Source organism: Andreesenia angusta (assembly GCF_001855385.1).
GTDB lineage: Bacteria > Bacillota > Clostridia > Tissierellales > Gottschalkiaceae > Andreesenia > Andreesenia angusta.
The window spans coordinates 173,015-230,685 of sequence record NZ_MKIE01000003.1 but is presented as its reverse complement, the minus strand read 5'-3'; the positions used below and the strand labels follow the sequence as shown (position 1 = coordinate 230,685).

Annotated in this window: 55 protein-coding genes and 1 other RNA gene (2 of these 56 running past the window's edge); 3 read left to right on the top strand and 53 right to left on the bottom strand. The window is 44.6% G+C overall.

Annotated features, from left to right (window positions below; all coding sequences use genetic code 11):
• From EUAN_RS05655 to hflX, 4 genes are all read right to left on the bottom strand, one after another.
• Window positions 1–702, bottom strand: partial view of a YebC/PmpR family DNA-binding transcriptional regulator gene (locus tag EUAN_RS05655; RefSeq protein WP_071062589.1) — the 5' portion only. Its footprint begins 42 nt before the window's first position; the window shows 702 of its 744 coding nt (coding positions 1–702); its start codon is at window positions 700–702; its stop codon lies off the left edge, out of view.
• Window positions 703–794: 92 nt separating this feature from the next.
• Window positions 795–1,520, bottom strand: coding sequence for an NAD+ synthase (locus EUAN_RS05650; RefSeq protein WP_211266289.1), 726 nt, complete (start codon window positions 1,518–1,520; stop codon window positions 795–797).
• An 11-nt stretch (window positions 1,521–1,531) separates the two neighbouring features.
• The gene (locus tag EUAN_RS05645) at window positions 1,532–2,179 is read right to left on the bottom strand and encodes a YigZ family protein (protein WP_071062587.1); all 648 of its coding nucleotides are present in this window, start codon (window positions 2,177–2,179) and stop codon (window positions 1,532–1,534) included.
• The gene (hflX, locus tag EUAN_RS05640; protein WP_071062585.1) at window positions 2,163–3,485 is read right to left on the bottom strand and encodes a GTPase HflX; all 1,323 of its coding nucleotides are present in this window, start codon (window positions 3,483–3,485) and stop codon (window positions 2,163–2,165) included. Before hflX ends, EUAN_RS05645 begins: the two co-directional genes overlap by 17 nt.
• Window positions 3,486–3,620: 135 nt before the next feature.
• On the opposite strand from hflX, the gene EUAN_RS05635 reads away from it, so the two are divergent.
• Window positions 3,621–6,644: a transglycosylase domain-containing protein gene (locus tag EUAN_RS05635; protein ID WP_071062583.1), complete on the top strand. Its 3,024-nt coding sequence runs from the start codon at window positions 3,621–3,623 to the stop codon at window positions 6,642–6,644.
• Between the two features lie 52 nt (window positions 6,645–6,696).
• Here EUAN_RS05635 and EUAN_RS05630 read toward each other — a convergent pair whose 3' ends face one another.
• The 3 genes from EUAN_RS05630 to EUAN_RS05620 are packed head-to-tail and all read right to left on the bottom strand — an operon-like array spanning window position 6,697 to window position 10,820.
• Window positions 6,697–7,128, bottom strand: a complete 432-nt coding sequence (locus EUAN_RS05630; protein WP_211266288.1) for a CBS domain-containing protein — start codon at window positions 7,126–7,128, stop codon at window positions 6,697–6,699.
• A 30-nt stretch (window positions 7,129–7,158) separates the two neighbouring features.
• The gene (ppk1, locus tag EUAN_RS05625; RefSeq protein ID WP_071062579.1) at window positions 7,159–9,258 is read right to left on the bottom strand and encodes a polyphosphate kinase 1; all 2,100 of its coding nucleotides are present in this window, start codon (window positions 9,256–9,258) and stop codon (window positions 7,159–7,161) included.
• Window positions 9,255–10,820 carry a Ppx/GppA phosphatase family protein gene (locus EUAN_RS05620; RefSeq protein ID WP_071062577.1) on the bottom strand — a complete coding sequence of 522 codons (1,566 nt, stop codon included), beginning with the start codon at window positions 10,818–10,820 and terminating at the stop codon, window positions 9,255–9,257. Before EUAN_RS05620 ends, ppk1 begins: the two co-directional genes overlap by 4 nt.
• A gap of 90 nt (window positions 10,821–10,910) precedes the next feature.
• Between EUAN_RS05620 and EUAN_RS05615 the strand changes: the two genes are divergently transcribed.
• On the top strand, window positions 10,911–12,419 hold the full coding sequence (locus tag EUAN_RS05615) for a Ppx/GppA phosphatase family protein (protein ID WP_071062575.1): 1,509 nt from the start codon (window positions 10,911–10,913) through the stop codon (window positions 12,417–12,419).
• Between the two features lie 19 nt (window positions 12,420–12,438).
• On the opposite strand, the gene EUAN_RS05610 is transcribed toward EUAN_RS05615, so the two are convergent.
• From EUAN_RS05610 to lepB, 38 genes are all read right to left on the bottom strand, one after another.
• The gene (locus EUAN_RS05610; protein WP_071062573.1) at window positions 12,439–12,711 is read right to left on the bottom strand and encodes a 2Fe-2S iron-sulfur cluster-binding protein; all 273 of its coding nucleotides are present in this window, start codon (window positions 12,709–12,711) and stop codon (window positions 12,439–12,441) included.
• A 72-nt stretch (window positions 12,712–12,783) separates the two neighbouring features.
• Window positions 12,784–13,542: an ABC transporter permease gene (locus tag EUAN_RS05605; protein WP_071062571.1), complete on the bottom strand. Its 759-nt coding sequence runs from the start codon at window positions 13,540–13,542 to the stop codon at window positions 12,784–12,786.
• Complete coding sequence (locus EUAN_RS05600; protein ID WP_071062569.1) at window positions 13,530–14,471, bottom strand: ABC transporter ATP-binding protein; 942 nt, start codon at window positions 14,469–14,471, stop codon at window positions 13,530–13,532. Before EUAN_RS05600 ends, EUAN_RS05605 begins: the two co-directional genes overlap by 13 nt.
• Window positions 14,472–14,670: 199 nt before the next feature.
• The gene (locus EUAN_RS05595; protein ID WP_143000708.1) at window positions 14,671–17,079 is read right to left on the bottom strand and encodes a transglycosylase domain-containing protein; all 2,409 of its coding nucleotides are present in this window, start codon (window positions 17,077–17,079) and stop codon (window positions 14,671–14,673) included.
• 168 nt (window positions 17,080–17,247) lie between these two features.
• Entirely contained in the window at window positions 17,248–17,997 is a 750-nt protein-coding gene (locus tag EUAN_RS05590; RefSeq protein ID WP_071062565.1) for a carbonic anhydrase, read from the bottom strand.
• Between the two features lie 162 nt (window positions 17,998–18,159).
• Entirely contained in the window at window positions 18,160–19,407 is a 1,248-nt protein-coding gene (locus EUAN_RS05585; RefSeq protein WP_071062563.1) for a coproporphyrinogen-III oxidase family protein, read from the bottom strand.
• 13 nt (window positions 19,408–19,420) lie between these two features.
• On the bottom strand, window positions 19,421–20,323 hold the full coding sequence (locus EUAN_RS05580) for a radical SAM protein (protein ID WP_071062561.1): 903 nt from the start codon (window positions 20,321–20,323) through the stop codon (window positions 19,421–19,423).
• Window positions 20,324–20,327: 4 nt separating this feature from the next.
• Window positions 20,328–20,603, bottom strand: a complete 276-nt coding sequence (locus EUAN_RS05575; RefSeq protein WP_071062560.1) for an SHOCT domain-containing protein — start codon at window positions 20,601–20,603, stop codon at window positions 20,328–20,330.
• Between the two features lie 85 nt (window positions 20,604–20,688).
• An RNA gene (gene rnpB / locus EUAN_RS05570) (RNase P RNA component class A) lies at window positions 20,689–21,033 on the bottom strand.
• A 51-nt stretch (window positions 21,034–21,084) separates the two neighbouring features.
• Window positions 21,085–22,179, bottom strand: a complete 1,095-nt coding sequence (locus tag EUAN_RS05565; protein ID WP_071062557.1) for a Nif3-like dinuclear metal center hexameric protein — start codon at window positions 22,177–22,179, stop codon at window positions 21,085–21,087.
• On the bottom strand, window positions 22,166–22,864 hold the full coding sequence (locus EUAN_RS05560; RefSeq protein WP_071062555.1) for a tRNA (adenine(22)-N(1))-methyltransferase: 699 nt from the start codon (window positions 22,862–22,864) through the stop codon (window positions 22,166–22,168). The genes EUAN_RS05565 and EUAN_RS05560 overlap by 14 nt, the downstream gene beginning before the upstream one ends.
• Window positions 22,865–22,923: 59 nt before the next feature.
• Window positions 22,924–24,027 carry an RNA polymerase sigma factor RpoD gene (gene rpoD, locus EUAN_RS05555; RefSeq protein ID WP_071062553.1) on the bottom strand — a complete coding sequence of 368 codons (1,104 nt, stop codon included), beginning with the start codon at window positions 24,025–24,027 and terminating at the stop codon, window positions 22,924–22,926.
• A 23-nt stretch (window positions 24,028–24,050) separates the two neighbouring features.
• Window positions 24,051–25,841 carry a DNA primase gene (gene dnaG, locus EUAN_RS05550; protein ID WP_071062552.1) on the bottom strand — a complete coding sequence of 597 codons (1,791 nt, stop codon included), beginning with the start codon at window positions 25,839–25,841 and terminating at the stop codon, window positions 24,051–24,053.
• A gap of 152 nt (window positions 25,842–25,993) precedes the next feature.
• Complete coding sequence (locus EUAN_RS05545) at window positions 25,994–26,824, bottom strand: pyruvate, water dikinase regulatory protein (RefSeq protein ID WP_071062550.1); 831 nt, start codon at window positions 26,822–26,824, stop codon at window positions 25,994–25,996.
• A gap of 12 nt (window positions 26,825–26,836) precedes the next feature.
• Window positions 26,837–27,481 carry a transcriptional regulator CcpN gene (gene ccpN, locus EUAN_RS05540; protein ID WP_211266287.1) on the bottom strand — a complete coding sequence of 215 codons (645 nt, stop codon included), beginning with the start codon at window positions 27,479–27,481 and terminating at the stop codon, window positions 26,837–26,839.
• A gap of 22 nt (window positions 27,482–27,503) precedes the next feature.
• Window positions 27,504–28,895, bottom strand: coding sequence for a glycine--tRNA ligase (locus EUAN_RS05535; protein ID WP_211266286.1), 1,392 nt, complete (start codon window positions 28,893–28,895; stop codon window positions 27,504–27,506).
• Between the two features lie 145 nt (window positions 28,896–29,040).
• Window positions 29,041–29,478: a DUF4342 domain-containing protein gene (locus tag EUAN_RS05530; protein WP_071062548.1), complete on the bottom strand. Its 438-nt coding sequence runs from the start codon at window positions 29,476–29,478 to the stop codon at window positions 29,041–29,043.
• Window positions 29,479–29,491: 13 nt separating this feature from the next.
• Window positions 29,492–30,241 carry a DNA repair protein RecO gene (gene recO / locus EUAN_RS05525; RefSeq protein WP_071062546.1) on the bottom strand — a complete coding sequence of 250 codons (750 nt, stop codon included), beginning with the start codon at window positions 30,239–30,241 and terminating at the stop codon, window positions 29,492–29,494.
• 16 nt (window positions 30,242–30,257) lie between these two features.
• Window positions 30,258–31,145: a GTPase Era gene (gene era / locus EUAN_RS05520; RefSeq protein WP_071062545.1), complete on the bottom strand. Its 888-nt coding sequence runs from the start codon at window positions 31,143–31,145 to the stop codon at window positions 30,258–30,260.
• The gene (locus EUAN_RS05515) at window positions 31,135–31,569 is read right to left on the bottom strand and encodes a cytidine deaminase (protein ID WP_425388414.1); all 435 of its coding nucleotides are present in this window, start codon (window positions 31,567–31,569) and stop codon (window positions 31,135–31,137) included. Before EUAN_RS05515 ends, era begins: the two co-directional genes overlap by 11 nt.
• Before the next feature lie 7 nt (window positions 31,570–31,576).
• Window positions 31,577–32,884, bottom strand: coding sequence for a hemolysin family protein (locus EUAN_RS05510; protein WP_071062541.1), 1,308 nt, complete (start codon window positions 32,882–32,884; stop codon window positions 31,577–31,579).
• A gap of 20 nt (window positions 32,885–32,904) precedes the next feature.
• Complete coding sequence (locus tag EUAN_RS05505) at window positions 32,905–33,603, bottom strand: diacylglycerol kinase (protein ID WP_071062539.1); 699 nt, start codon at window positions 33,601–33,603, stop codon at window positions 32,905–32,907.
• Window positions 33,604–33,606: 3 nt separating this feature from the next.
• Window positions 33,607–34,095, bottom strand: a complete 489-nt coding sequence (gene ybeY / locus EUAN_RS05500) for an rRNA maturation RNase YbeY (RefSeq protein WP_071062537.1) — start codon at window positions 34,093–34,095, stop codon at window positions 33,607–33,609.
• Window positions 34,095–36,182: an HD family phosphohydrolase gene (locus tag EUAN_RS05495; protein ID WP_245674446.1), complete on the bottom strand. Its 2,088-nt coding sequence runs from the start codon at window positions 36,180–36,182 to the stop codon at window positions 34,095–34,097. Before EUAN_RS05495 ends, ybeY begins: the two co-directional genes overlap by 1 nt.
• 33 nt (window positions 36,183–36,215) lie before the next feature.
• Window positions 36,216–37,190 carry a PhoH family protein gene (locus tag EUAN_RS05490; RefSeq protein WP_071062713.1) on the bottom strand — a complete coding sequence of 325 codons (975 nt, stop codon included), beginning with the start codon at window positions 37,188–37,190 and terminating at the stop codon, window positions 36,216–36,218.
• 168 nt (window positions 37,191–37,358) lie between these two features.
• Window positions 37,359–37,802: a GatB/YqeY domain-containing protein gene (locus EUAN_RS05485; RefSeq protein WP_071062532.1), complete on the bottom strand. Its 444-nt coding sequence runs from the start codon at window positions 37,800–37,802 to the stop codon at window positions 37,359–37,361.
• An 11-nt stretch (window positions 37,803–37,813) separates the two neighbouring features.
• On the bottom strand, window positions 37,814–37,996 hold the full coding sequence (rpsU, locus tag EUAN_RS05480; RefSeq protein WP_071062530.1) for a 30S ribosomal protein S21: 183 nt from the start codon (window positions 37,994–37,996) through the stop codon (window positions 37,814–37,816).
• A 97-nt stretch (window positions 37,997–38,093) separates the two neighbouring features.
• Window positions 38,094–38,438 (bottom strand): histidine triad nucleotide-binding protein, encoded by a 345-nt coding sequence (locus tag EUAN_RS05475; protein ID WP_071062529.1) that lies wholly within the window; start codon window positions 38,436–38,438, stop codon window positions 38,094–38,096.
• A 14-nt stretch (window positions 38,439–38,452) separates the two neighbouring features.
• Window positions 38,453–39,760, bottom strand: coding sequence for a tRNA (N(6)-L-threonylcarbamoyladenosine(37)-C(2))-methylthiotransferase MtaB (mtaB, locus tag EUAN_RS05470; RefSeq protein ID WP_071062526.1), 1,308 nt, complete (start codon window positions 39,758–39,760; stop codon window positions 38,453–38,455).
• A gap of 10 nt (window positions 39,761–39,770) precedes the next feature.
• Window positions 39,771–40,517: a 16S rRNA (uracil(1498)-N(3))-methyltransferase gene (locus tag EUAN_RS05465; RefSeq protein ID WP_071062524.1), complete on the bottom strand. Its 747-nt coding sequence runs from the start codon at window positions 40,515–40,517 to the stop codon at window positions 39,771–39,773.
• Window positions 40,517–41,467 (bottom strand): 50S ribosomal protein L11 methyltransferase, encoded by a 951-nt coding sequence (gene prmA, locus EUAN_RS05460; RefSeq protein ID WP_071062522.1) that lies wholly within the window; start codon window positions 41,465–41,467, stop codon window positions 40,517–40,519. Before prmA ends, EUAN_RS05465 begins: the two co-directional genes overlap by 1 nt.
• A gap of 118 nt (window positions 41,468–41,585) precedes the next feature.
• Window positions 41,586–42,719, bottom strand: coding sequence for a molecular chaperone DnaJ (gene dnaJ / locus EUAN_RS05455; RefSeq protein ID WP_071062520.1), 1,134 nt, complete (start codon window positions 42,717–42,719; stop codon window positions 41,586–41,588).
• Window positions 42,720–42,802: 83 nt separating this feature from the next.
• The gene (gene dnaK / locus EUAN_RS05450; protein WP_071062518.1) at window positions 42,803–44,629 is read right to left on the bottom strand and encodes a molecular chaperone DnaK; all 1,827 of its coding nucleotides are present in this window, start codon (window positions 44,627–44,629) and stop codon (window positions 42,803–42,805) included.
• Window positions 44,630–44,673: 44 nt separating this feature from the next.
• A complete protein-coding gene (gene grpE / locus EUAN_RS05445; protein WP_071062516.1) occupies window positions 44,674–45,213 on the bottom strand; it encodes a nucleotide exchange factor GrpE in 540 nt (179 codons plus the stop codon).
• A 15-nt stretch (window positions 45,214–45,228) separates the two neighbouring features.
• Window positions 45,229–46,257: a heat-inducible transcriptional repressor HrcA gene (hrcA, locus tag EUAN_RS05440; RefSeq protein ID WP_071062514.1), complete on the bottom strand. Its 1,029-nt coding sequence runs from the start codon at window positions 46,255–46,257 to the stop codon at window positions 45,229–45,231.
• Window positions 46,258–46,376: 119 nt separating this feature from the next.
• Window positions 46,377–47,519, bottom strand: coding sequence for a radical SAM family heme chaperone HemW (hemW, locus tag EUAN_RS05435; RefSeq protein ID WP_084655748.1), 1,143 nt, complete (start codon window positions 47,517–47,519; stop codon window positions 46,377–46,379).
• A gap of 50 nt (window positions 47,520–47,569) precedes the next feature.
• A complete protein-coding gene (gene lepA / locus EUAN_RS05430) occupies window positions 47,570–49,381 on the bottom strand; it encodes a translation elongation factor 4 (RefSeq protein ID WP_071062511.1) in 1,812 nt (603 codons plus the stop codon).
• A gap of 24 nt (window positions 49,382–49,405) precedes the next feature.
• On the bottom strand, window positions 49,406–49,939 hold the full coding sequence (gene lepB / locus EUAN_RS05425; RefSeq protein WP_071062509.1) for a signal peptidase I: 534 nt from the start codon (window positions 49,937–49,939) through the stop codon (window positions 49,406–49,408).
• 171 nt (window positions 49,940–50,110) lie between these two features.
• Between lepB and rpsT the strand changes: the two genes are divergently transcribed.
• Window positions 50,111–50,374, top strand: coding sequence for a 30S ribosomal protein S20 (gene rpsT / locus EUAN_RS05420; RefSeq protein ID WP_071062508.1), 264 nt, complete (start codon window positions 50,111–50,113; stop codon window positions 50,372–50,374).
• Between the two features lie 42 nt (window positions 50,375–50,416).
• Here rpsT and holA read toward each other — a convergent pair whose 3' ends face one another.
• The 8 genes from holA to EUAN_RS05385 all read right to left on the bottom strand — a co-directional run.
• Complete coding sequence (gene holA / locus EUAN_RS05415; RefSeq protein ID WP_071062506.1) at window positions 50,417–51,454, bottom strand: DNA polymerase III subunit delta; 1,038 nt, start codon at window positions 51,452–51,454, stop codon at window positions 50,417–50,419.
• Entirely contained in the window at window positions 51,433–53,835 is a 2,403-nt protein-coding gene (locus EUAN_RS05410) for a DNA internalization-related competence protein ComEC/Rec2 (protein WP_071062504.1), read from the bottom strand. The genes holA and EUAN_RS05410 overlap by 22 nt, the downstream gene beginning before the upstream one ends.
• Window positions 53,836–53,837: 2 nt before the next feature.
• A complete protein-coding gene (locus tag EUAN_RS05405) occupies window positions 53,838–54,404 on the bottom strand; it encodes a prepilin-type N-terminal cleavage/methylation domain-containing protein (RefSeq protein ID WP_071062503.1) in 567 nt (188 codons plus the stop codon).
• Window positions 54,404–54,838: a prepilin-type N-terminal cleavage/methylation domain-containing protein gene (locus tag EUAN_RS05400; protein WP_071062500.1), complete on the bottom strand. Its 435-nt coding sequence runs from the start codon at window positions 54,836–54,838 to the stop codon at window positions 54,404–54,406. Before EUAN_RS05400 ends, EUAN_RS05405 begins: the two co-directional genes overlap by 1 nt.
• 16 nt (window positions 54,839–54,854) lie before the next feature.
• Complete coding sequence (locus EUAN_RS05395; RefSeq protein ID WP_071062498.1) at window positions 54,855–56,027, bottom strand: DUF7305 domain-containing protein; 1,173 nt, start codon at window positions 56,025–56,027, stop codon at window positions 54,855–54,857.
• Window positions 56,028–56,151: 124 nt separating this feature from the next.
• The gene (gene argF, locus EUAN_RS05390) at window positions 56,152–57,147 is read right to left on the bottom strand and encodes an ornithine carbamoyltransferase (protein WP_071062496.1); all 996 of its coding nucleotides are present in this window, start codon (window positions 57,145–57,147) and stop codon (window positions 56,152–56,154) included.
• Between the two features lie 99 nt (window positions 57,148–57,246).
• Entirely contained in the window at window positions 57,247–57,381 is a 135-nt protein-coding gene (locus EUAN_RS12935; RefSeq protein WP_281182081.1) for a hypothetical protein, read from the bottom strand.
• Window positions 57,382–57,671 carry the end of a Crp/Fnr family transcriptional regulator gene (locus tag EUAN_RS05385; protein ID WP_071062494.1) on the bottom strand. Its footprint extends 394 nt past the window's final position, so only the last 290 of its 684 coding nucleotides appear in the window; the start codon falls outside the window, past its right edge; the stop codon is at window positions 57,382–57,384.

The following is a 57,671-nucleotide window of genomic DNA, read 5'->3' as shown; positions in this document are numbered from 1 at the left end:
GTTCTGCACGTCGTCGCTGTCCTCTAGGGCGTCTATCATCTTGACCATGTTCTTTATGTCGTCTTGCGACTCAAGCGCGGTAGTATTCTGCGGAAGGTATACCAAGTCCGCACTTGCCAGCTCGTAACCTTCAGCCGAAAGGGCTTCCTTTACAGTGTTGAAGTCCTCTACTGCTGTGACTATCTCGTAAACTTCCTCTTCAGCTGAAAAGTCCTCTGCTCCGGCGTCTATCGCCTGAAGCGTAAGCTCCTCTTCAGACACAGAGTCCGACTTGGCTATAGTTATAAGCCCTCTTCTGTCGAACATCCAGCCTACGCATCCAGTTGCTCCAAGGTTCCCTCCGAACTTGTCAAAGGCATGTCTTACGTCCGATGCCGTCCTGTTTCTGTTGTCTGTAAGGCATTCCACAAGGACTGCAACTCCGCTTGGCCCGTACCCTTCATACTGGACTTCTTCGTAGTTTGCGCCGTCTAGGTCTCCTATACCTTTTTTTATAGCTCTGTCTATATTGTCGTTCGGCATGTTCTCAGCCTTGGCCTTTTCAACCGCACTCTTAAGCGCCGAGTTATACTCCAGGTCCGCTCCGCCTTCTCTGGCCGCCACAGTTATATACCTGGAAAGCTTTGTAAACATCTTTCCTCTCTGAGCGTCGGCCTTGCCTTTTCTATGCTTTATATTAGCCCATTTTGAATGTCCTGCCATAGTCTTCAGATTCTCCTCTCAGTCTCTTTCCATTTTCACCTATAGTATTCTAACACACTCCAGCCGTTTCTTCAATTTTTCTCTGAACTTTTTTAAAGCTTATTTGGCTTGAAAATAGGCGGAAACTCCCTTTTATGTTGGCTGCACCTATTCATCCTCTCTATCTTGCTCTGTGACTCTGAATCGTCTATGCTGCCCTGCTCTATATAGCTGTCCAAGCTTTTATAGCTGAATCCCATTTCGTCTTCGTCTGTCTGACCTTCCCAAAGCCCTGCCGAAGGCGACTTCTCTATTATCTTCCTGTTTATGCCGAGATGCCTGGCAAGCTCGAACACTTCTCGCTTTACGAGATCGGCTATAGGCAGTATGTCCACCCCGCTGTCTCCGTGCTTTGTGAAATAACCCACAGTTATCTCGCTCTTGTTGCTCGACCCCACCACAAGGTAGCCCTTCTTTTGGGCGTAGTAGTAAAGGGTAGTCATTCTGAGCCTAGGCTTTATGTTAGAAGCTGACTGTGCAGAGACCTCGCCCCCTATGCTTTCAAGCAGTGTGCTGTAGGTAGCTGTAAGGTCCACCTTTTCAAGCGATATCCCAAGCTCTCCCCCTACGAGCCTAGCGTCCTCCTCGTCCGAGGGGTCGCTTTCGCATGGCATTATGATTCCCAGCGAAGTCTCCGGGAAGGCTCTCTTGCAGAGTGCCCCTACTACGGCCGAATCTATCCCGCCGCTCATTCCGAATACGACTCCCTTGCAGTTAGCCTCTTTCACTTTTCCAGAAATCCATTCCACTATCTCCTGCGTAATCTTTTCCACGTTCATCGTCATCACTCCTAGTCTATCAATTCTCCGTTTAGTTCAGACATATAGCTCTCCTCCACAAGGCTGTACTCCATATTGGCGCTTGTGAGGTCCTTCAGCTTTCCTACAAGCCCCTCGTACTCCTCGCTTCTACAGAGTATATCTAGGTTCACTGCGTCGTCGTAAGCTATATTTTCAGTCCTGTAGTTCAAGTTCATAAGCTCATTTTCCACCTTGCCATATAGAGTGTAGTCGAGCCTTATACGCATCCTGCTGTACATGACTTTCTCCACTATCCTGGCCGCTTCTAATCCGCATTTTGCGCCCTTTATATAGGCTCTCACAAGGCCTCCTGCTCCCAGTTTTATTCCTCCGAAGTATCTTGTCACAACTACAGCCAAGTTTTTAAGGTCCTCTTTTTTCAAAAGTTCCAGTATCGGAATCCCGGCCGTTCCGCTAGGCTCTCCGTCATCGCTGTAGCGCTGTATATTGCTGCTCTCCCCCACCATATAGGCATATACATTGTGGGTGGCGTCTTTGTGCTTTTCCTTTATCTCGGCCACGAAAGCCTGGGCCTCTTCCTCGGTCTCTACCATAGTGGCATATCCTATGAATCTGGACTTGTTTATAATGATCTCGTCTTGTCCGAATCCGTGCACTGACCTAAAATTCTTCTTCAACTTCTTCTTCCATCCCTTCAATGACGTATTTTCTGTATTTGGACTTTGTCTTCTCGCTGACCGAAGCCAGTATCTCTATGCCCTCCTGCTTGTACTCTATGGATTCGACGCCCTTGTCTCCAAATATAATAGACATAAGGCCGCTCTCGTCGTACGGCAGCAAGAACTTTATCCTGTGGTACTTCTCTGGAATATGCTCCTCTATCATCTCAAGCAATTTGTCCAGGTTGTAGCCCGTCTTTGCAGATATCATTATCTTAGGGTCATCTATACTGTACATAAGCTCGTAGCCTTCATTTTTGTCGCATTTGTTCAGCACAGTTATTATAGGCTTATCCAAGCAATCCAAGTCTCTCAGTATGTCCATCGTGGTCTTCATCTGAAGCTCTAGGTCTTCGTTCGTTATGTCCAAGACATGGAGCAGTACATCTGCGTACTTGACCTCCTCCAGCGTCCCCTTGAAAGCCTCCACCAACTTTGTGGGAAGCTTGCTCACAAACCCGACCGTGTCTGTAAGTATAAACTCCCTTCCACCTGGCAGAGTCCCCTTCCTTAGGCTAGTCTCTAGAGTGGCGAAGAGCATGTCTTTTACAAATACGTCCTTTTCAGGCCCGTAGTCCTCGTCGCTCTTTATAAGGCTGTTCAGCAACGTCGACTTGCCCGCATTTGTATACCCCACTATGGCCACTATAGGGGTATTAGACTCTATCCTCTGTTTTCTCTTCATGGACCTGACTTTTTCAAGCTCTCTTATCTGCTTCTCTATATCGTGTATCCTGCCCAGTATATGCCTTCTGTCTATCTCTAGCTTCTGCTCTCCAGGCCCTCTTGTTCCTATTCCTCCTCCCAGCCTTGAAAGGTGGTTGCTGAAACCCACAAGCCTTGGAAGCCTGTACTTGAGCTGGGCAAGTTCTACCTGAAGCTTCCCCTCTCTGCTAGCTGCTCTGTTTGCGAATATGTCCAGTATAAGGCTCGTCCTGTCTAGAATCTTTCTGTCCATCGCCTTCTCCAGATTTCTTATCTGCGCTCCTGACAGCTCGTTGTTGAATATGACAGTGTCCACATCTAGCTCCTCTGCGGCGTTTCTGATCTCCTCAGCCTTTCCCTTGCCGACGTAGAATACTGCGTCTATTCGCTCCCTCTTCTGTACTACCGACCCTATTACTTCTGCGCCTGCGGCCTCTGCAAGTTCTTCTAGCTCTTTCATGGAACTCTCTATGTCTATGTCGCTCTTTCTGATCCCTACGTCTACTCCGACAACTAGCACTCTCTCTCTATGGTTTTCCTTGTTTTCGAACAAATCCATCCCCCCAATTTCGTTATAAGTACAATTATATAGAATATCGCGACTTTTATAAAGCCTCAAAGTGTTCTAAGGCAATTCACGCTGTGATATAATCAAATATGAATAAATATTGTCATGTGTTTAAAGGAGAATGTTATGAGCAACAAGAAAAAAAATTCAAATAAAGCAACAAAAGGTCATAAGAAAAAAGGCGGTTTTCTCAAGGGCTTCTTTCTGTCTCTGACTGTGCTCGCTCTTATGGCGGCCGGCATTGCAGGCGGACTTGTCTATGCCTCTATAAAGGACTTGCCTAGTTTCAACCCAAAGGAGATTCTAGAGGAACTAAACCTCAACTCCTATATCTACGACGAGTCTGGAACACTTATCGAAAAGATAAGGGCGGAGGAGAACAGGACTATAGTTCCTCTGGAAAATATACCCAAGGATCTTCAAAACGCCATAGTCGCGATCGAGGACGAGAGATTTTGGGACCACCACGGAATAGACTTGAGGAGCATTACAGGCTCTCTCTTGGAGAACATAAAGGCAGGATCTGTGGTCAGGGGCGCCAGCACCATAACCCAGCAGCTTGCCAAGAATGTATACCTCTCAAACGAAGTCCATATAACCAGAAAGATAAAGGAAGCCTATATAGCCCTTCAGCTTGAAAATTCGCTGTCCAAAGAGGCGATACTAGAGGCGTACCTCAACAGCGTCTACTTCGGGCAAGGTGCCTATGGAGTGCATGAAGCCTCTGAGACATACTTTTCAAAAGATATCTCAGAACTTACACTCGCAGAGTCGGCTGTAATCGCGGGAGTCACAAACAGCCCCTCAAACCTGTCCCCGTATATACTTGTGCGGCCTGAAAACTTAACTTCAGAAAACAGGATACTGGGAGATGTAACCATCCTGGGCGAGGTGTACACAGCTGTGTTTAACGAGAAGTCGCTAGACCGCCAGCGCCTCATACTTTCCGAGATGAGAGAGCAAGGGTATATCTCCGCAGCCGACTATGACTCAGCTATTTCAGAGGATATATCGGCAGCTGTAATTCCAGGCAAACAGGATGAAGAAGCCATGATATCCTCGTATTTTGTAGACTATGTAAAGAACCAGGTCGTAGAAGACCTTGTAAACAGAGCCGGCTATACAGAGGAGTCTGCCCACAGGGAGCTATATACAGGAGGAGTTAAAGTGTACTCCACAGTGGACATAGAGCTTCAAAGAGGCGTGGAGGAGATATACCAGAACTTTGGAAGCTATGTCTCAAGCGGAAAGCTCAGCAGTTGGAGCTCCGACCCAAGTGGAAATATAGTCTCCGAAAACGGCAACATCGTTTACTACAGGAAGAACAACATATTAGACGAAAACGGGAACCTCTTGTTCTCTCCTGACGAGTTTGACGTCTCCTCAAGTGGAGATATAGTCATAGACTCCCCAAAGCTGATAGTCTCTTCTGATTCAATTGACATAAGGGACTACTACTCCTTAGGGCCAGACGGGAATTTGCTTACGCACTCGCTTGGGAAGCTCTCACTCTCCAAGGACAACTACAGCATCGAGGATGATGGCGCTGTACGCATAAGCTCCGGCTTTCTGAACGAAGCTGTAAACTTCAACATGTCTTCCGGAAGCTCTCAGCTTGTCGTGGGAAACTCTTATTTTTCAAACGATGAAGTAGGAGTTCTTCAGCCTCAAGCGGCCACAGTCGTACTAGAGCAGAGCAGCGGAAAGATAGCTGCAATTGTAGGCGGCAGAAATATGTCTGGTCAAAAGATACTCAACAGGGCGCTTCTGCCCCGTCAGGTGGGATCTGTTATGAAGCCACTTGGAGCGTATCTGCCTGCACTAGACAATGGTTATACGGCGGCCACTCCAGTAGACGACATTCCCTACTTGAATGAAAAAGGGGATATCTGGCCAAACAACTATGACTCAAGGTACAGGGGGCTTATCTCCCTTAGGGAGTCTGTAGAGCTCTCTGTAAACACAAACGCAGTCAAGACGGTTGAAGACATAGGGGTCAAGACCTCTATGAAGTATCTGGAGCGAATGGGCATCATAAAGTCTGGAGCCAAGGACAGCTTTGTGACAAGGCAGGAAGATAGAGAACACAACGACGAAAACCTTGCAGCCCTTGGACTTGGAGGGCTTTCAAAGGGAATAAGCCCTCTTGACATTGCAGGGGCTTACGCCTCTATTGCAAACGAAGGGACTTATATAAAGCCCAGGTCGTATGTAAAAGTGGAGGACAGGAATGGAAATGTGATTCTAGACAACACCCCTAGCAAGACAAAGGTCGTGTCTCCTGAAACCGCCTTTATAATGACAGATGTGCTGCGTACTACGGTTTCAGACGGGCTTAGCATAGCCAAGAAAGCCAGGATCGACTCGGGAAACTCGGGGATTCCTGTTGCCGGAAAGACGGGAACCACTAACGACAACGCCGATGTCTGGTTTGCAGGGTACACTCCTTATTACACAGGTAGCGTATGGATTGGAAACGACTCTCAGAGTGTGGTCCTAAGCCAAGACAGTGGAATGGCCGCCCAGCTTTTCTCATCTGTGATGAAGCTTGCGCACAAAAATCTTCCAGACAGAGGCTTTGAAAGGCCATCTAACATAGTCGAGCGAGAAATCTGCACCGTCTCTGGAAAGCTGGTCGGCGAAGTCTGCGACAGAGATCACAGGCATGTCATAAGAAAAGAGCTCTTCGTAAGAGGTACGGAGCCCATTTCAAAATGCGACGCCCATGTGTTGCTCAAGGTGGACCTCTCAACTGGCAAACTGGCTACAAGCGGATGTCCTAGCCTTCTGGTGATGAACAGGTTTTTCATAAAAAGATCAGTTCCTTACGACCCTGAAAAGTACAACGGTCTCTATCCTGAAGACTATATGTATGCACCGCCTGAAGTATGCCACCACAGGGGAAGCGCTTTGGAAAGCGACACAGAAGATGAGCCTAGAGTTCCGGACAGGCCTCGGGAAGACCGTATAGATACAGACACATCTGTCCCAGAAACTGTAGCGCCAGCACCTGTGCCGGATGAAGAATATGTGCCAAACACAGAGGGGGAGCCTCCAGCGGAAGATCCCCCTCTAGAAGACGAGTTCTTGGAAGAACCTTTGAACCCAGACCAGCCAGATTCGGATTTTATAAGGTACCGACGAAACTGACGCATTGTCAGCGAATTAAAAAGAGAGAGAGCCATATGGCTCTCTCTCTTTTTTACATATTGTAGCTCTTTATTATGTCTTTCCTAGTGACTATTCCCACAACTTTTCCGCTTTCATCAACTACAGGGACCCTGTTTACTCCCTTTTCATTCATTATAGTGGCTATATCCTCTACAGTGTCATCTTCTCTTGCAGAGTGAACCTCTGTGCTCATCATGCTCTCCACCTTGTAAGCAGTCATCTTAGAGACCTGTTCCTCTATCATCTTGGGCTTCTCTAGGAATATATAGCTGTCCAATATGGTGAAGTAGAGCGGAAAGTGGAATTTCTTGCTCTTGTATATGAGGTCTCCCTCTGAAACTATTCCTACGAGCATGCCTTCATCGTCTACTACCGGCACCCCGCTTATATCTTTTTCAAGCAGTAGCTTTATAACGTTCTCCACCACTTCGTCTTTGTGGACTTTAATTACTTCTTTTGTCATTATATCTTTTGCCAACATGAAATCACTCCTCTACCCTATGTTGATACCCGAATATTTTGGTTTGAATAATTTTTTATCTATTGAGTTTTCCTTTACAGACCTCTCCTGAAAGTACTTCTGGCTGTCTAAAGTTTTGTCTCCTCCCTTGAACTTCATATACCTGCCGTCGGAAGACATGGACTTTGCATTTACATTGTCTTTCAAGTTTATCTCTATTATGTTCTTTAGCTTCTCCACGCTCTCCTCGTCTTCCACAGGCACTAGCAGCTCCACCCTCCTATCTAGGTTCCTGGTCATCCAGTCGGCGCTGCTTATAAACACCTCTTCGTCCCCGTCGTTGTAGAAATAGTATATTCTACTGTGTTCAAGGTATCTTCCCACTATGCTTCTCACTGTTATGTTCTCGCTCTGGTCCTTTATATTCGGCACCAGGCAGCATATACCCCTTATCACCAAGTCCACCTTCACGCCTGCGTTTGAGGCTTCGTAAAGCTTCTTTATCATCTTGTAGTCCACCAGCGAGTTTAGCTTACAGGCTATCCTTGATTTTTTCCCTGCCTGTGCATTTGATATCTCCCTGTCTATCAGCCTTTCAAACTTCCTCCTCATATCTATAGGTGCTGAAGAAAGCTTGTACATATTCTCCAGCTTGGAATGGCCTGAAAGCATGTTGAAAAGCCTAGAGGCATCCGAGCCATACTGCGGATTGCATGTGAAGTAGCCTATGTCGGTGTAGAGCTTGGCTGTGTCGTCGTTGTAGTTTCCAGTTCCGAGATGGACATACCGCTTTATGCCCGTCTCCTCCATCCTGACAACCAAGAGTATCTTGCAGTGCGTCTTAAGTCCGACTATCCCGTATATGACATGGCAGCCGGCTTTTTCAAGCCTTCTCGCCCAGTTTATATTGTTTTCCTCGTCGAACCTGGCCTTGAGCTCCACAAGCACTGTAACCTGCTTTCCGCTTTCAGCCGCCTTCACCAGTGCATCCACTATAGGGGAGTTTCCGCTGACTCTGTAGAGCACCTGCTTTATTGCCAGCACGTTCTTGTCTTTGGCCGCACTCTCCACAAGCTTCAGCACCGGATCAAACGACTCAAATGGGTGGTGCAGCAACACATCTTCTTTAGATATTATTCGGAATATGTCTTCGTCAGACTTAAACGCCCTGTGCATCTGGAACTCTTCTCTCTTGTACTTGAACTGCTCATAACCCTGCATTCCTGTAAATTTCATGAGGAAGCTCAGGTCTATATATCCGTTTATATCCACCACATAGTCTCCCGAGAGCTCGAACAGGTCCACAAGCTGAGACCTCAGCTCCTCGTCTACTCCGCTCTCCACCTCCAGCTTCACTACAGCTCCCCATTTTCTGAGCTTTATGGACTCCTCTATAGTCTCTAGAAGGTCTTCCGCACCCTCTTCATCTAGAGTCAAGTCCGCATTCCTGGTTATCCTGTAGCAGCTGCTTGAAACAACTCTGTGCCCGCTGAAAAGAGCTTCCAAGTTGAGCTTTATGATCTCTTCTAGCGACACAAACTCCCTCATATCCCCCTCTCCCGGAACCTCCACCAGCCTTCCCAGAACCGAGGGAACTTGCACCGTTCCAAAGAACTTCTCATGCTTTTCATTTTCCAGGAGCACACCTACATTTAAGCTTTTGTTAAATACGAGAGGTGACTGTATCCTCTTGTCCACCAAAATAGGAGTGAGCACAGGATATACTTTCTCGATGTAGTACCTCTGCAAATAGTCTCTTTGCTCTTCGCTTAGCTCCTCTACAGATGCAAACTTCAGATTATGCCCTAGAAGCTCCTTCTGTATATCGTTGAACGCCTTGTACTGCCTGTCTATCAGTTTTTTGGCGTATATAAATATGTTCTCTATCTGCTCTAGCGGAGTCATCCCTGACGGATCTTTTTGGTTGAACCCGGCGTTTACTTGATCATTTAGCGAGCCCACCCTGACCATAAAGAATTCGTCGAAATTTGAGCTTGTTATGGCTACAAATTTAAGTCTTTCAAAGAGTGGAGTGTCCGGATTTTCAGATACATTCAGCACTCTCTTGTTGAACTCTATCCAGCTTAGCTCTCTGTTTATATATTCGCTGTTGTTGCTAAAATTCTTCTTCACTTTCTACCAATCCCTTTCTCTACCTTTATCTGGGCCTCTAGGCCGTACACTTCTTCAAAGAACTCAACTCGCTTCTCAAGCTCCCAAGCTTCAAGCACCAGTGCCTCTTCAGACCTCACGGTGAAGCTTGCAAAGTCACCTGACACCTCCACCTTTACAGATATGTCTTTCTCTTTATGGCTTGAGTCTATGGCCTCTGCAAGGCTCAGTATAGAAGCCAGCTTGGAGACTATGACCTTGTCTTCCTCGATCAAATTGGCATAGCTCGTGTCTTTATACGACGGGACTTTTCCCGAGTGGTATCTGGCTATATTCCCTATAAGCTCGAGATTTCTATCTGAAAACCCCATTATATTTTGGGACTTTATTATCCTATACGACTGGAAAGCATGGTTGCTCAAGCTCACATAGTTTCCGCAGTCGTGAAGTATTGCCGCTGTCCTGAGAAAAAGCCTGTACTTGTTGTCTAGCTTGTGCACGTTCAAAAGCTGGTCGTATATAGATATGGCTGTTTTTGACACGTATTCTGAATGTCTCTTAGATACCCCGTATTTTTCAGCTATAAACCATACAGAGCTTATTATGTCGTCATATGAAGAGCTATTGTCGTCAGCTTCGTAGAACTTGCTGCTCTCGTACAGCCTGTCTGTCAGCCCGTCCACTATTGAAATCATAGGCACTATTACCCTCTTGGTCTCTATAAAGTCGAGCATAGAGTGGAGTATAGTCACCGACGGCACAAGTGTCTCGGCCTCCCTCTTTGGAAGATAGTACATGTCTGCTATCTGCCCCACATTCATCTGGGAGAGCTTCTTGTAGAAATGCTTTACTTTCTTTCTGTCTAGCGCCTGGTAGTCTCCCTCTTGGTCGACCTCTTCTTCTATGACCTTCATTATCTTCTTGACCTCTCCCCCTAGCGCTATGAGCGTGTCTATGTTCTTGCCCCTTATCTCGTTGTATAGCGAGTTCACCTTGCTCTCGAAGTACTCCTTCATAGTGTTGTTGTAGTTTAAGTTTATATGCTCTATTGAAGAAAGTGCCTCGTGCATCCTGAGGGGCCCTATCTTCAGGTACTCTGTAAACTTAAGGGATCCATTTTCATAGAATGAAACTTCAAGCCCGCCGTATGCTATATTCACTATGATGAAGTTCTTGCTCCTGTCTAAGTCTAGAGAGCTTTTCCTGAGAGCCCTGTATATGTAGTATCTTTCCTCAGCCACGCTTATTATCTTCACGTCTAAGCCTGTCTTGCTCTTTATCTGGTCTATCAAGTACTCTCTGTTCTCAGCTTCCCTCATTCCGCTGGTGGATATGGCCTTGTATCTCTTGACCCCGTATGTGTTCATTATCTTCTTGTAGTCTTTCAAAACCCTGCAGCACTCCCTCATGGTGTCGAGCCCCACTCTGCCTTGGCTGAAGCTGTCGCCCCCAAGGTCGGTCGGATGAGACAACTTCTCTATGAGCTCAACTTGACCTCCCTTTTTGATCTGCACTATGCTCATGTCTATATAGCCACTTCCCAAGTTGATTGCGGCGACTAGCTCATAATCCTTTTTGGTCATCTCCCTATCCCCTTTTCTATATTTATATTCTGCTTTATACCCAGAAAAAGTGGTAAATATTAAAGATAAAGATTTAAAGGAGTGAATTTAATGAATACAGTTGGAGTTATAGATATAGGTTCAAACTCTGTCAGGCTTGTGATAGCGGTTTTGGAAAAAGACAGAAAGCACTTTAAAATACTAGACGAGGTCAAATCGTCCATACGCCTTGGAAGAGATATAGACAGCGACGGAAACCTGGACAAGTCCAGGGTGAACAATCTGATAGATGCGCTAAAGGGTTTTAAAAGCCTCTACGAGTCAATAAAAGTGGAGAAAATGATAGTGGTGGCCACGGCCGCAATCAGAAGCGCACGAAACAGAGATGAAGTTGTAGCCAAGATAAAGTCAGAAGTGGGCTTAGACGTCGAAGTTATATCTGGAGAGGATGAGGCCTACTACGACTACTACGGAACCATAAACAGCACAAGCATAACTGAAGGTCTCTTCGTGGACATTGGCGGATGTAGTACTGAGCTTATACACGTAAAAGACAGGCTGCTTGTAAACTCCATAAGTCTGCCGATAGGGTCCCTCAACATCACCGACATGTTCAACATAAAAGACAGCCTGAGTCCTGAGCTAGAGCTGGAGATACAGTCTTATCTTGAAGATGTCTATGACAGTGTCCCATGGCTAGGAGACGTTCAAAATATCCCGCTAGTCGGAATCGGAGGCACTTTCAGGACAATAGCCAAGGTGGAGAGAAAGAAGAAGAACTACCCTTTCGACCTGACGCACAACTACAGGATGGACAAGAGAGAGACACTTGAGGTATGCGAGATTCTGAAAGAGAGTAGCAGCAAGCAGCGGAAAAAGCTGAAGGGTCTGTCCAAAGACAGGTCCGACATCATACTAGGTGCCACGCTGGTGGTGGACTCCATATTCAAGTACTGCAATCTGACAGAAGTCTACGTAAGCGGCAGCGGTATAAGGGAAGGCTATATATATGAATATATCTTGGGAGACAAGCGAAAGCTTATAGACGATGTGGTGGACTATGAGATAAGAAGGATTATGGCAAGGTACGACGTGCTTGTGTCTCATGCCGAGCATATATGGAGCCTTTCAGAGTCCCTCTTCGAGCAGCTTAAGCCTGTCCACAAGATAAGCGAGGATGTCTACAATATATTCAAGACTGCGTCTCTGCTCCATGACATAGGCGTTTCCATAGGCTATTACAATCACCATATACATTCTTTTTATATAATACTCAACTCCAATATAAAAGGCCTGTCCCACAAAGAGATGCTTATGGCCGCTTTCGCCGCTTCAATGCATAGAAGCAGCAAAGTCAGGATCGAAGACTCCCCTTACAGCTCTATGCTAAGCCTTAGGGAAAAGGAAATAGCAGAGAAGCTGGGGGCCATACTCAAGATAAGCGAAGCCCTAGACAGAAGGCTAGACTCTTCTATATCAGGGGTGTCGGCTACAATAGGGGAAGACCATGTAAAGCTAAGCTTCGACACAGATTTGGACTCTCTGGAGCTGGAGAGGAACAACCTGTCCATGATAGCTCCTCAGTTTGAAAAAACTTTCGACTTCAAGCTGTCCTACTAAAAATAGACTAGGGTTTCCCCTAGTCTATTATTTTTACCGATATATCGTCTTCTAGAACTTCGACCTGGCAGGCCAGCCTGTATCCCTTTTGGATTTTCTCCTCACCAAGCTTTTTTATCTCCGCCTTGGTGGGCTCTGATGCTTCGCCTTTAGTTATCTTGACTATGCACTTTCCGCAAGTTCCCTTCCCACTGCAAGGAAGCTTTATCTTTACGTTCGCTTTTTTTGCAAGCTTCACCAGATCCTTTTCCTTTTTCGCATCTACTTCATTTATAAATTTAACTTTTCCCATCAAATCATCTCCCAAACAAAAGTCTTGAATTGCTCTATTTATATTTACCACCTTTTGTCTGGCTTCAAACACCTACTCCCATTTAAAGGTTATAGTCGATGCAGCTATAAAAACCACAAATATGCCTAAAAGCAGGAATATATTCGTCCTGTGATCCATGGATATATTCCCTATCCAAGACTCCTTCAGTAAGTTTACAGAGTAAGTCAGCGGTATGAACTTGCTTATGTACTCCATATTCGGTGGCATCAGCTCTGTTGCAAAAGACGCGCCGGAGAGGAATATCATGGGAAAGTATATGAAGTTCGAGATTGCACTACATGTCTTGGTCTTCGAGGTCAGGCTAGTGATAAAGAATCCTATCGCCGACATGCTAAGCGAAGACACTACGAAGTAAAGTGCAAAGTAAAGCGGCTTTCCGTGGAACTCAAGCCCGAATACAGCAAAGCTCATGGCTATGAGAATCGCAGAGCTGAGCACCGATATTATAAAGTAAACCACGTACTGAGATATCAGCACCTGTATGGGATTTATAGGCGTTGCCATAAATCGCTTCAAGACCTTCAGCTCTCTGTAAAACGAAACACTGAGCGGAAGATGTACAAGCGAGTTTACAGCTATTATCATCCCCACATAAGACGGTGTCAGTATGTCTATCGTTCCAAATCCATAGAACTCTTCACTCGGCTCATTTCCGTAAAGCGATCCGAATACAAGCAGCAACAGCAGCGGAAAGAACGCCGAAAAAAACATATTCGGAAATATCCTTGTGATCTGCCTGAATTCAAATTTCACAAGCTGCACAGTAGACCTTATAATCACTCTATCCATATCTTTGCACCCTCCTTTATTTCAGGAGCATCGTAGCCCATTATGTCCAAATAGACATCCTCTAGATTAGGCGGCCTGTCATAAAATCTGCTGTAAGATATGTCATTGTCCCTCAAGTAGTCTATTACGCTTCTAAGTGTCTTGCCTTCTTTTCCCCTTATGCTGTACTTGCTTCCCATCTGCTCGGCCGATATCACAAATGGTATGCTCTTTAGCGACTCTATGCTTATCTTCTCGTCATCCGACTCAAAAGTTATAAGCCCCGGAAGGTTGGACTTTTCTATCATATTTGAAGCGGTGTCTATGCTGAGTATCTTCCCGTCTTTCATAAGGCATATCCTGTCGCTTAAAGCTTGGGCTTCGTCCATATGGTGTGTTATATGTATAGTTGTTATGCCCATTCCCTTAAGCTGCCTTATGTAGGAGAGCATATCTTTCCTTGAAGCCGGGTCAAGAAAGCTGGTTATCTCATCTAGAAACACAATCTTAGGTCTCGGAAGCAGCGCCAGTATAAAAGAAAGCTTCTTCTTCTGCCCGCCTGAAAGGTTTACAGCATGTATATTCCTGCTGTCGTAGAGCTCAAACTCCTTGAGTAGAGACTTGTAAGGCACAGGATTGGTGTAGAACGAGCTGTAGAGCTTGCAGAGCTCGTCAACCTTGGCCTCTGAGACAAATACATGCTCTTGTATCTGAACACCTATCTGCTCATACATTTTTTTTCTGTCCTTGAAAGGATCCAGCCCCAGTACATTTATACTCCCTGCATCTACAGGCCTGAGTCCCTCTATACACTCTATAGTTGAAGTCTTTCCAGACCCGTTAGGTCCTATTATGCAAAATATCTCCCCTCGATTTACAGAAAAAGATATGTTGTCTACAGCCACTTCTTCATCGTACATCTTGGTCAAGTTTTCAACTTCTATTACCAAAGCAAACACTTCCCCTCAATTTCTTTCTAGATCGATTATACACTCTTCTCGTTAAATCCATATTAAATCAGAAAATCAAGGAGAAATAATTCCTCCTTGATCTACTGTATCTTCTCTTTCTTCTATCTCGTCATCGAGCTTATCATCTGGTTCTTCCTCAAGCTCTTCTTCTAGCTCCTCGTCCAGTTCATTTTCAGGATTAGGGGGATGGCTCTAGAGAGCCGTCACCTCCCCCCGTATTTCCAGAAGACCCTCCATTTCCTCCTTCTCCGCCATCTCCTGGGTCAGGAGTTGGTGTTGGGTTTGGCGGTGGTGTAGGGTTCGGATTTGGATTCGGCGTCGGATTTGGCGTTGGGGTAGGTGTTGGATTTGGGGTCGGCGTTGGATTCCCATTTTCATCTGTACCTGGCGCTTCCCCTTCTGGTGGCGTATCTGTGCCTTCTTCCACCTCTTCTTCCGTCTCTTCCTCTTTTACCTCTTCTTTTACCTCTTCCTTCTCTTCTTCTTCTTTTTTAGGCGACGGAGTGCTGTAAAGCTCTTGATTTCTCAGTATACTGTCAAGCTCTCCGCTTTCCTGTAGCTCATAGTATATTTCAGGAACAAGCTCTAGGCTCCATCCTGCAACTCTGGACTTGCTCACCTTGAAGTTGCCATGATTTACATACATCTTGGAAATCCTCTCAGGCCTTTCAAACTTTGTATTGGAAACGTCGCTGTGAATCTCCTCCATGTAGTTGTCCCATATGCGCTTCGTATAATTGCTGCCCTGGTTTAGCGGCCTAGGTACATCGCTTCCAACCCATACAACTGTTGTGTACTTCGGAGTGTACCCTGCGAACCAGGCGTCCTTGTTCTCGTTTGTAGTACCTGTCTTTCCGGCTGTATCCACACCAGACACCCAAGTTCCATATGCAGTCGCTCCTGGGCTGGAGACTACGCCTTTCAGCACATCTGTCATCAAGTATGCGCTTCCCGAGTCGTAAACCCTGACTCTCTCTCTCTTGTTTTCATATATTACATCGTCTGATAGATTCTTTATCATGTCCACGCCTGTAGGAGTAATAAACTCCCCGTTTCTGGCTATAGTCGAGTATGCACTCGCCATCTCAAGTGCTGTAGCTCCGTAGGTGAAGCCACCTATAGATATCCCCGGGAATATGTCGTCTGGAACAAGCTTTGAAAACTCCATCTTCTCCAAGTACTTTATAAGTTCCCTTGTTCCATACTCTTGAGTTATTTTGTAAGGTATTGTGTTGTAAGACCTCTCGACAGCTTCTCTAAGAGTCACAATGCCTCTGAACTTTCTGTCGGCGTTCTTCGGGCCTCCCTTTATCTCCTCGTCGTTCATTCCCATGCTCGGGAGCCTTCCTTTTTCAAACGCCGGAGTGTAAGTCAGTATAGGCTTTATCGTAGAGCCAGGCTGTCTGTGTCCCAGTATGGCTCTGTTGAACATATTCTCAACGTCTTCCTGAGTTCTTCCTCCAACTACTGCAAGCACGTCTCCTGTCTCGTTGTCTATCGTGACTGCAGAGCCTTGGACTTTGTATATCCCAGTCTCTTCGTCTACAGACTGCTGACCTGAAAGCCCATTGTTTACACTTTCCTGTAGCTTTTCCTGCTTGTCCATGTCTATAGTGCTGTAGATTTTATATCCGCCATTTCTCAGCTTTGAGTTTATCTGTCCATATAGGTTGCTGTAGGATTCGTCGTATGCGTCCCTCTCCTCTTGTGTGTCAAACCAGTATTTAAACTCAAATCCCTCTTCTTTCATAAGTGCCTTGGTAGCTCCCCAGAGCGCAAAAGACACAGGCGAGCTGTCTAGCCCGAAGTCTTGATTAAACTCCCTGCTCATATCAAGTGCTATGTCCGAAGAAATAGCTTCGTCGTGCTCAGCTTGACTTATAAATCCAGTTTCCAGCATCTTTGCAATAATGCTGTCTCTTTTTGCTTTTGCATTTTCAAGGTTTTCCACCGGATCGTAGTAAGTCGGATTATTCGTAAACCCCGTAAGCACTGCGCTTTCAGCTATCGTAAGTTCTTCAGCCGACTTGTTGAAGTACTTTCTAGCCGCCGCCTCTACGCCATGGGCTCCCCTTCCAAAATACGCATTGTTCAAGTAGAACTCCAGTATTTGGTCTTTAGAGTAAAGCTTCTCTAGCTTTCTGGCTATATACATCTCCTCTAGCTTTCTTTCATAAGTCTGCTTATGAGTCAGAAATACATTCTTCACAAGCTGCTGTGTTATAGTACTACCACCTTGTGTTATAGTTCCTCTGTTTTTTACAAGCTCAAAGCCTGCCCTCATAAGGCCCTTGTAGTCTACACCGTTGTGCTCATAAAACCTTATGTCTTCCACCGCTATAAAGCTGTTTCTTATGTTCATCCCCATTTTCGACAGTGGAATATATACATACTCGTGGTCTTGTATTTCCGTTATAACCTCTCCATTCCTATCATATATGGCTGTGGCCTCTCTGCTTTTAAATGATTCATCTGTCACCTTTGATATGATTGAATCTCCACTTTCAATAAGCGCATCGAGCCTAGGTTTAAATTTAATGAAAAGCCCTAATGCAACCACCATCATAAGGACTAGAAGAACTGCCATAACTTTACCTGCTTTTTTTAGTATTCTTTTAAATTTGCCCGATTTTTTCTCATTCCGCAAGCTCTATCTCTCCTTTTACAAAAATTAAAGATAGTTGTATTATACCACTAATTGAAGAAAAAACACAAAAAAACCGACTTAAAAGAAGTCGGTTTTGATTTCACATATTTAGTTTTTCCAAGCTATACTTCCATCGGAGAAATTGTAGCTTCCACCAACTACTTTTAACGCTCCCGATGAAACCTTTCCTTTTATAACTTCGCTCTGCTCCTGTAGTTGCTTTACGCCGTTGTCTACATTCAGATCAATAGCTTTTTCAGCTAACTCATCTCCCTCTGCACCAGAAGCTTTAGCTTCTTCTACTGCAGGAGTTATCTTAGATATAAGGTAGTCTAGATGCTCTGTGCTATGTGCTTCTTCAGGATTTTCATGTACTCCCACCGCAGCATTTACAGCTCCGCAGCTGTCATGTCCAAGAACTACCACTAGTGGTGTTCCAAGGTGGTCTACAGCATATTCAACACTTGCTATTTCATTGTGGTCCAGTACATTTCCCGCAACTCTTACAACAAATATATCACCTAGTCCTTGATCTAAAAAGTGCTCTGGCGCTGTTCTAGAGTCTGAGCAAGTTATCACTACAGCTGCTGGCTTTTGTCCCTTTTCCAGCTCTGCGAGCTTTTCATCTCCAAGGTCATAGTTTGCAAGTTCTCCATTTACAAATCTTGCATTCCCGTCTTTAAGAAGCTGAAGCGCTTCATCTGGCGTTTTCACCTCAGGATTGCTGTGGATATCTTTAGTTTCAGTACTTATTTGAGTTTCAGTTGGCTCTTCCGACTTCTTCTCCTCTTGGCTACATCCTGCAAACATTGTAGCTGAAATCAAAGCTACTGATACTATAGATAATACTTTCTTCATAAATAATTCCTCCAAGTCTCTTTATTAATTATTCTTAACACTTAGAGATTATAGCATGCGAATTTATTCATGTATATCTATATTTATGTTTTATTATATTTTTTTATATAAATTAACTCTTTTTACATTTGAATGTCATTTGTCTAGGCAAGTTTTTTTGCCCTATTCAAGAGTCATCCTCTTTGGGAATGGTTCTACCCTGAGCAAACTCCACATCTTATCTATATATGCGTTTGTATATATCTGCTCTGCCTTATGATAAAGGTAAGTAGATTTTTCTGTAAGTTCGTAGTTTTCCCCGGCTTTCTTTATATACCCAAGCTTCTCCGCCAGTTTGAGCTCTATTCCGTACATATACTCAAGCTTACGCCCAACTGCATCCTCAAAACTCTTGGCGTCCAGCTTCATGGCGTAGGCACTCCAGAAAAGATGGTAGGCCGCTCGCTGTCTCTCTGTAAAATCTATAGTGAGCGCTGTTGGAAGCGAACTCTTCCCCACCCTCTCTATATATCCGTCTATGGAGAATGTATTTACCTTGAAGCTCTGTTTTAAAAGAGTAGTTGCGGATACTCCAAATCCCAGAAAAGAATCCCTTGTCACCGACGAGTATTTCTCCGTCCCCTTTTTGGAGAAAGTCCAGACAGAAGTCCTCTCGAAGCCTGACGCTTCGCTGTGGTAAACAAGCGACGACAGCATCTTCTTTTTCACACCTTCGTCCATGGGCTTGTACTCGTTGTTTGCGAAGGTGAAATCTATAAAAGGGTAAGTAGAAACCTGAGTGGCCCCGTATTCAAAAGCCTTGTCTACATCGCTTAAAAGCGTATCTTCAGTCTGTCCTGGAATTGCAAATATGAGATCTACGTCTACAGCCTCAAACTCACCTTTTAAAAGCTTCAGCTTGTCTGCAAAGTCCCCGCCGCTTCTTCCAAGCTTTTGCAAGCAATTTTCGTCAAACGACTGTAGTCCTACGCTGACCATAGTGAAGCCCGCTGCTTTAAGTTTAAGTATATTCTCTTTGCTTATATCACTTGGATGAAGTTCTAATCCTATCCCTCCGTTTATTTCAAAATGCTCTTTCAGCTTTCCGACTATCTCCCCTAAGTCGTCTATCATAAGCGCAGGTGTTCCGCCCCCGAAGTAGAGGCTTGTCACCTCTTTTTTTCGGTCCATACGGCTACATACAAGCTCTATCTCTTTCAGAAGCGCTTCTCTGTAGCTCTCAGCTCGCTCTCTGCTGTATATCTCCTTGCAGTAAGGGCAGAATCTGCATATGGATCTGCAAAAAGGTATATGCACATAAAGCCCCATGTTCTTCAAGTCCTTGAAATCCAGACTTTCGCTGTATTCGCTCTTGAATTCAAAAGGCTTTAGCGATCTAGTCAGTATAAGTCTCATTATTGTAGTAAGCATTCTCAATGCCCCCTTATATATATTTTAAGTACGTCCTAAGCAGGTCCAGCAAAACCAAGATATTCCCACCAAATGCAAGTGAAATCTCGGCCGCAAAGAAGAACCCGCAGTTTTCGCACAGCCCTTCCACCTCTATGCAGCGACCACATGTCCACTGCTCCCCGTTTTCCACTATAACGCATTGATGGCATGGGGTCCTGAAGCTGTTCTCCGCTATATAGGGAAGCGCACTTCTGAGATTTAAAATAGGATATCCTTCCTCTATAAGAGCCATTATCTCTTTAGCGCATATGGCCTTGTCTTCCCGACTAAGACTGAGACTCTCCGTCCCGGGGTACGGGGTATGGAAGTTAAAGGATATGGCCTTTACATTCCGCATCTTCTCGGATACTTTGCACACTTCTCTTATTTCGCCTTTATTTAGCTGATTTACAGCCATGTAGAGGCATATATTTCTAGCCGGCGCACCCGAGATATTTTTCATGATGGTGTCGTATGTCTCTCCCCTTATAAAGTCGTGAGTGCTCTTGCAGCCGTCTAAACTGACCATTATGGTGTCCGCCTCAGGAATATCCAGTCCAAGAGTGCCGTTTGTGACCACATTGACTATAGCAAAACCAATAGCTCTGGCTTCTGCCACCAGGTCTCTCAGTGTCATTTCTCCGTCTCTCCAGAGAAACGGCTCTCCGCCATAGAACAGCAGTATCCTGACCCCCTCTGAATAGAGTGTTTCCATGTCCGACTTTATCTGAGCATATGTATAGTCTATCTTGCTTATGTTTTTTACGGCACAGTGCTTGCAGGAAAGGTTGCACCTATCTGTGACTATTATAGATCCGATGATAGGCCTCTTTCTATGGACTAGAAGCGCATCCAGCCCGGCATATGACAGCTTTAAAAGTGAAGATATATTCATAGTCTCACTTCTCCTTCTCTCCTGCGTTTAAATCGTCTTTTATGCGGTGGTACTCCCCGGAGTCTATCTCACCTCTGGCATAGCGCTCCCTCAGTATCATCATGGCGCTGTCGTGTTTCTTAAATCCCCCAGAGGTCACTATGTATTTCTTGGCAAATCTATAGGCAAATACGATCACAACTCCCCAGAACACCAAGTACATCGACATGGACAGCAGCCCTATCCACTCTGAACCTGTGCTTCCTAGAAACTTTTCGCTGTAGCTGTAAAAAGGATGCATGTCTTTACCTCCTCTTCTTTTCTAGTACGATTTATACCCAAAAAGCCAGAAAACACCACTCCGAAGAGTGATGTTTTCTATTTATGTAACGAGTAGGTCTATAAGCCGGGTTCTGTCGTTGAATGATCATCTATCTAGGCTTGTCGTCACCGACAAGCTCAAGCAACCTACCATAGCGGGAAGGTGACGGGCAGCCACCCCCAAGTCCCTTATCTTGGTTTTGCTCCGGATGGGGTTTACATAGCCGACTAGTCGCCTAGCCGCTGGTGAGCTCTTACCTCGCCTTTCCACCCTTACCTGAAAAATCAGGCGGTATATCTCTGTTGCACTATCCTTAGAGTCGCCTCCACCAGACGTTATCTGGCACCCTGCCCTGCGGAGCCCGGACTTTCCTCATACGCGTTGCGCATGCGATCATTTGACCTACTCATATTCAATTTTCTAACTAATTAATTATATCATAATTCATATAAATATACAACTAGAGCGTTATATGCTCCGAAAAATCATGCTTAGATATGCCCACTTTAAGTCCAGTCTTTTCCCTCAGAAAATCGGCTAGATAGTCCACTATAAGATGCTCAGTCCCGAAATGTCCGGCGTCTATAAGCGCCAGCCCTTCCTCTTTCGCCTTCTGTGCGTCGTGGTACTTTATATCTCCAGTCACATATACGTCCGCCTTTCCGGCCACACTACCTATAAATGAAGCTCCGCTTCCTCCACAGAAAGCCACTCTCTTGATTTTTTGCTCCAAATCTCCATATACCCTTATCTCCGAGCACTGAAGATTTTCCTTTGCACTTTTGGCAAAGTCTATCAAGCTCTGCTCTCTTTCTATAGTGCCTATACCTCCGTACCCCATCGACTCCCCTTCGTTCTCAAGCCTATAGATATCGTATGCCACTTCTTCGTACGGATGGGCTTCAAGTACAGCATCCAGCACATATTTCAGCTTGGACTTCTCGACTACAAATTCAAGCTTCAACTCTTCTACAACTTCCAGACTATCTTTGGAACCTATATGGGGGTCCGACCCCTCTAATGGTCTGAACCTGCCCTCTCCGCTTAAAGTGAAAGAGCAGTGGTCGTAATTTCCAAGGCTTCCTGCCCCAGCATCTCCTGCCGCCTTTCTCAGTTTCTCGCCGTCCTCTTTTGGAACGTACACGGCCAGCTTGTAAAGGCTATCTGTCGATGTAGGTGCTATCGGAGCTGTCTTCCCAAGCCCAAGCTTTTCAGCTATCAACTTGTTCATGCCGTCTTTGGCTACATCTATATTGGTATGAGCGCTGTAGACCACTATATCGTGCTTTATGGCGTCTCTTATCATCTCGCCACGAACTCCGTCTGTAGACAGATTCTTTATCTCCCCGAAAAAGAAAGGGTGGTGTGTAACCACCATATCAAACCCCTCAAAAATCGCCTTGTTCAAAACTTCCCTACCAAAGTCTAACGACACCAGTATCTTCTTGACCTCTTTTCTCCTTGACCCTATCTGAAGCCCGGAGTTGTCCCAAGAGTCTGACAAATGCTCGGGTGCAAGTGAATTCAGTATCTTTATTACATCATTTGACAACAACTTCGTACACCTCCTTGTAAGCCGCTAGCTTGCTCTCTATCTCCGCTCTCTTCTCAGCAGTCTTTCCGGTCGAATTTTCAGGCATTCCATCAATTATCTTTTCAAGCTTTTCTATCTTGTATTCCAGAAATTCAGCGAGAATTGGGTCCTTGCTTTCTAAAAGCTTTGCGCTTATCTCGAAGTAGATATCACTCTCTATTTCGTCCTCTTCTCCATGCTCTACAAGCAGTATCTGGTAGAATTTCTCGCCTTCCCTTGCCAGCCTTTCAGAGACGACTCTGTAGCCATTTTCATAGAGATACTTTCTCAGCTCCACCATTCCAACCATAGGCTGAAGCACAAAGCTTTTTATGCTTTTGGCTACCTCTTTCGACTCCTCCAGTATCTCGGCTATAAGGGCGCCACCCATTCCTGCCACTATGGCCTGCTCCACCTCGCCAGGCGAAACAGTTGCGAGCCCTCCTCCGAGCCTTGTATCTATCTTGTCCTCTAACTTGTTCTTCTCCACATACTCTCGGGCGTTCTGCAGTGGCCCCTCGTTTATATCGCTTGCTATGGCCTTTTGAACAACCCCTCGGTTCACAAGCTCCACTGGTATATAGCCGTGGTCTGTACCTATATCTGCAATTACAGCTCCTTCTTTTACAAATCCTGCTATTGTCTCCATCCTAGGTGACAGCTTCATATCCATCTCTCCTATCTAAAAAAACCTCTTTAAACCGCAGTGGTCTAAAGAGGTTCTGTTTATTCTAAAAAGTCTTTGAGTTTTTTGCTTCTGCTTGGATGTCTCAGCTTTCTAAGGGCTTTCGCCTCTATCTGCCTTATCCTCTCTCTAGTCACGTCGAATTCCTTTCCAACCTCTTCTAGAGTTCTGGCCCTTCCATCATCTAGTCCGAATCTCAGCCTGAGCACTTTCTGCTCTCTCTCAGTAAGTGTGTCTAGCACCTCTACGAGCTGTTCCTTCAGCATAGTGAAAGTAGCGGCCTCGGCTGGCGCCTGAGCGTCGTCGTCAGGTATAAAGTCACCTAGATGGCTGTCTTCCTCTTCACCTATAGGCGTCTCTAGAGAGACAGGCTCCTGCGCTATCTTCTGTATCTCTCTGACTTTTTCCACTTCCAGGTTCATCTCTTTGGCTATCTCTTCAGGCAGCGGGTCTCTTCCAAGGTCTTGGAGCAGCTGTCTTGAAACTCTTATAAGCTTGTTTATAGTCTCCACCATATGGACAGGTATTCTTATAGTCCTAGCCTGGTCAGCTATGGCTCTAGTTATAGCTTGACGTATCCACCATGTTGCATAGGTACTGAATTTGTACCCCTTGGTGTAGTCAAACTTTTCAACGGCCTTTATAAGTCCCAAGTTCCCTTCCTGTATAAGGTCTAGGAACAGCATTCCTCTTCCCACATACCTCTTGGCTATACTGACTACCAGCCTGAGATTCGCCTCTGCAAGCATAGTCTTGGCTGTGTCATCTCCAGCCTCTATCCTCTTGGCGAGCTTCGTCTCCTCTTCCGCAGTCAGTAGCGGAACTTTTCCTATTTCCTTTAGATACATCCTCACGGGGTCGTCTACGCTTATCCCCTTTGGAACAGAGAGATCTTCCTTCTCTATATCTATTTCTTCATCGTCTTTCGGCGAGTTCGAATCTTGGGATTCTTTGTCTCCTACTACTTCTATCCCCATCTCCTCTAGACTCTGGTAAACTTCATCTATCTGATCAGTCTCTAGCTCTATTTCCTCTAGCGTATCCATTATCTCTTTATAAGACAGCATACCCTGTTTTTTACCTTTAGCAATCAGATCTTTAACCAAGTTCTGACTCTCCGCTTTTACATTAGCCAAACTGTTCATCTAAGGTACCTCCTTTTATAAAGCTAAAGCAGCTTTATATCTCTATCTATCTCTGTCAGCTCTCTACACAATGAGTTGAAGTCCTCTTTAGAAATACTTTTATCCGAACTTCCGCTCTCTATTTCCTTTATCTTGTCCATTATATGACGCTTTTTTCGCTTCAAGCTTTGAATCTTAAGCTTTCTGGCGTAGTCATTAAGCGCTTTTTCTCTCTGATTATCTTCTAAAAACAATTCCAGCGATTTTATTTCCACTGTCCGGGCCTCTATATCTTCTCTTTTAAAGCCGTTGTCAAGTTGAGCTTCCGGCTCCAATCTCAACAGTTCTATTGCTATAGCTCTGTTGAGATTGTCTTTAAAGTCTTCAGCCGATATGTTCAGGTTCAACTTACCTAAATCAGTCTTGCTGTTTAAAACAAGGCTTAGTAATTCCATTTCAGTTTGCACTGAGGAGTCGATCGATCCATCTCGCTTTGTGCTTCCTGCCTTTACAGGATTTATCTCAAGCCTGCTCCTTTCAAATGCTCCTTTTTTTAGCCTAAGCTCCCCTCTAACCGTATCCACTGGCACTCCAACTTCACTTGCCACTTTAACCAAGTAAAGTTCCAGCTCTACAGGGCTTTCTATCATCTTGAGCCAGTATGCTATATCGGCTATAAATTTAAGCTTGTCTTCTATCAAGCTTAGATCATATTTCTTTTTATTCAAGTTTATTATAAAGTCTATATAGTGTATGGCATTTTCCATCTTAAGCCTGAACTTTTCGCTTCCATATTTCTTAACATAGTCGTCGGGATCAAGCCCCTCGTCCATCTCCACCACTCTAGGCGTCAGTTTCTCTGACCTTATTATCTCTATGGCTTTCTTGGTGGCCTTTATTCCTGCTTCGTCCGAGTCGTAGGCTATTGCGATATCTCCTGTATACCTCTTTATAAGCCTTATCTGATCTCTAGTCAACGCCGTGCCCAGCGATGCAGTGGCATTTTTAATCCCACTTTGATAGAGAGATATTACATCCATATATCCTTCAACTAGAAGAATCCTTCCACCTCTTATACTCTCTTTTATAATATTAAGCCCGTAGAGATTTCTTCCTTTTAAAAAGACTGGAGTATCTGGAGAGTTCAAGTATTTGGGCTGATTTTCAGCGGGCTCTATAAGCCTACCCCCAAAACCTATGACCCTTGAGCTTATATCCCATATGGGAAACATGACTCTGCTTCTGAACCTGTCGTAGTAGCTCTGCTTCTCTCTGTGCCTTATGGCAAGCCCTGCTTCTTCGATATCAAGCTCACTGTAGCCTTTCTGCTTTAGGTATTGCAGCAACAAGCTCCAGCTCCCTCTTGAATAGCCAAGTCCAAATCGCTTTATCGTATCACTATTTATACCTCTCTCAAGAAAATAATTTTCGGCCTCTGGACTAGATCTAAGCACCTTGTAGAAATATATAGCAGCCTCTCTGTTTATGTCGTATAGCAGCTTGAGCTTTTTCTCTCGCTCTATATCCTCATCTGTTTTCTGCTTTAGCTCTACATTCGCTCTTTCCGCCAGCTCCACTATTACATCCTGAAAGTCCATACTCTTGTACTTGCTTAAAAACGATATTACATCTCCACCTTCTCCGCACCCAAAGCAGTGAAACATCTGCTTGTCTGGAGACACCACCATAGAAGGCGTTTTTTCATTGTGAAAAGGGCAAAGTCCCTTGTAGTTAGAGCCTGCTCTTTTTAGCTCGACATACTGAGATATTATGTCAACTATGTCGTTTCTTTCTCGTACCTCTCTTATCGTATCTTCGTCATAAGAATAAGGCATCTACATCACCTTTTCCCTCTATATCTTGAGAAATGCCGTTTTTAGATTTTTACCCATAGATAATAGTATATAACAATCTCGTCATTAAATAAATACTTTTTTCCGGTCAAAAAAAGTGTTGAGATCTCAACACTTTTTTCATTCCATAAATTCTAGAACTCCTCGTTCTTGTACTGGAGTATCTCTAGTATAATTCCTGCAGTTTCCTCTACAGCTTTGTTTGAAACATCTATTATAGGACATTCCAGCCTTTTCATCAGATTCTCTGCATACTCTATCTCTTTCAGTATCCTGTCCATGCTCGCGTAGTTTGCGCTGTCCCCTAGTCCAAGTGCCTTAAGCCTCTCTTGTCTGACCTCGTTTAGCTTTATAGGGTTTGTAGTAAGCCCTATTATCTTCTTCGGCTCGACTTCAAAGAGCTCGTCTGGCGGTGGTACCTCCGGAACTAGTGGCACGTTTGCCACTTTCAGATTTTTATGGGCAAGGTACATACTAAGAGGCGTCTTAGATGTTCTGGAAACTCCGACCAGGACTATATCCGCCCTCTTTATCCCTCTTGTGTCTTTTCCGTCGTCGTACTTCACGGCAAACTCCACTGCCTCTACCTTCTTGAAATATTTTTCATCCAGCTTTCTTATAAGCCCTGCTTCTTTTCTAGGCTTTCTTCCCACGACTTCTCCTATAGCATCTATAAGGGGAGTCATCAGATCTACAGTTTTCATATTGTACTCAGAAGCCCTCTCCTCTAAGAAGTCCTTTAGCTCATCTATGACTATTGTGTAGGCTATCACTACATTCTCTTCTCTAGCCTCTTCTAGTATGTCTCTTATCTGCTCTTTCTCTGTTATATAGGGATACCTTCTGGTCTCATACTTGCCGGCGTCAAACTGGCTTATAGCAGCTTTGGCCACCTGCTGGCCCGTCTCTCCTATAGAGTCAGACAGGACGTAAACAACTGCACTGTTTTTAGATTCTTTTTCCATGACTTCTACCCCCTATATGTTTTTAAACAGCTCTACAAAAGCTCTAGCTATAGTCGTTTTGGATATCTTTCCTATTACCCTGTACTGCTTGATCTCCTCTTGCTGAACCTCCTCCACAACAGGAACGCTGTCTATCTCATGGTCTATTATCTTGACAGCTGCATCTAGAAGGTTCTCTTCCGGGAATACCGTCACTATATTGGGCATTCTGGTCATAATCATGCCTACAGGTATTTTGTTTATATCCAGCCCGCCAATGGTGTTCTTTAAAAAGTCCTTTCTCGAGACTACCCCGACCAGTATGCCTCCCTCTGACACCACGTAGATGGAGCCCACATTTTCTAGAAACATGTTGACTATAGCGTCGTACACTGTGGTCTCTTCGCTCACCACTACTGGGACCGACTTTATCTCAGATATCTTGAGTTCTTTTATCTTTTCGGAAAAATCGTCTTCCATCTGCTTGCCACTGTAGAAGTATCCCACTTTAGGCCTGGCCTCTAGTACTCCTATCATAGTGAGTATAGATAGATCAGGTCTTAAAGTGGCTCTCGTCAGGTCCAATTTTCCGGCTATGTCTTCCCCCGTAATGGGCTGGCCTTCTTTGACTATATCTATTATCTTTTCCTGCCTATCCGTAAGTTTTATAAAACTCACCCCTTTGCTCTACAGTAGATAACTAGAACTTCAGCTTTTCCTCTATAAGCTTCTCTAAATCCTCTATCTTAACTCTCGTCTGCTCCATAGTGTCTCTGTCTCTGACAGTTACGCAACCGTCCTCTAGCGAGTCGTAGTCAAAAGTTATGCACAGCGGCGTGCCTATTTCGTCATGCCTTCTATACCTCTTGCCTATAGTTCCGGCCTCGTCGTAGTCGACCATAAACTTCTCTGTAAGACTCTCGTATACCTTCATGGCGTCGTCTCCTAGCTTTTTCACAAGCGGGAAGACAGCGGCCTTAAACGGTGCAAGTGCTGGATGGAACTTCATAAGAGCTCTCTCTGAGCCGTCCTCTAGCACTTCCTCTGTATAAGCCTCTGTGAGGAATGCAAGCATAACCCTGTCCACTCCTACCGAAGGCTCTATGCAGTAAGGAAGATATTTCTCGTTAGTTAAAGGGTCTGTGTAGAGAAGGTTCTCGCCAGACACCTCTTGGTGCTGCTTTAAGTCGTAGTCTGTTCTGTCTGCTATTCCCCAAAGCTCTCCCCATCCGAACGGGAATCTGTACTCTATGTCTGTAGTGGCGTTGCTGTAGTGCGAAAGCTCTTCTTCGTCGTGATCTCTAAGTCTTATGCTCTCTTCAGCTATCCCTAGGTTCAGCAGCCAGTTTTTGCAGTATTCTCTCCAGTAGCCAAACCACTCCATGTCCTCTCCAGGCTTGCAGAAGAACTCCAGCTCCATCTGCTCGAACTCTCTAGTTCTGAATATGAAGTTTCCAGGAGTTATCTCATTTCTGAAAGACTTTCCTATCTGCCCTATTCCGAAAGGCATTTTCTTTCTAGAAGTCCTGGCTATATGCTTGAAGTTAGTAAATATACCCTGTGCCGTCTCTGGTCTTAGGTATATCTCAGCCTTAGAGTCCTCTGTAACACCTTGGAACGTCTTGAACATAAGGTTGAACTGTCTTATATTTGTGTATTCAAACTCGCCACACTCTGGGCAGACTATGTTCTTCTCCCCGATGTAGGACTCCATCTCCTCGTTTGTCCAGCTGTCTACAGCCTCCGGCTCTATACCATTTTTAGACATATAGTCCTCTATAAGGTGGTCGGCTCTGAATCTGGCCTTGCACTTCTTGCAGTCCATAAGAGGGTCGCTGAATCCGCCTATATGGCCCGAAGCTTCCCAAACCCTAGGGTTCATAAGTATGGCTGAGTCCAGCCCTACGTTGTATCTAGGCTCCTGTATAAACTTCTTCCACCAAGCTTTTTTTATATTGTTCTTTACTTCAACTCCTAGCGGACCGTAGTCCCAAGTGTTTGCAAGCCCTCCGTATATCTCTGAGCCTGGAAACACGAATCCTCTATCTTTGCAGACTGAAACGATTTTGTCCATTGTCTTGTAATTTTCCAAAAACTATTCCTCCTCTTAAACGCAAAAAAGCAACCTGTCCTCCCTAGAGGGATGAAAGATCACTTCCCCGGTCCGTAATATCAACATTCTAATCATAATTTAGCAAATACATGTGTATTTGTCAATATTCTCGCCGTATGCGCTCTTATTTCTTTATGCTGTCTTTGACTTTCTGAGCTGTCTTTTCCGCCATTTCGCTTACAGTTATAATCTCACCATCGGCCTTAGTCACCTCTATCTTGCACTTCGAAACAAGTGCCGCAGTAAGCCCAACCGCCCCTAGAAAAGGCGATATTATGACACCTATAGCTCCTGCGTTTACAGGTATGTTCATTATGACTTCCCCGTCTTTTTTAACGCTTATCTTTGTGACATTTCCCTCTTTTATGAGTTCTTTTATCTTTTGAAGTATCTCGTCTCCCTTAGAGGTTATCCCTGAGTTTTCTATCTTCGCAGACTCCTCGGCCTCCATTATGGCCTTCACTACATCTCCATCGTGTTTCTCCAGCAGCTCGTTCGCCTCCGCATAGCTAATACCTGTTCTCTCTCTTACAAGGTCTATCTTCTCTAGTGTAACTACCATTTTAAACACTCCCTTAAATTAGTTTTAGTTCCCTAAGAAGCTCTAGCGACTTGAAATTGCTCCTTTCCATATGATGCTTTATATAGCTGTGCACTATCTCCTGTACCTTGGAGAGCTCTTTTTCGTCTATTTCTAGCTCTTTCAGCTCTTCGTACCTGGAGTAAAGCAGCATGTACATGGCTCTGTGCTCTGAGTTACTTATATGCTTCGAATATTTATCTATACCCCTGCAGCTGTCGCATAAAACACCTCCAGCATCATTGCTGAACCTGCATATATTTGAAAGTTCCTCGCTTCCGCAGCCTGCACATCTCTTTAGCTCCGGCTTGTAACCTATAAAACTTATAAACTTCAGCTCGTACGACACGAGTAGTCTTCTGGGGTCTACACTGCCTTCGCCAAACAGCTTGAGTGTCTTCGCCAAGAGTTCAAACACTTTTTCATTGTCCTCTTCCTCGGGAAGTCCGCAGTCTGCTATCTCTGCAACTAGCGAAGCGTATGAAAGCTTCTCTATATTCTCTCTTATCTCGAAGTTGGAGTCGATCCGCTCTGACTGATTCACCCCGTACAGCCCTCTTCCCTTGTATATCTGGAAGTAGCTATGCGTAAAGAGGTCTACGTTCACATCCCTCTTCTTAGACTTTCTGACACCTTTGGCTATGCAGCTGATCTTTCCTATCTCTTTGGTGAAGATATGGACTATCTTGTCGCTCTCGCTGTAGTTTATGCTCTTTAAAACTATGCCTTCATAAGAATTGTGCATCTACACCCTCTACTCTCTAAATATATCCAAATTGCTTTATGAATTTCTCCTTGTCTCTCCAGTTCTTCTCCACTTTAACCCATACCTTGAGGTTCACCTGGCTACCTAGAAGCCTCTCTATATCTTCTCTGGCACTTTTCCCTATGCCCTTTAGCTTTCTGCCGCCTTTTCCGATTATAATTCCCTTGTGTGAGTCCCTCTCGCAGTAGATTACAGCGTCTATATCTACAAGGTCTTTCTTCGGCCTCTTCTTCATGGACTCGATGCCCACGGCAACCCCATGAGGAACTTCGTCTTCTAAGTAGAGAAGCGCCTTCTCTCTTATTATCTCTGAGACTATCACCCTCTCAGGCTGGTCTGTAAGAGTGTCTTCAGGGAAGTACTGCGGCCCTTCCGGAAGCGTCTCTCTTATCTTCTTCATAAGGTCTTCAACACCGCTTCCCATAGTCGCAGATATGGCCACTATGTCTTCAAATACACCGAATTCGCTGTAACTGTCTATTATACCCTGTATCTTGTCTATAGGTATCTTGTCTACCTTGTTGACCACAAGTATCTTAGGCGTCTTTATATCCTGGATCTGCTCAAGTATATACTTGTCACCAGGCCCTATCTCCACGCTTTCATCCACCAGCCAAAGTATAAGGTCCACCTCGCCTAGAGTCTCTGTAGACACGCTGACCATGTAGTCTCCAAGCTTGTTTTTAGGCTTGTGTATCCCTGGAGTGTCCAGGAATATGGCCTGCATGTTTTCATCTGTGTAAACTGTCTGAATCCTGTTTCTAGTGGTCTGTGGCTTGTCTGATATTATGGCTATCTTCTCTCCCACCAGCCTGTTCATAAGAGTTGACTTTCCTACGTTCGGCCTTCCTATTATAGTTACAAATCCCGATTTATATGTCATTTTTACTCACCTTTCTCTGCTCTAAGTCTTCCGGTCCAAAACTGTGCGGAAGTAGCTCTTCTAAACTGAATACTTTGTAGTCCTCTGGGCTGTTGGCCACTATGACTGTAGCCTCTTTCCCGAATTCCCTTATTACCTGCCTGCATACTCCGCATGGGAAGGTGTAGTCGGAACTTCCAACTACAGCTACAGCTTCTATGCTCTTCTCACCCTCTGACACAGCCTTTGCTATGGCAGTTCTCTCTGCGCAAAGCGAAGGTGCGTAGGATGAAGATTCTATATTGCACCCTGAGTATATCTTTCCGCTGCCCGAAAGCACTGCGGCTCCAACTGCAAACTTCGAGTAAGGCGAATACGAATACTCTTTGGCTTTAAGGGCCGCTTTCACCAGCTCCTCTATCTTGCTTTTTTCCAATTCGTCCACATCCTCTTTAGTTTTTCTCGTTTTCCTCGTCCTCTAAAGCCTCCTGCTCTAGCTTGACTATCTCAACCTCTGTGACCCTTCTGTTTTGAACGCCTAGAACCTTTATTTCCAGTTCCTTGTACTTGACTATATCTCCGGCTATAGGCACTCTTCCAAGCATGCTGAAGACATAGCCTCCCATGGAGTCAAAGTCCTCCTCTGGCAAGTCGTTTTCAAATATCTCGTTCACCTCTTCAAGCGATATCTCACCCTGAACTTTGTACTTGTCTTTTCCTATCTTCTCTACAAGGTCTATCTCGTTGTCATACTCATCGAATATGTCCCCGACTATTTCCTCCAGTATGTCCTCTATAGTCACAAGGCCTTCTGTCCCCCCGTACTCGTCTAGGACTATTGCCATGTGTATCTTGCTCTGCTGTAGCTCCTTGAGAAGGTGGTTTACCTTCTTAGTCTCAGGCACAAACAGAGTCTTTCTCATAAGGCTCACCACCTCTATGTCTTTTCCGTCCTCTATGTCCTCTAGCACTAGTGGGAGCAGATCTTTTGCATAGAGCACTCCGATTATATTATCTACAGTCTCTTCATATACCGGAATCCTGGAGTATCCATGCTCTATTGCAACTTCAAGTATTTCCTTTATGCCTGTGTCTCTTGAAACAGCAACTACATCTATCCTAGGGACCATAACCTCTGCCACTTCTAGGTCGTCTATGTCAAATATATTCTGTATCATCTCTTTTTCCTGATACTTGAGCACCCCTTCTTCTTCTCCAGCGTCTACAAGCGATCTGATGTCTTCTTCCGTCACGAAGGAAGCAAAAGTGCCTACCTCTCCACCAAGCATTCTGACAGCCGTATTCGTTATCTTCTGGAGTACGAACAGTATAGGCTTCATTATAAAAGAAAGAAAGCCCAGTGGCTTAGAGACAACTTTTGCAACTTTCAATGAATTTTGGGTTGCATAAGTCTTTGGAGTTATCTCCCCTACAACAAGTATAAGCACCGTCATTATAACGGTCGTTATAAGCGTGGAATTCCCATTGCCGGCAGTAAGTCTTATGCTCATCTCTGTCATAATAGAGGTCGCGGCTATGTTTACAATGTTATTTCCTATAAGTATAGTCGCCAGTATATCTCCTATGCTCTTTTTCATTTCCTTCAATATGTTTGCAGCTTCTTCATCTTCTTCTTTAAACTTTCTTATCTGGGAAACAGTTATACTCGTTATAGCCGTTTCCGAACCCGAAAACAGGGCCGAAAGTAAAAGCAATGCTATAAGTATAAGTCCCCGAACATATATCTCAGTAGTTGACAAATTTTATCCCTCCGTTTTATCTAGCCTATGACTTGAAATATTACTATGGTTATCAAGGTGCCAAGCACAGAACCAACTATAACTTCCCTCAAATAGTGAATCTTGCTCTCCACTCTGCTCTCTGCCACAAGTGCAGCTAGAAAGTACGCCAGTGTCATTATGAGAGCGTTGTCTGTCATAAACGCTATGGCAGTAGCCACAGAAAACGCTATCGCAGAGTGTCCGCTGGCAAATCCCCCCTGAAAAGGAGTTCCTGTTTTCGTCTTGGTCTTTATCCATACGACCAGCAGTATGACCAGGATTATGCTTATGAATGTAAGGTGTATGGGCGAATTTCTGAGCCTGTTTATTAGAAGTCCTGGATAAAGGCTTATCCTCTCAAAAAACAGCAGGTAGCCCACAACTATTGCATTCAAAGACGATATAAGTACCGCCCCTGCAGCTATGTCCTTTACTATTTTGGCTATGGGATGGTACTCTTTTGTGACCAAGTCCACCGCCTTCTCTATGGCCGTATTTAGCATCTCAGAGACTATGACCATGGTTATGGTAAAGAAAAGTATCAGCATTTCAATTCTGTTGAAATTGAAAAACAGACTCATAAATAGCACTATGAACGCCACTATGAAATGTATCTTCATATTAGGTTCTGTCTTAAGCGCCTGTATAATCCCGGCTACAGCGTAGTTGAAACTGTTTATAATTCTTTTTCCCTTCATTTTCTAGTTCAAACCATCCTTGTAGATCTTTATTTTTTTAATAGCCTCTTTTTCCTTGCCCCTCATAAGAAGCTTGTCATCTTCCTCCATGTGGTCGTATCCTAGCAGATGAAGCATGCTATGGATTACAAGGTAGGCCACCTCCCTTTTAAAGCTGTGTCCATATGACTTGGCCTGGCGCTTTGCCGTCTGAGCCGATATAACCACATCTCCCAGCAGCTCCTCTATGTCCATGTGAAGACTTTTTTCAAGGCTTTCTATCTCCTCGTCTTCATAAAGCGGAAACGAAAGTACATCTGTGGGCGCATCCTTGCCCCTGTATATCCTGTTCAGCTCTTTTATCCTCTCGTCGTCTACAAAGCTTATGCTCACCTCGTAGCCTGTCTCTCCTTTTTCCTGCTCTAGCACAGCTTTCACAGCGCTCTCTATGGCCTCGTTTATATCTTCTGGTATCTCTACTATGTCTTGCTCGTTGTTTATAAATATATTCATCACTTTGCCTCCTTAATCTCAGCTATGTCCAGACTGGGATATTCAATTCTCTCGTGGTATATCCCTAGAAGCGTGTCTGCAAAAGATTTCTCTATATTGCTTATATCCTTTAGCGTAAGTCCGCTTTCATCAAGCTGTCCGTCTTCCATCTTGCCTTTAACTATATTGCAGATCATCCTGCTTATCTTTTCTTTGCTCGGCTCTTTTATAGACCTAACTGCGGCCTCTACCGAGTCTGCAAGCATGACTATTGCCGACTCCTTCGACTGCGGCCTAGGTCCTCCGTACCTGAACTTGCTCTCTATGACGGTGTTCGGATTTACTCCCTCTTCGTTCATGGCCTTGTGGTAGAAGAAAGATACAAGTGTAGTCCCATGGTGCTCTAGCATTATGTCCTTTATCTCCTTGGGAAGAGGTTGGTCCTCCGCCACCTCTAGACCGTCTTTGGCATGATTTGTGATTATCACGGCACTCATGTTGGCACTTATCTTGTCATGCGGATTTTCCATACCTATCTGGTTTTCCTTGAAAAAATACGGCCTTTTTAGCTTTCCTATGTCATGGTAGTAAGATCCAGCCCTAACCAAAAGGGAGCTGGCTCCAACCGCTTCCGCTGCGTTTTCGCTGAGATTTCCTACAAGAATGCTGTGGTAGTATGTCCCCGGTGCTTCTGTCAAAAGCCTTTTGAGAAGCGGCTGATTGGGATTCATAAGCTCAAGTAGCTTTATAGGTGTCAGCACTCCGAATATATTCTCCCAGATAGGCATCGAGCCTATAGCTAGAACTGCACTAAGCAGTCCATTCGCTGTTCCGTAGGCCATCCTCGTAAGCAGCAGTTTTATCTCTGTTTCTCCTGCAATTCCAAATCCAGCTATCGAAATTAAATTGAACAAGGCGACAGCAACTCCTATAGTCATTATATTAGACCTCTGCTGTGTGTTTATGGAAGAAAAAGACCCTATCATGCCTCCTATAAACACCATCGTCATAACAGATGTATCTAAGCTCTCAGTTATCCCGAGAAGAACTCCTATAAGCACGTTCACAAGCAGCGATACCCTTGCGTTTATAAGTATGGCCAGCAGAATCGATGACGTGGCCACAGGCATTAAGTAGCCTGAAACAGCAGACAAGCTCTTGGACACCAACAGCACAAGTATTGCAACTATGAATATTACCACCATCAGCTTTCTGTCTTCGTAGACCTTCTTCTCGAAGTAGTAGATATAGAGGCCAAAAACCACCTCTATCGCCGCAGTTATCATTATCGCACCCAGTATAAGCCCGTAGTTTATCTTTCTGGCCTCTTTCAGCAGCCCCGACTCCTTGAGGAGTTCGTAGGACTGCTGGTCGACTATCTCGTTTCTGTTTACTATTATCTCGCCTTCCTTTATGACTACAGGGTCCACCTCTTCGGCGGCTTTTTCCTTCTCCTTGTTTGTAGTCTCTATGTCTAGAAACTTGTTGGGCACTATCTTTTCGTTCACTATTTTAGGCCCTATCCTCTTGAGGCTGTCGTCAAGCTCTCCTATACCGGCGAATGTAGACTCTACATTGCCCTTCGAATAGTCGATATCTTCCTGTGTAGCCCCTATGTTCATGATTTGGTTCACTATTTCATATATACTGCTTTCGAGCGTCAGCAAAAGCTCCGGCCTGCTGTCCAGTAGAACTTGCAGCTCGCTTGGTTCAAGCCCCACATAGTCTTGTTCTGAAATCATTTTTATAGCGCTTTCCCGATTTTCAGGCAGCTCTTTTTGAGCGTTAGAAAGCGTTTCAAAGAACCTTCTTATGTCGTTTTTGACTCTTATCTGTATAGAGGCATCTATCCTGTATCTAGGCTCTACAGACTCCATTGCCTCAAGCCTGTACTTCTCGGTTGTCACTTCGTCTACTATCTCTTTAGTCGCCCTTATCTCTTCTTTGGCTATATCTCCAACCCTTACGTCTATCCTCTCAGGCATCATGCCTAAAAGTACAAGTGTGAAGAGTACGGCGCTTAGAATCGACATGAAAGCTATCTGATTGACTCTTCCCTTTGTCGCCACTCTTCTGTCCAAGTAGTTTCTAAGCCTTTTCAACTTCATTTTAAACGAGGTAATCATATCTCTCCCCCTAGTTTAACTCTCTTTTGACTTCATGCTCTTCTTTTTGTCGTAAGCCTCGTAGGCCTCTATTATATCTTGGACAAGTCTGTGTCTTACTACGTCGGTCTTGTCGAAGTAAGAGAAAGAAATACCCTTTATATCCTTCAGGATCCGCTCTGCTTGCTTTAGCCCTGAAGACTTTCCAGGCGGAAGGTCTATCTGGGTTATATCCCCAGTAACAACTGCCTTGGAGCCGTTTCCAAGTCTGGTCAGGAACATCTTCATCTGCTCTGTAGTGGTGTTTTGGGCTTCATCCAAGATTATGAAAGCCGACTCCAGTGTTCGTCCCCTCATGTAGGCAAGCGGAGCCACCTCTATAAGTCCTCTCTCCTTGTACTTCAGATAGCTTTCGGCTCCCAGTATGTCAAAGAGCGCATCATAAAGCGGTCTGAGATACGGGTCCACCTTCTCCTGTAGATCTCCTGGAAGAAATCCCAGGCTTTCCCCTGCCTCAACTGCCGGCCTTGTGAGTATTATCCTAGTGACCTCTTTGTTTCTAAAGGCCTTTACAGCCATGGCCATGGCAAGATAGGTCTTCCCCGTTCCAGCCGGCCCTATCCCGAAGACTATGTCGTTTTTCCTTATGTTGTCTATATACCTCTTCTGCCCAAGCGTCTTAGGCTTAAGCGTCTTGCCGCTTGCCGCTATGCATATTATATCGTTCAGTATCTCTTTCATCTTGTCGCCCTCTCCTCTTACCACCAAATCCATAGCGTATATGAGCGACTGCTTTGTTATCTTGCCCTCTGACTTCATCACGTCCACTAGCTTCTGTATCAGCTTTTCAGTCAGCTCTATACTCTCTTTGCTGCCTATTATCTTGATTGTATTCCCTCTGAGAGCTATATTCGACTCAAGTGTTTCCTCTATAAGCTCTATATTTTCATCGTAGTTTCCAAAAATCTCTGATACATATTCTCCATCCACTTCTAGCTGTTTTTCTAAGATTTCTTCACCGTTGTTTTCCAAGTCCAATCACTCCTATTGTTTAAAATTATCACTCTTATCTTTATACCTTAATTTCTGCATATGTAAACCATTTTAATCAATATTGTTGAACCTATGTAGTTTTCTATTAATAGAATAAAACCTGAATACAAGAGTATTCAGGTTTTTTTATTTTAAATAATCTTTAGCTATTTTATTTACCAATGAGCCGTCAGCTCTGCCCTTTATCTCAGGCATAAGACTACTCATTATCTTGCCCATGTCCTTCATGCTAGTAGCTCCAACTTGGGCTATAGCTGTCTTGACCAGTTCAGTCAACTCCTCTTCCGAAAGCTGTTCAGGCAAGTACTCTAGCAATATTTTTACTTCATCTTCAGTTAGTTGAACTAAATCGTCCCTCTCTCCTTTTTTGAAGTCCTCAATTGCATCTCTCTTTTGCTTGACTTGTTTAGATATGATTTCAATGATGTCTTGATCATCTAGTTCAACTCTTTCGTCTACTTCCTTCTGCTTTACAGCAGATCTGACCATAGTCACAACGTCTTTTCTGACCTTGTCCTTGCTCTTCATAGACGTCTTTAAGTCATCCATTAACTTATCCTTTAGAGACATTTAACCACCTCTTATCTGGTTCTGCTGTTTTTTCTTCTTGCAGCTTCAGACTTCTTCTTACGCTTTACACTAGGCTTCTCGTAGTGCTCTCTTTTTCTAACCTCAGCCAATACTCCTGCTCTAGCACATTGTCTCTTAAATCTCTTTAGGGCGCTCTCTAGTGATTCACTATCCCCAACTTTGATTTCTGACATACATTCTCCCTCCCCTCAACCTCTTAAAAGGGTCTGTTTCTTTTATCTTAATACTCGACTATTATATTATATATATTTTCTTTTTGCAAGTTTTATTTTAGCCTGGAGGCCACTGAAGCGCTCTCCCCCCCAGTATGTGAAAATGAATATGAGCTACAGTCTGTCCGCCGTCACGCCCTATGTTGTTTACAACTCTATATCCACTTGCGTCTACGCCTTGTTCTTTGGCTATCTGAGGTATCTTGGATATCAGATGTGCTATGTCTTTCAAGTTGTCGCCGTCAACCTCGTTTAGCGAGGCTATATGCGCCTTCGGTATGACTATTGTATGAACCGGAGCCTTTGGATCTATGTCCTTAAATGCCAGTATAGTGTCGTCTTCATATACCTTCTGTGATGGAATCTCTCCCGCCACTATCTTGCAGAATATGCAGTTTTCCATGATTTCACCTCCTTCTAAACTATCTCTCCTAATACAGATTCTTCGTCTGCACTCAGAATCTTGACACCGACTATTTTCCCTTCGTATTCCGATATCTCTCCTGGGACTTTTACCCTTATATAGTTCGTAGTATAGCCCTCTATATAGCCCATTATATCTTTGGACTTCTCCTCAAACAGCACCTTCAAAATCTGACCCACATGATTTTGGTTGAAGTGCTTGCTCATCTCCTTGCCAAGCTCTATAAGCTCCTTGCTTCTCTCCTGTTTCACAGGACCGGCTACTTGGTCCTTGTACTCCGCCGCTGGGGTGCCTTTTCTAGGGGAATACTGGAAAACGTGTATTCTTGAAAAGCCCACTCGGTTTGCAAACTCGTAGGAGTTTCTGTACTCTTCGTCTGTCTCGCCCGGGAAGCCCACTATTATGTCCGTAGTGAAAGAGACGTCTGGGAGGTAGCTTCTGATCCTCTCCACACCTTCATAGTACTTCTCTGTGTTGTACTTTCTGTTCATTCTCTTTAAGACGGCGTCGTCTCCGCTTTGAAGCGAAAGGTGGAAATGATTGCAGGCTTTTTCAAGCGAAGAATACCTCTTCAGGAATTCATCTGTAGCCACGTTCGGCTCTATGGAGCTCAGCCTTATCCGCTCTATGCCCTCTATCCCGTTCACTCTCTCCAATACATCTATAAGGGATATATCTGATTTCAAGTCTTTTCCGTAGGAGGCCACATGTATGCCTGTGAGCACCACTTCCTTGAACCCGTTCTTGGCAAGCGACTCCACCTCTGAAACTATGCTGTCTATGTCCCGGCTCCTTATAGGCCCTCTCGCATACGGGATTATACAGTAGGAGCAGTACTGGTTGCAGCCTTCCTGTATCTTCAGAAAAGCCCTTGTCTTGCCACCTGTGTCCTCTATGCCCATCTCCTCGAAGTCCTTTACCTCCATTATGTCTCTCACTAGGTTTATCCTGGACTTCTTGGACTTGAACTCCTCGCAGAGTTCCACTATCTTGGACCTGTCACTTGTGCCAAGTATTATATCCACTTCCTCCATGCTCGCCACTTCTTCCGGAGAGACCTGGGAGTAGCATCCCACCACGGCCAACACAGAATCCGGGTTCTTTGACTTGGACCTTCTCATAAACTGCCTGGACTTTCTGTCGCTTAAACTGGTAACTGTGCAGGTGTTTATGACGTACACATCAGCCACTTCGCTCTCGTTCACTATGATGTATCCGCTCTTTGTGAAAAGCTCAGCCATGGCCTCTGTCTCGTACTGATTTACCTTGCACCCTAGCGTGTGAAACGAAACTTTTTTCATTATATCACTCCTAAATATCTCCCAAATCTCCTAGCTCATACATAATCACAGCCGAGGCCGCAAGCCCAGCTGTCTCGGTTCTAAGTATCCTGTTCCCAAGCGAAACCACTTTGGCTCCAGCAGCCTTAAGCATCTCGGCTTCCGACTCCTCAAACCCGCCTTCCGGCCCTACAAATACAGACACATTCTTCCCGTCATATCCACGCAGAGCTTTCTTCAGCGAATTCTCTCTCTCTGATTCGTAGAGCATTAGCGCAAGTTCGTCTTCCCCTAGCTCAGATACTGCCTCTTTTAGCGTGACTAGCCTGTCTACTAGAGGGATTCTTCCACGCTTGCTCTGCTTGGCAGCCTCTTCGGCTATCTTCTGCCATCTCTCCAGCTTCTTAGCTATCTTTTTTTCATCTGAAAGCTTCACTACAGCCCTCTTGGTCGCCATAGGGACTATCTCAGAAACTCCAAGCTCCGTGCACTTTTGAACTATAAGCTCCATCTTGTCTCCCTTAGGCAGCCCCTGATAGAGCTTTAGCTTTATAGGCGCTTCCCCTTTGGACTTAAAAGATTCCACGATTGAAAGCAGCACTTCCTGACTGTCTATGCTCTCTATTACGGCTACGTAGTCGTTTTCCTCTCCGTCGCATATAGACACCTCTTCGCCTTCTTTTAGCCTGAGTACATTCTTTATATGCTTGAGATCCTCACCTGATATCGTCACGACTTCCCCAGATATCTGGGACCTGTCTACAAAAAATCTGTGCATTACTCAATTTCTCCTATCTTTGCAACTATAGAAGCCCACTCTCCTAGCTCTATGACTTCCACTACTTCAAGTCCCGATTCGGCCATGGAGTCTTTCACAAACTCCACCTTGTCCTTTATTATCCCGGAAGATATGAAAATACCGTCGTCCGCAAGGCATCTCTTTATGTCTTTGTTGAGGATGGCTATTATCTCAGCAAGTATATTGGCCACTACTATGTCGTACTTCTTGTCTACCACGTCTAGCAGATCTCCCTGCCTTATATCTATTCTGTCCTCTACGCCGTTTAAAGCTATATTCTCCTTGGAAACCCTTACGGCCACCTCGTCTATGTCCACTCCTACCACTTCGCTTGCGCCCAGCTTTGCCGCTATTATGGAGAGTATCCCACTTCCGCAGCCTACGTCTAGTACAGTGCTCTCTGGAGTCACAACTTTTTCAAGCGCTCTGGCGCAGAGAGTCGTAGTCTCATGTGTTCCTGTTCCAAAGGCCATCCCTGGATCCAGATTCACAACTACTTCGCCCTCTTTAGGGCTGTACTCTTCCCATGAAGGGTTGACCACTACACGCTCTCCTATTTTGGCAGTCTTGTAGTACTTCTTCCATGAATTCTCCCAGTCTTTTTCAAACACCTCTGAAAGGCTCACCACTCCGAAAGGACTGCCTGTTTCATACTTAGGCATTACCTCTATCCTCTGCCTTATCGACTCTATAGTCTCTAGCAGCTCTTCCCCCTCTGGGAAATAAGCTTTTACCACGACTCCCGGCTCTCTGTCTGAAAGCAGCTCTTCAGGAACTATATAGTCCCAGGCGTCAGGGTGCTCGGCTTTAAACTCTATATCCCTTGGGTCCTCTATGGCAAGTCCGCCTACACCTAAATCGTACAGTATGCCCGAAACTATTTCTACATTCTCAGAGTCGGTCTTTATCTGAACTTCTATCCATTTCAATTAAAACACATCCTTTTAATCGATTTTCAATCACAAATATTATACACCATAGCCTGTAAAAAAAACAGTTCCAGGCCAAAAGAAAAAGGACCTGGCCGTACTGGCCGAGTCCCTGCTCCTACTCTGAAAACTTGTCTTTTATCTTGTCAAAGAGCCCTTTCTTTCCATGCGAAGTTTCTTCTCCAAACTCCGCCGAAAGCTCCTCTAGCAGCTCCCTCTCTCTGTCTGAAAGCTTTCTAGGTATCTCCACTTTCACCTTGACGTAGAGATTTCCCTCTCTTCCAGTTCTAAGGCTCTTGATTCCCTTGCCTTTGAATCTGAAAACTGTGCCTGTCTGGGTTCCCGGCTCTATCTTGTACTTTATCTTTCCGTCTAGCGTAGGTATCTCTATATCTGCGCCTAATGCCAGCTGCGTAAACGAAACAGGTATCTCGCATCTCAGATCGTCTCCGTCTCTCTCGAATAGACTGTCTTTTTCGACCTCTATATAGACGTAGAGGTCTCCTCTAGGCCCGCCTTTTTCGCCAAGCTCACCTTCTCCACGCATAGGGATATATGAACCTGTATCCACCCCTGCCGGGATGTTTACGCTGAAAGTCTTGGATTTCTTGACTTTGCCCGAGCCGTGGCATTTGCCGCAAGGATCGTCTATTATCTCCCCTGCACCTTTACAGGTCGGACATACTCCGACTCTCATCATCTGTCCAAAAGGAGTTCTCTGAACTTGCTGGACTTCCCCGGTTCCATGGCATGTAGGACAAGTCTTCTTGCTTGTTCCCGGCTTCGCCCCTGTACCATCACATGTCTCGCAAGACTCGTCTCTCTTTATCGTTATCTCTTTTTTCACCCCGAAAGCGGCTTCCCTGAAAGTGATTCTGACTCCTACCTGTATGTCGTCTCCTCTTACAGGACCTCTCTTTTTCTGTCTCGATCCGCCTCCGAAGCCTCCGAACATATCCCCGAAGATGTCTCCGAATATATCCCCGAAGTCTCCAAATCCTCCCGAATATCCGCTGTAACCGCCCTGGTTCATGCCCTCGTGTCCAAACCTGTCGTACTGCGCTCTCTTTTCCTTGTCTGAAAGCACCTCATATGCCTCGCTGACTTCTTTGAAGTTCTTTTCTGCCTCGTCGTCATTAGGGTTCAAATCCGGGTGATACTTCTTGGCAAGCTTTCTGTAGGCTTTCTTCAGCTCCTGCTCGTCTACGCCTTTTTCTACACCTAAGACCTCATAATAGTCTCTCTTTTGCATCTATTCACCACCTGCGTTCTTTATTCTCTAAACTACAAACATCAAAGCCAAATACAATTCAGCTTTGATGTCTGCGTGTTCTATTACTTGTTGTCTTCGTCTACAGCTTCGTATTCTGCATCTACTACGTTGTCGTCTTTAGGCTCTGCACTTTCAGCTGATTCAGCATTTTGCGCAGCCTGCTCGTACATCTTCTGCGATATGGCGTGGAACTCATTCATAAGCTCGTCTGTCTTGGCCTTTATATCCTCTGTGCTGTCGCCTTCTAGAGACTTCTTAAGCGCTTCAAGCTTCTCTTCCACTTTCGCCTTTTCGTCAGCAGATATCTTGTCTTCAACTTCTTTAAGAGTCTTCTCTGTCTGGTAGATAGTAGAATCTGCGTTGTTTCTGATCTCTATCTGCTCTTTTCTCTTCTTGTCTTCTTCAGCGTGCTGCTCTGCATCTCTTACTTTCTGCTCTATCTCTTCGTCGCTCAGGTTTGTAGAAGCTGTGATAGTTATCTTCTGCTCTACTCCTGTTCCAAGGTCCTTAGCTGAAACATTCACTATTCCGTTTGCGTCTATGTCAAAAGTAACCTCTATCTGTGGAACTCCTCTTGGAGCTGGTGGTATACCTGTAAGCTGGAATCTTCCAAGGCTATTGTTGTCTCCAGCCATCTCACGCTCTCCCTGAAGTATGTGGATGTCCACGGCGTTTTGGTTGTCTGCCGCTGTAGAGAACACCTGGCTCTTGTTTGTAGGGATAGTTGTGTTTCTCTCTATAAGCTTTGTAAATACTCCACCTAGAGTCTCTATTCCAAGTGAAAGCGGTGTTACGTCTAGTAGAAGTACGTCTTTTACCTCTCCGCTCAAGACTCCTCCCTGGATAGCTGCACCTAGGGCAACAACCTCGTCTGGGTTAACTCCTTTGTATGCTTCTTTTCCTGTTATCTTCTTCACTGCATCTTGAACTGCCGGTATTCTAGTCGATCCTCCAACTAGTATAACCTTGTCTAGCTCTGAAGTAGAAAGTCCTGAATCGCTTAGCGCTTTCTTTACAGGTCCCATAGTTCTCTCTACAAGGCTCTGAGTTATCTCGTCGAACTTAGCTCTACTTAGGTTCATGTCCAAGTGCTTTGGCCCTTCCTGAGTAGCTGTTATGAAAGGAAGGTTTATATTTGTGTTTATAGAGCTTGAAAGCTCCTTTTTGGCCTTCTCTGCTGCTTCCTTAAGTCTTTGAAGCGCCATCTTGTCAGTTCTAAGGTCTACTCCGTTCTCTTTCTTGAACTCTTCAGCTATATAGTCTACAAGCGCTTCGTCGAAGTCATCTCCACCTAAGTGGTTGTCTCCGCTTGTAGATATAACGTCGAAAACTCCGTCTCCTAGCTCTAGTATAGATACGTCGAAAGTACCTCCACCAAGGTCGAAAAGCATTATCTTGTGATTCTCTTCATCCTTGTCAAGCCCGTATGCAAGTGATGCCGCTGTAGGCTCGTTTATTATCCTCTGAACGTTTAGTCCAGCTATCTTTCCTGCGTCCTTTGTAGCCTGTCTCTGGCTGTCTGAGAAGTATGCAGGCACAGTTATAACTGCGTCTGTAACTGTCTCTCCTAGATAAGCTTCTGCATCGGCCTTCAGCTTTTGAAGTATCATCGCAGATATATCCTGTGGAGTGTAAGTCTTGTCTCCTATAGTCACTTTGTGGTCTGTTCCCATATGTCTCTTTATAGATATAACTGTTCCATCTGGATTTGTAACAGCCTGTCTCTTAGCTGTCTCTCCAACTAGTCTCTCTCCATCTTTTGTAAAAGCAACTACCGATGGAGTAGTTCTATTTCCCTCTGAGTTAGGTATTACTACCGGCTCTCCACCTTCCATAACTGAAACGCAAGAGTTAGTTGTACCCAAGTCTATTCCTATAATTTTGCCCATTGCAATTCCTCCTTGTGTTTTTATATACTCTGTTCTTGTATCCTCTATTTAGAAACAACTACCATGCTAGGCCTTACTACCTTGTCTTTTATCTTGTATCCCTTCTGGAAGACCTGCACCACTATGTCTGAATCGTGGTCTTCAGACTCCATCTGGGACACTGCATTGTGGTAGTTTGGATCAAACGGCTGATCTAGTGCCTCTATCTCCTCTAAGCCTTGGCTTTTAAGGGCCTCTATAAACTGGTTCTTTATCATCTCCACCCCTTGGTAGAAACCTTCGAAATCAGCCTCCTTTACCTCGAGCGCCCTTTCAAAGTTATCTATTACAGGCAGCAGTTCAGACACCATTCCCTCTACTGCGTAGTTTATAAGACTCTGCTTCTCTCTTTCAACTCGCTTCCTGTAGTTGTCGAAGTCCGCCTGAAGCCTGAGCTTGCTGTTTTGAGCTTCTTCCAGCTCTGCGCTTAGCTTTTCAAGCTCTGAGTTTTCCGGTGATTCCGTAGCCTCCACCGTCTCTTCTCCTTCTACCTCTGCTGTTTCCTCTTCTGACTCTATGATTTCCTCTTTTTCTATATCTGTCAATTAGATCCTCCTCCACTACTTTAGCAAGTATTGTTTTATTATCTGATTCAACTCCTGAGTGACCGACTTTATTATGGCCATTATCCTGAGATAGTCCATCCTAGTAGGCCCTATGACACCTATCTTGCCTATGGTGTTGCCGTCTATGCTGTAGACAGCAGTGATTATGCTACAGTCTTTCAGCTCTTCGTCGAGGTTCTCGCTGCCTATCTTGACTTCTAGATCACCTCTCGGAGCTCCGTCCATAAGCTTGAGGACTCTGTTCTTGTCCTCCATAAAGCCTAGAAAGCTCTTTATCTTCTCTATGTCACTGTACTCTGGGAAGTTCAGTATATTGGCTATCCCTTCAAGGTAGAGCTCTGCATCTTCAACAGACTTCATAGAGCCCTTCACCATCGGCAGTATTATGTCCACCATGGGATTCTGGTGCTTCAGGCTGTCCTCTGCCTTGATTCTGCCCTCCACTTCACTAAACCTAGAGCCCTTCAGCTTCGAGTTCAGGAAGTTATTTATGATAAAAAGCTGGTCTTCATCTATCTCTTCCTCTGTCCTGAATATCTCGTTCTGTATGGCTCCCGAGTCTGCGACCAGTATCACCATTATCCTGTGGCGGTCCAGCTTCACCACTTGGATTTTCTCTAAAACCGTATTGTCTGTCTGAGGCGCTAATGCTATAGATGTGTAGTTTGTGGTGTCTGACAGTATCTTGAGAGTCGTCTGGAGCAATTCCTCTATCCTGTTTACCTTCTTGTTTATATCCCGAACCATGGCCCCGTACTCGCTCATCTCTTGCTCTAGAAAAGGCAGCACTTCGTTTACATACAGCCTGTATCCCTGGTCGGAGGGAATCCTTCCAGCCGAGGTGTAGGGCTGAACTAGAAAGCCCAAGTCTTCCAAGTCCGACATCTCGTTTCTTATGGTAGCCGAGCTTACTCCCAGGTCGTAGTTTTTGGAAATAGTCCTTGACCCTACCGGCTCCCCTGTCATCACGTAATTGCGTATAATAGCATGCAGAACTTGCAGTTTCCTCTTATCAAGCGTCATATCTATCACATCCTATTGTCACCCTTATTAGCACTCGTCGCACATGAGTGCTAACTCTTTATGTATCTAAATTATCACTCCTTTCAGCTTTTGTCAATACCTCTGATGCATTTTTTTGTCTAAGGCAGCAGCTCTGCAAACAGCTGGTTTGAAAGGTCTCTCCCCATCTCTGTAAGCTTTATCCTGCCGCCGCCTAGCTCAAGCATGCCTCTCTTTTTAAACTCTGCCATTGTCTCTCCATACACACTATCTAGGCCTTTACCGTATCTCTTGTAAAAATCAGAATACAAGACTCCCTCATTAAGCCTAAGTCCCAGTATCATATACTCGGCCATCTCCATCTCTCTGTCTATCTCGTCTATGCTCTCGCTATCCACAGGTATCTCTCCTGCGTCAATAGCCCTGTAGTACTCCTCAAACCCAGATGTGTTGGAATACCTCTTTCCGCCTGTATTGGAAGCTGCTGAAAGCCCAAGTCCTATATACGGTCTGAGCTTCCAGTAGCCCAAGTTGTGGATGCACTCGTAGCCCGGCTTTGCGTAGTTGGATATCTCGTACTGCGCATACCCTCGCTCTTCAAGCAGCTTTGAAATGCCGTGGTACATCGCCCGCTCCTCGTCCTCGTCCGGAAGCTCCAGCATGTTTTTTTCCTCCAGCTCGTAGAGGCGAGTGCCTTCTTCAAGCTTCAAGCTGTAGTACGATATATGCTCGACTCCCAGCTCCATGACTTTGAGTACAGTCTCTTCTACATCTGCATATCGCTGATTTGGAAGCCCGAACATTATATCCAGGTTTATATTCTCTATACCGCACTCTCTGATAAGCGCTACAGTGCTGTATACATCTGCGGCGCTATGTGTCCTGCCTATAGCCTTCAGCAGCTTGTCGTTCAAGCTCTGCACTCCGAGGCTCACCCTGTTCACCCCGGAGCTTGCATAGTCTAGAAGCTTCTCTCTTGTGAAAGTAGCCGGGTTTCCCTCTATAGTTATCTCCTCTATATCCCTGTCTCCGTTTAAGTCTCTAAGCAGCTTCAGCACACTGGCTATGCTTTTAGAGGACACAGCTGTAGGCGTGCCACCTCCCAGAAATACAGTTCTTATACCCATTCTCTCTATCTCGCCTCTGTAGAGCGCTATTTCCTTTTCAAGGTGCGCCATATAGTCGCTCTCTTCAGCTTGACAAGCTACCGAGTTGAAGTCGCAGTAGTAGCATTTGCTCTTGCAAAACGGTATATGGATATATACACCTAGTTCTCCATGCAATATAATTCCCCCTATAAAAATACACACCTCTCGGTGTGTATTTGACTTTTTTAGTTTTCGTCGTACTTAAGCACTGTAAGGAAAGCCTCCTGTGGAACTTCCACATTTCCGACCTGCCTCATTCTCTTTTTTCCTTCTTTTTGCTTCTCTAGCAGCTTTTTCTTTCTAGAGATGTCTCCACCGTAGCACTTGGCAAGCACGTCTTTTCTAAGAGCCCTTACAGTCTCCCTGGCAACTACTTTTCCGCCTATTGACGCCTGTATAGGCACAGCGAATTGATGTCTAGGGATTACATCCTTGAGCTTCTCCACTATATGTCTTCCTCTTTCGTAGGCCTTAGAGTCATGAACTATTATAGAGAAGGCGTCTACAAGCTCTCCGTTTATCAGTATGTCCATCTTCACAAGCTTCGACTGCCTGTAACCCTTCAGCTCGTAGTCGAGCGAAGCATATCCCTTTGTCTTGGACTTAAGCGCGTCGAAGAAGTCGTATATTACCTCGTTCAGTGGTATCTCGTAGTGCATGCTGACCCTTGTCTGCTCAAGATACTCCATGTTCTTGAACTCCCCTCTTCTGTTCTGGCAGAGCTCCATTATGGCTCCGACATAATCTGTAGGGGTCATTATATTTACGTCCACTATAGGCTCTTCCATGTAGTCTATCTCTGTAGTCGGCGGAAGGTTGCTAGGATTCTGTATCATCAGCTCTTCTCCGTTGCTTTTCATAACCTTGTAGATCACACTAGGCGCTGTAGTCACTATGTTTAAGTCGAACTCACGCTCAAGCCTCTCCTGTATTATCTCCATATGGAGAAGTCCCAGGAATCCGCATCTGAATCCGAAACCTAGAGCAAGCGAGCTCTCCGCCTCGAAAGAAAGCGATGCGTCGTTTACCTGAAGCTTTTCAAGCGCCTCCCTTATGTCGTTGTACTCCTCACCCTCGGCTGGGTAGATACCGGAATAGACCATAGGCGTAACTTTCTTGTAGCCTGGAAGCGGCTCCGCTGTAGGGTTGGACTTCTCTGTTATAGTGTCTCCCACCCTTGCGTCCTTCACGTTCTTTATGCTGGCCGCCACATATCCAACATCTCCTGCCGAAAGCTCGTCCACCTCTATCTGCCTAGGCGAGAACACTCCGACTTCCACAACTTCAAACGACTTTCCAGTGGCCATCATCTTTACCTCTGTACCAGGCTTCAGCTTGCCCTCCATCACTCTTACAAGCGTCACAACTCCCTTGTAGTTGTCGTAGTAAGAGTCGAATATCATGGCCTTTAGTGGAAGTTCTGAATCGCCTTTAGGCGCTGGCACCTTCTCCACTATGCTCTCGAGCACGTCCTCTATGTTCAGTCCTTCTTTCGCAGATATAAGAGGCGCCTCTGAAGCGTCTAGACCTATCACGTCCTCTATTTCCTTCTTTATCTCGTCAGGCCTTGCACTTGGAAGGTCTATCTTGTTTATGACCGGTATTATCTCTAGGTCCTGATCAAGCGCCAAGTACACATTTGCAAGCGTCTGAGCCTCTATTCCCTGAGCTGCGTCTACCACCAGGATTGCCCCCTCGCAGGCCGCAAGGCTTCTTGAAACCTCGTAGTTGAAGTCCACATGTCCTGGGGTGTCTATAAGGTTCAGGAAGTACTCGTTTCCGTCCTTCGCCTTGTATACAAGCCTCGTAGTCTGAAGCTTTATAGTTATACCTCTTTCTCTCTCCAAGTCCATATTGTCCAAGAGTTGCTCCTGCATCTCCCTTGAAGTCAGCATGCCTGTCTTCTCTATAAGCCTGTCTGCAAGTGTAGACTTCCCGTGGTCTATATGTGCTATTATAGAGAAATTTCTAGTTCTCTCCTGTTTGCTAAGTGCCATAATCGTTCTCCAACTCCTCTTGTTCTATATTGTGCCTATCCTGTCAAATGGGAAATACCTGAAAGAAGCCTTTCCCTTTACTAGCTCTTCGTCTACTGTTCCAAGACTTCTGCTGTCTTTACTGGCTCTAAATTCCCTGTTGTCCCCAAGTACAAAGACCTGGCCTGCTGGAATCTCCCAGTGGTTTTGGTCGTATGCATCTGTGTAGGAATTTTCAGCTATATAGCCTTCCTCTATCGCCTCTCCATTCACATAGACTATTCCGTCATTTATATCGACTGTATCGCCTTCTACAGCTATAACCCTCTTTATATAGTCTTTCGTCTCGTCGTCAGGTGCCTGTAGCACAACTACATCTCCCACTTCTGGCTCTCCCACTATGTAGACTATCTTGTTCGTAAAGAGCCTATCATTCTCGTGCAGTGTCGGATACATAGAGCTTCCTATCACCTTTGTGCTGTTGAATAAAAATGTCTTTATGACAAGCGCTATCACCACAGCTACAAGTATACTCTTGACCCAGTCCCACAGTTCACTTCTAAATTTTCCTGAATTCATGGTGCTTCCTCCCCCTATCTTTTAAAGCCTGTAATATTATAACACTTTTATCTACAATATTAAAGCAGGTTAAGGCTACAACTACTCTATATTTTGCGCACTTTCTCCTTGCTTTTTTTATTTCTTCGTGATAGAATTACCTTTGTTAATGTATTAGGGAGGTGATGATCAGTGGCAAATATCAAGTCAGCTATGAAGAGAATCGACGTTATAAACAAGAAGACAGCTGTTAACAAATCTAGAAAAACTGAAATCAAAACTTATATAAATAAATTTAACAGTGCTTTAGAGAACGGTAACATAGAAGAAGCTAAGGCTATGCTTAAAGTAGTGGAGAAGAAACTTTCTCGTGCAGGTATCAAGAACACTCTACACAAGAATGCAGCTTCTAGAAAAGTTAGTCGTCTAGCTAAGAAATTAAATAAGGCTGTTTAGTCGATCAAAAAAACTTCGGTATATACCGAAGTTTTTATTTTTTTACCGCGACATCGCAAGAAGCAGTCTCTCTATTCCAAGTCGCTCGTCTACAGCGCTCGTCTTTATATTCCTATCAAGCTCAAGCGCAAGTTCTAGAGCAGAGACTATCTTTCCAGGCCCGAAGGCCTTCGTCTGGGCTATAAGCTTGTTTATCACAAAGTCAAACTTTATCCCAGTCACATCTTTCAACGTCTTTTGGCTGTATCCACGGCCCATATACTCCGAAGTCAGTAGTAGAAGCCTCAACTGCCTTATCACCATATAGATTATCTTCTGGGTCGGAATCCCCAAGCTGATTATGTCGTCCAGAGTATCTAGCGACTTGTCCACTCGACTTTCACCTAGAAGCTCCACCAGCTTGAATATATTGCTCTGCACAGACTTGGTCACTACACTGTTTATGTCCTCGCTCTCTATTCTATCCCTTTCGCCTACATAGGAAACCAGCTTCTCTATCTCATGCTCTATGTCGTTTAGAGTCGTCTCGGACTCCTTGTCCAGATATCCGCTGTACTGTATAAATTCGTTTATGCAGCTTCTAGATATATTCTTTACAGCCTTTATACACTTGCTCTGTATAAAGCTTGTGAGCTCTCCTTCCTTGAGCCTGTTTAGCTCCACCACTCCGCCGGCCTTGCCAATTTCCTTGATTATCTTTCTTCTGCTGTCCACTTTCTCGGCATTCACCACCAGCAGCAGTATGCTGGAGCTTCCTAGTGTTTTCAGATAAGTTATGAAACTCTCCTCTTCCGAGCTGTCTCCCTCTTTTTTCTTCGAAAGAGTCTTCCAGTCTTCCACTACGACTATCTTTTTCTCGGCCATAAAGGGGAGTGTCTCGTTTGCATTTTTTATGTCCTCGAATCCTGTCTCAGCTCCATTCATATAGATGTAGTTGAGGCTCTCAAAGCTCTCGTCTATATACTTGCCCTTCAGCTTTCGAAGCACCGAGTCCATAAGGTATTTCTCACGCCCGTATAAAAGGTATACTGGCTTTATCTGACTTCTCTCTATCTCGCCTAAAAACTCTCTGTAGTCCAATCTAAATCCTCCAGTTGCTCTTCTCTATTTTTAGCTCTTCTCTTCACGTCGTAGATCATCCATATCCAGATAATCGACTGGATCGCAGTAGCGGTCAGTTTCCAACGGTGCCTGAGAACGCTCTCCAAAATTCCAGGCTTTTTCTCAAGGTACTCCCAGACCTCAATCATATCTCTGCCTAAAGTCAATTTTACCATACCAGACTCGTCGTTTCTATATATCTCTGATCCGAGTTTATCGTATCTATTTAAGACATCCTTGTTCGGATGGCCAAAGCTGTTTTTCCCGACTTGAAATATGGCTATCTCTGGGTTTACAGCCTCTAGAAATCTCTCGGTGGATGAAGTGGCACTTCCATGGTGAGGGACTTTAATCATATCCACGTCTCTTATAAGCCCAAGCTCGCTAAGCCCCATTTCCCTTTCGGACTCTATATCTCCCGTAAAGAGCGCTGTGTTTCCGTAGGATTCAAGCAGTACCACTAGAGAGCTGTTGTTCTCTCCAGCTTTCAGGTCGCTCTCTTTAGGCGGAATAAACACCATCCTGTTTTCCGCGTCCAACCTAAGCTCCTCTACGTTTTCAACCACGCTGACTCTAGTTCCATTTGCATTCGCCTTTTCCAAGAGCTCGAGGTATAGCTCGTTTTCAGGGCTTTCATAGCCTATGATTATTTCCTTTACCTCTATGTGGTCCATGACATATAGAAAGCCCTTCATATGGTCTGCGTCAAAGTGGGAGACTATGAATCCGTCAAGCTCGTCTACTCCGTGCTTCAGAAGGTACGGATAGACCACATGCTCCCCCACGTCATAGTCGGAATACACAGAGCCCCCTGAGTCCACCATATAGTTCTTCCCCGAAACCTCTATATGCGCGCAGTCCCCCTGCCCTACATCTATAAAACTTATATAGGATTGCTCCACAGGAGTTGACAGCATTATTCCAGCTGATAGGACAGTGTAGGATACAAACACAGTCATGGTCTTTCTCCCAAAACGTTCCACGTCTATGATTTCTGCAAGCACTAGCAGGATAATGTAGAAAACCATCATAGCCAGAAGCTCTGGAGACTTTGCGTATATTGGGTTGTGCTGGCTTTCCAGAATATCCATAATCCAACTTGAAGAAGCCATAATCATATCTATAATACCCCCAAACAGCAAGGCCAGACTTGCACTTAGTCCATACAGACTCAGAAGTCCAAAGGACAGAAGTAGCGCAAGCGAAAGAAGAGGCGCCACCGCGAGGTTTGTAAATAGCGATACAAGCGGAATCGTATTAAAGTAGTACATATTCAGAGGAAGCAGCCCAAGGAATATCCCGAAAAGCGACTTCAGCTTCTTCCCTCTAAAAACAGACAGAGCAATCACCCCTGCAAAGGAAAGTTGGTACCCCAAACTAAGCGCCCAGAGAGGCTTCGCTACAAGCATCGAAAGCCCTGCGAAGGCCACGGTGTTCAACGCATCTCTCCGCCTGTGCAGCAGCTTTGAAAGAATTAGAAGGCTTATCATGATGCCCGCCCTTATGGACGAGACAGGGCTTCCTATCAGAGCTATGTATACCCATATAAGAGCTATGCCCATGAATTCGGCCAGTCTCTTGTGAAATTCGAGCAGACTTCTAAAACAGTGAAACAGCGCCCCGAACACAATCCCTATATGAAGCCCCGACACTGCAATCATATGCCCAAGCCCCAGATCCCTTATCCTTTCGAGCGAAAGCTCCTCTATATAGCCTGAGTCTCCAAGCACCATGGACTTGAGTATGCCCTGATACTCTGAACTCACCGAGCTTTCCAGAACCTTCTCCACATAATTCCTGAACTTAAGGCTCGCCCGCTCCACATAGTTTAAGCTGCCCTTTTCAATCACCTCTATATCTTTGGCGCTGGCCACCATATTGCCGTATACATAGAGGCTTCTGTAATAGTCCCTTGAGCTGAACAGCTTGGGGTTTCTGCTTTCGCCTATGGCCTTCAGCTCTCCGCTTGCATTCAAGACGTCCCCGACATTTAAGCCTATGTTTTCGTAGAATGTAAGTGCCAGCTTCTCCCTATTTTCAAGGTCTTCAACTATATAGCGCTCGTATTCTTCGTCGGATATCTTCTGTCTCAGCACTTTTACCTCTATTTCCACATCTTCTCCAAAGCCGTCTTCCCGTCCATGCATGTAGTCTGTGTTGAAAAAAAGCCCTCCCATTAAAAGGGAGAGCATAAGCACAAGTGTGTATAAAGTTTTGTTTAGGAGAATTCTGGCACCGAGAAATGCGGCCCCAATCATCCCCAAGAGATAGATATAAGTATCTTCTTGTATATCATAGTTGTAGTCTAGATATATTCCGATTATATACGCTATCCATAGGGATAGAAATGGTTTTTTCAAGGCTATTCTCCTTTGAATTCTATTATTATAGGCAATCCTTCTCCTGATGATATTTCGCCATTTAGAGGGTATACCGCCGTCTCTACTTCATAGCTATTTCCGCTTTCTTCACCTACTACTTTTATCTTTATAGCTACTGTTTCATTTTTTTCTTTTATTCTTTCAATGCTTGATTTTTCAAAGTTTATTCCATTGTTATCCCCAAGCTGAGTCGATGGTGTAGGGCTTTTACCTACGTATATCTTTAATCCCGTTTCTTCAATAGCTATATATTTAATTTTTTCTAATCTATTAGACTCACTAGGGATTTTATCCACTAAATAAATTTCATCCACTGATTCAGTTTGATTTGATCCTTCGTACCTTATCTCGTCTACCATCACAGTTGAGATATTCCGTACATTCTGCTGTATATCCCTTCTAGATATTCCGCTGTTAAAAGTCTTATTCCCAAAGCCAAGCACTGAAAATGCCACGGGAATTATTATGGAAACTATCGCTATAGTTATTATTACCTCTAAGAGTGTTAATCCCTTTTTATTTAGGTGTTTTTTTAATGTTTTTTTCATTAAGACTCGTCCTTTTTAGCTTCTGGCGTTTTAGGGATAAAGGTGGTCAGCTTTTCCATACTGCCCTTTTTCCCATTTTGAACAGCTATCGTCAAATTGAATCCATTTAAATCAGCATCCTCAAAATAATAGTTAAAGCCTTTCCCCTCGGGTATGGAATCTTCTATATTTCCAACATTATCTTTTTTTACTCCATCAAGCAAAACAAGTTTATCCTCCAATTCACTTTCTGTATACGATTCGGATTCTGAGTAAACCTGCTCCAGTATATCCGAAGCCCCAAGTACTGCCTCCGACTTCCCTCCAAAAGAAGCTATAGATACAAAGCCATTTCCAAAGAGGCTCAAGAAGGCTGTGACTATTATGCCGAGTATAGCTATTGATATTATAACTTCAACAAGAGTCATCCCTTTTTCACTCTTAAGTATTCTCATATTTTTGTCCTCCAGACTATTCTTTGCTCCAGACTTTTTTTGACTTGTCTATAGTCGTTCCGCCAGATTCTCCTTCAAAACCATCATATTCAATATCTGTTCCAATTAGTGGATTGTTTCCTAGGCTTTTGGCTGAACCGTTCATATTGACTGTATTTCCTATTAAAGCTACACTAGCTGGATCAGATGAGCCAGTAAACGTTATGCTTGCATTAGGAGCATATATAAGCCCTGATATTCCAGTGTTCCCATTAATTTTCAAGTCACCTTTTTCTGGTTCATCCTCTTTTTTCATATAAAATATAACTAAGTTCACACTAGGACTTATTTTCATTTGAGCGTTTCCATATATATCAAAATAATCTTTTATAAATAAGACTAGGGTCCCACTTCCTGTTGCTTTGAATTCATTACTCCCTCCTAAGTTAAATTTATCAACTACAACTTGTCTAGTCGCTCCACCTACAAGATTTATATCTGTACTTGATGTTATATCACTGTAGTAACCATCCACAGTTATCGAGGTATTTACGGGTTTTTTACTTCCAAAATCAGGCACTTTTGGTAGTGGGTACTCTTTATTTTGATTATATTTAATTTCGCCATCTACACGTTCTTCCAAAGTCCCACTTCCTTTTTTCGTTATAGAGCTACCATCATCAGGCAGCTTAGTTCCTATATCACCTTTAATATTGACCTTGTTTCCAAGAGTTATCTTTCCAAATGAAAATATAGCCATATCTACGCTTATTTGAGGAACATATTTTTCTCCTACAGAAACTCCAATATCATTTAGCTTTACAGTGTCGCTTTGCTTGCCTTCTCTTCCTGTAGACTTTATGCTTACAGATTTTTCATCTATCCCAAACGATAAATTCACTTCAGCTTCTTTATCTTCCCCTGAAGCTAGACCATCCTCTAAATTTCCCGATAAATACTTTTCTTTTGGATTCTTTGTTTTAAGCCAATTTTTCCCTTCTTCTGTTTCAGCATATTTATCCAACCACTCTAGCCCCATATATGCTCCAGACCTTGCATAGTAGTGTGCCTGAGTCTTATGTTGGTGATTTATAGCCTGAAGCCCTTCGCCAGTTGTAGCAGTTACAAATGCAGCTCCCAGTACAGCCAAAACCGCCATCACAATTATAACCAATACCAGCGTTCCACCCCTGTTATTCCCTATCTTCATTTTTATCACTCCCTGTCTAATCTCCCATATGTATAACATACCCATCATCTAATACTATGTACCTAATTTTACAACAAAAAGAACCTGTGCGAAACACAGATTCTCTTTTTCTAAATATTTATCTTTACTGATTCCCCAGTGTAGCCACCATTATGGCCTTTATAGTGTGCATTCTGTTCTCTGCTTCATCGAATACTACAGACTGCGGCCCTTCAAATACCTCGTCTGTGACTTCCAGTGCGTCCATTCCGTATTTCTGGTATACGTCTTCTCCAACTAGAGTCTCTCTGTCGTGGAACGCAGGTAGGCAGTGCATAAATAACGCACTCGAGTCAGCCTTAGACATCATCTCCGCATTCACCTGGTATGCCTTAAGCAGGTTTATCCTCTCCTCGAACTGGTCCTCTTCTCCCATCGAAACCCATACGTCTGTATATACTACGTCGGCTCCAGCGACTCCCTCGTCTACACTTGAAGTGAACGTGAGCTTGGCTCCTGTCTCTGCCGCTATCTTCTTGGACTCCTCTACAAGCTCTTCTTCCGGGAAAAGCGACTCTGGCGCAACTATCCTGAAGTCCATTCCCATCTTGGCTGCACCTATCATAAGCGAGTTGGCCATATTGTTTCTGCCGTCTCCTACGTATGCGAACTTTATTCCCTTGAGGTATCCCTTGTGCTCTTTTATAGTCAGGAAATCCGCCAGTATCTGTGTCGGGTGGAACTTGTCTGTAAGCCCGTTCCAAACAGGCACACCAGCGTATGCTCCAAGCTCCTCCACAGTCTCGTGTGAAAATCCTCTGAACTCTATTCCGTCGAACATCCTTCCAAGCACTCTGGCTGTGTCCTTTACAGACTCTTTCTTGCCGAGCTGTATATCGTCTTTCCCAAGGTACTCTGGATGCGCTCCTTCATCTACCGCCGCCACTACAAAGGCGCATCTAGTTCTGGTAGAAGGCTTTTCGAATATAAGCGCTACGTTTTTTCCCTCCAGATTCCTAGGCTTTATGCCTGCATATTTAAGCTTTTTAAGATCAGCCGCAAGCTCTATGAGGTACTCAATTTCCTTCGGTGTAAAGTCCAACAGTTTCAAAAAGTTTCTTCCCTTCAAGTTAAATGCCATCTCTATCCCTCCACTCTGTTTTTCTATTTATCCTAATTATATGGGCCTGCTGGCCACCTGTCAATCGTATTTTTATTTATATTTTTTTATATTTATAAATTATTTTCTCTTTCTATTTCGCCTATTTAGCACAAATATGATTACGAGCATTCCAGCCATGGTGTAGTAGTAGCCGTTTATGCCATCCTTGTTGAGCTCTCCGGCAGTGATCGCAATCGTATTCAAGAATTCCATCTATTCCAACCACCCTTTTAGCTTTTCCTTGTTCACTATGGATATCTTTCTTCCCTTTATAGCTATCGAGCCCTCGCTTCCGAACCTGCTCAGCACCCTGCTTACAGTCTCCCTCGAAGTTCCAACTATGCTGGCTATTTCTTCTCTTGTAAGCCCGAGATCCAGCTCTGTAGACCCTCCGCTCTCTTTGCCGTATTTGGCAGCAAGGCTTAAAAGCTCTCTGGCAGTCCTCATATATACGTCGTCCACTACAAGCTCTTTGTGTTTCTGCTGCGACTTAAGAAGCCTTG

Bases quoted from the DNA above. Each gene is read 5' to 3' on its own strand.
- EUAN_RS05650 (WP_211266289.1), bottom strand. From the start codon at position 1,520: ATGAACGTGGAAAAGATTACGCAGGAGATAGTGGAATGGATTTCTGGA.
- hflX (WP_071062585.1), bottom strand. From the start codon at position 3,485: ATGGATTTGTTCGAAAACAAGGAAAACCATAGAGAGAGAGTGCTAGTT.
- EUAN_RS05635 (WP_071062583.1), top strand. From the start codon at position 3,621: ATGAGCAACAAGAAAAAAAATTCAAATAAAGCAACAAAAGGTCATAAG.
- EUAN_RS05630 (WP_211266288.1), bottom strand. From the start codon at position 7,128: ATGACAAAAGAAGTAATTAAAGTCCACAAAGACGAAGTGGTGGAGAAC.
- EUAN_RS05620 (WP_071062577.1), bottom strand. From the start codon at position 10,820: ATGACCAAAAAGGATTATGAGCTAGTCGCCGCAATCAACTTGGGAAGT.
- EUAN_RS05615 (WP_071062575.1), top strand. From the start codon at position 10,911: ATGAATACAGTTGGAGTTATAGATATAGGTTCAAACTCTGTCAGGCTT.
- EUAN_RS05610 (WP_071062573.1), bottom strand. From the start codon at position 12,711: ATGGGAAAAGTTAAATTTATAAATGAAGTAGATGCGAAAAAGGAAAAG.
- EUAN_RS05605 (WP_071062571.1), bottom strand. From the start codon at position 13,542: ATGGATAGAGTGATTATAAGGTCTACTGTGCAGCTTGTGAAATTTGAA.
- EUAN_RS05595 (WP_143000708.1), bottom strand. From the start codon at position 17,079: ATGGCAGTTCTTCTAGTCCTTATGATGGTGGTTGCATTAGGGCTTTTC.
- EUAN_RS05590 (WP_071062565.1), bottom strand. From the start codon at position 17,997: ATGAAGAAAGTATTATCTATAGTATCAGTAGCTTTGATTTCAGCTACA.
- EUAN_RS05585 (WP_071062563.1), bottom strand. From the start codon at position 19,407: ATGCTTACTACAATAATGAGACTTATACTGACTAGATCGCTAAAGCCT.
- EUAN_RS05580 (WP_071062561.1), bottom strand. From the start codon at position 20,323: ATGAATATATCTTCACTTTTAAAGCTGTCATATGCCGGGCTGGATGCG.
- EUAN_RS05575 (WP_071062560.1), bottom strand. From the start codon at position 20,603: ATGCATCCTTTTTACAGCTACAGCGAAAAGTTTCTAGGAAGCACAGGT.
- EUAN_RS05560 (WP_071062555.1), bottom strand. From the start codon at position 22,864: ATGAAGCTGTCACCTAGGATGGAGACAATAGCAGGATTTGTAAAAGAA.
- rpoD (WP_071062553.1), bottom strand. From the start codon at position 24,027: ATGAACAGTTTGGCTAATGTAAAAGCGGAGAGTCAGAACTTGGTTAAA.
- dnaG (WP_071062552.1), bottom strand. From the start codon at position 25,841: ATGCCTTATTCTTATGACGAAGATACGATAAGAGAGGTACGAGAAAGA.
- EUAN_RS05545 (WP_071062550.1), bottom strand. From the start codon at position 26,824: ATGGAAAAAGAATCTAAAAACAGTGCAGTTGTTTACGTCCTGTCTGAC.
- EUAN_RS05530 (WP_071062548.1), bottom strand. From the start codon at position 29,478: ATGGTAGTTACACTAGAGAAGATAGACCTTGTAAGAGAGAGAACAGGT.
- recO (WP_071062546.1), bottom strand. From the start codon at position 30,241: ATGCACAATTCTTATGAAGGCATAGTTTTAAAGAGCATAAACTACAGC.
- era (WP_071062545.1), bottom strand. From the start codon at position 31,145: ATGACATATAAATCGGGATTTGTAACTATAATAGGAAGGCCGAACGTA.
- EUAN_RS05505 (WP_071062539.1), bottom strand. From the start codon at position 33,603: ATGAAGGGAAAAAGAATTATAAACAGTTTCAACTACGCTGTAGCCGGG.
- ybeY (WP_071062537.1), bottom strand. From the start codon at position 34,095: ATGAATATATTTATAAACAACGAGCAAGACATAGTAGAGATACCAGAA.
- EUAN_RS05495 (WP_245674446.1), bottom strand. From the start codon at position 36,182: ATGAAGTTGAAAAGGCTTAGAAACTACTTGGACAGAAGAGTGGCGACA.
- EUAN_RS05485 (WP_071062532.1), bottom strand. From the start codon at position 37,802: ATGTCTCTAAAGGATAAGTTAATGGATGACTTAAAGACGTCTATGAAG.
- rpsU (WP_071062530.1), bottom strand. From the start codon at position 37,996: ATGTCAGAAATCAAAGTTGGGGATAGTGAATCACTAGAGAGCGCCCTA.
- EUAN_RS05475 (WP_071062529.1), bottom strand. From the start codon at position 38,438: ATGGAAAACTGCATATTCTGCAAGATAGTGGCGGGAGAGATTCCATCA.
- mtaB (WP_071062526.1), bottom strand. From the start codon at position 39,760: ATGAAAAAAGTTTCGTTTCACACGCTAGGGTGCAAGGTAAATCAGTAC.
- EUAN_RS05465 (WP_071062524.1), bottom strand. From the start codon at position 40,517: ATGCACAGATTTTTTGTAGACAGGTCCCAGATATCTGGGGAAGTCGTG.
- dnaJ (WP_071062520.1), bottom strand. From the start codon at position 42,719: ATGCAAAAGAGAGACTATTATGAGGTCTTAGGTGTAGAAAAAGGCGTA.
- dnaK (WP_071062518.1), bottom strand. From the start codon at position 44,629: ATGGGCAAAATTATAGGAATAGACTTGGGTACAACTAACTCTTGCGTT.
- hrcA (WP_071062514.1), bottom strand. From the start codon at position 46,257: ATGACGCTTGATAAGAGGAAACTGCAAGTTCTGCATGCTATTATACGC.
- lepA (WP_071062511.1), bottom strand. From the start codon at position 49,381: ATGGCACTTAGCAAACAGGAGAGAACTAGAAATTTCTCTATAATAGCA.
- lepB (WP_071062509.1), bottom strand. From the start codon at position 49,939: ATGAATTCAGGAAAATTTAGAAGTGAACTGTGGGACTGGGTCAAGAGT.
- EUAN_RS05405 (WP_071062503.1), bottom strand. From the start codon at position 54,404: ATGAAAAAAACATTAAAAAAACACCTAAATAAAAAGGGATTAACACTC.
- EUAN_RS05400 (WP_071062500.1), bottom strand. From the start codon at position 54,838: ATGAGAATACTTAAGAGTGAAAAAGGGATGACTCTTGTTGAAGTTATA.
- EUAN_RS05395 (WP_071062498.1), bottom strand. From the start codon at position 56,027: ATGAAGATAGGGAATAACAGGGGTGGAACGCTGGTATTGGTTATAATT.
- argF (WP_071062496.1), bottom strand. From the start codon at position 57,147: ATGGCATTTAACTTGAAGGGAAGAAACTTTTTGAAACTGTTGGACTTT.
- EUAN_RS12935 (WP_281182081.1), bottom strand. From the start codon at position 57,381: ATGGAATTCTTGAATACGATTGCGATCACTGCCGGAGAGCTCAACAAG.